At 58.0% G+C, this 42917-nt stretch carries 35 protein-coding genes (1 of these 35 only partly in view); 9 read left to right on the top strand and 26 right to left on the bottom strand.

Annotated features, from left to right (window positions below; translation table 11 throughout):
• The 4 genes from GSF27_RS17155 to GSF27_RS17140 all read right to left on the bottom strand — a co-directional run.
• Nucleotides 1-2027, bottom strand: a 2027-nt coding sequence (locus GSF27_RS17155; protein ID WP_160971287.1) for a retention module-containing protein, incomplete at its 3' end; no start/stop codon positions are given.
• Between the two features lie 122 nt (nt 2028-2149).
• The gene (locus GSF27_RS17150) at nt 2150-3442 is read right to left on the bottom strand and encodes a TolC family outer membrane protein (protein WP_370462629.1); all 1293 of its coding nucleotides are present in this window, start codon (nt 3440-3442) and stop codon (nt 2150-2152) included.
• Between the two features lie 236 nt (nt 3443-3678).
• A complete protein-coding gene (locus GSF27_RS17145; RefSeq protein ID WP_370462628.1) occupies nt 3679-5073 on the bottom strand; it encodes an HlyD family type I secretion periplasmic adaptor subunit in 1395 nt (464 codons plus the stop codon).
• On the bottom strand, nt 5063-7207 hold the full coding sequence (locus GSF27_RS17140) for a type I secretion system permease/ATPase (protein ID WP_160971286.1): 2145 nt from the start codon (nt 7205-7207) through the stop codon (nt 5063-5065). Before GSF27_RS17140 ends, GSF27_RS17145 begins: the two co-directional genes overlap by 11 nt.
• Nucleotides 7208-7322: 115 nt before the next feature.
• Here GSF27_RS17140 and GSF27_RS17135 point away from each other — a divergent pair, with 115 nt between their 5' ends.
• On the top strand, nt 7323-7661 hold the full coding sequence (locus GSF27_RS17135; protein ID WP_160971285.1) for a hypothetical protein: 339 nt from the start codon (nt 7323-7325) through the stop codon (nt 7659-7661).
• Between the two features lie 78 nt (nt 7662-7739).
• On the opposite strand, the gene GSF27_RS17130 is transcribed toward GSF27_RS17135, so the two are convergent.
• The 3 genes from GSF27_RS17130 to GSF27_RS17120 form a co-directional block, all read right to left on the bottom strand.
• A complete protein-coding gene (locus GSF27_RS17130) occupies nt 7740-8213 on the bottom strand; it encodes a regulatory protein RecX (RefSeq protein WP_160971284.1) in 474 nt (157 codons plus the stop codon).
• Nucleotides 8214-8312: 99 nt separating this feature from the next.
• Nucleotides 8313-9350, bottom strand: coding sequence for a recombinase RecA (gene recA, locus GSF27_RS17125; RefSeq protein WP_160971283.1), 1038 nt, complete (start codon nt 9348-9350; stop codon nt 8313-8315).
• A 152-nt stretch (nt 9351-9502) separates the two neighbouring features.
• Nucleotides 9503-9994 (bottom strand): CinA family protein, encoded by a 492-nt coding sequence (locus GSF27_RS17120; RefSeq protein WP_160971282.1) that lies wholly within the window; start codon nt 9992-9994, stop codon nt 9503-9505.
• Between the two features lie 615 nt (nt 9995-10609).
• Here GSF27_RS17120 and GSF27_RS17115 point away from each other — a divergent pair.
• Nucleotides 10610-10966: a roadblock/LC7 domain-containing protein gene (locus GSF27_RS17115; protein ID WP_160971281.1), complete on the top strand. Its 357-nt coding sequence runs from the start codon at nt 10610-10612 to the stop codon at nt 10964-10966.
• 73 nt (nt 10967-11039) lie between these two features.
• Here the strand turns inward: GSF27_RS17115 and GSF27_RS17110 are convergent, their stop codons facing one another.
• From GSF27_RS17110 to GSF27_RS17080, 7 genes are all read right to left on the bottom strand, one after another.
• The gene (locus GSF27_RS17110) at nt 11040-11948 is read right to left on the bottom strand and encodes a 2Fe-2S iron-sulfur cluster-binding protein (protein WP_160971280.1); all 909 of its coding nucleotides are present in this window, start codon (nt 11946-11948) and stop codon (nt 11040-11042) included.
• A 233-nt stretch (nt 11949-12181) separates the two neighbouring features.
• Nucleotides 12182-12562, bottom strand: a complete 381-nt coding sequence (locus tag GSF27_RS17105) for a roadblock/LC7 domain-containing protein (RefSeq protein ID WP_160971279.1) — start codon at nt 12560-12562, stop codon at nt 12182-12184.
• A gap of 62 nt (nt 12563-12624) precedes the next feature.
• Entirely contained in the window at nt 12625-13032 is a 408-nt protein-coding gene (locus GSF27_RS17100) for a hypothetical protein (protein ID WP_160971278.1), read from the bottom strand.
• Between the two features lie 214 nt (nt 13033-13246).
• On the bottom strand, nt 13247-13438 hold the full coding sequence (locus GSF27_RS17095; RefSeq protein WP_160971277.1) for a hypothetical protein: 192 nt from the start codon (nt 13436-13438) through the stop codon (nt 13247-13249).
• Nucleotides 13431-14759, bottom strand: a complete 1329-nt coding sequence (locus GSF27_RS17090) for an ATP-binding cassette domain-containing protein (protein ID WP_160971276.1) — start codon at nt 14757-14759, stop codon at nt 13431-13433. The genes GSF27_RS17095 and GSF27_RS17090 overlap by 8 nt, the downstream gene beginning before the upstream one ends.
• A gap of 1 nt (nt 14760) precedes the next feature.
• The gene (locus tag GSF27_RS17085) at nt 14761-15294 is read right to left on the bottom strand and encodes an ATP/GTP-binding protein (RefSeq protein ID WP_160971275.1); all 534 of its coding nucleotides are present in this window, start codon (nt 15292-15294) and stop codon (nt 14761-14763) included.
• A gap of 16 nt (nt 15295-15310) precedes the next feature.
• Nucleotides 15311-15871, bottom strand: coding sequence for a hypothetical protein (locus GSF27_RS17080; RefSeq protein ID WP_160971274.1), 561 nt, complete (start codon nt 15869-15871; stop codon nt 15311-15313).
• Between the two features lie 797 nt (nt 15872-16668).
• Between GSF27_RS17080 and mutS the strand changes: the two genes are divergently transcribed.
• Together mutS and fdxA are read left to right on the top strand one after the other, a co-directional pair.
• Complete coding sequence (gene mutS, locus GSF27_RS17075) at nt 16669-19275, top strand: DNA mismatch repair protein MutS (protein ID WP_237457623.1); 2607 nt, start codon at nt 16669-16671, stop codon at nt 19273-19275.
• Nucleotides 19276-19470: 195 nt separating this feature from the next.
• Nucleotides 19471-19794: a ferredoxin FdxA gene (fdxA, locus tag GSF27_RS17070; RefSeq protein ID WP_160971273.1), complete on the top strand. Its 324-nt coding sequence runs from the start codon at nt 19471-19473 to the stop codon at nt 19792-19794.
• Nucleotides 19795-19870: 76 nt separating this feature from the next.
• Here the strand turns inward: fdxA and rpoS are convergent, their stop codons facing one another.
• From rpoS to GSF27_RS17040, 6 genes are all read right to left on the bottom strand, one after another.
• Nucleotides 19871-20863: an RNA polymerase sigma factor RpoS gene (rpoS, locus tag GSF27_RS17065; RefSeq protein WP_160971272.1), complete on the bottom strand. Its 993-nt coding sequence runs from the start codon at nt 20861-20863 to the stop codon at nt 19871-19873.
• Between the two features lie 198 nt (nt 20864-21061).
• A complete protein-coding gene (locus GSF27_RS17060; protein WP_160971271.1) occupies nt 21062-21847 on the bottom strand; it encodes a peptidoglycan DD-metalloendopeptidase family protein in 786 nt (261 codons plus the stop codon).
• Between the two features lie 266 nt (nt 21848-22113).
• Nucleotides 22114-23019, bottom strand: a complete 906-nt coding sequence (locus GSF27_RS17055; protein ID WP_304627216.1) for a DUF368 domain-containing protein — start codon at nt 23017-23019, stop codon at nt 22114-22116.
• Nucleotides 23020-23108: 89 nt separating this feature from the next.
• Entirely contained in the window at nt 23109-23750 is a 642-nt protein-coding gene (locus tag GSF27_RS17050; RefSeq protein ID WP_160971269.1) for a protein-L-isoaspartate(D-aspartate) O-methyltransferase, read from the bottom strand.
• A 168-nt stretch (nt 23751-23918) separates the two neighbouring features.
• Nucleotides 23919-24893 carry a tRNA pseudouridine(13) synthase TruD gene (gene truD, locus GSF27_RS17045; protein ID WP_160971268.1) on the bottom strand — a complete coding sequence of 325 codons (975 nt, stop codon included), beginning with the start codon at nt 24891-24893 and terminating at the stop codon, nt 23919-23921.
• Nucleotides 24894-24902: 9 nt separating this feature from the next.
• Nucleotides 24903-27137, bottom strand: coding sequence for a YgiQ family radical SAM protein (locus tag GSF27_RS17040; RefSeq protein WP_160971267.1), 2235 nt, complete (start codon nt 27135-27137; stop codon nt 24903-24905).
• 375 nt (nt 27138-27512) lie between these two features.
• Between GSF27_RS17040 and GSF27_RS17035 the strand changes: the two genes are divergently transcribed.
• From GSF27_RS17035 to GSF27_RS17025, 3 genes are read left to right on the top strand one after another with little or no spacing between them, the layout of a single operon-like run.
• Nucleotides 27513-28907 carry a TolC family protein gene (locus GSF27_RS17035; protein ID WP_160971266.1) on the top strand — a complete coding sequence of 465 codons (1395 nt, stop codon included), beginning with the start codon at nt 27513-27515 and terminating at the stop codon, nt 28905-28907.
• 7 nt (nt 28908-28914) lie between these two features.
• On the top strand, nt 28915-30156 hold the full coding sequence (locus GSF27_RS17030) for an efflux RND transporter periplasmic adaptor subunit (protein ID WP_160971265.1): 1242 nt from the start codon (nt 28915-28917) through the stop codon (nt 30154-30156).
• Nucleotides 30153-33290: an efflux RND transporter permease subunit gene (locus tag GSF27_RS17025; RefSeq protein WP_160971264.1), complete on the top strand. Its 3138-nt coding sequence runs from the start codon at nt 30153-30155 to the stop codon at nt 33288-33290. The genes GSF27_RS17030 and GSF27_RS17025 overlap by 4 nt, the downstream gene beginning before the upstream one ends.
• A 165-nt stretch (nt 33291-33455) precedes the next feature.
• On the opposite strand, the gene GSF27_RS17020 is transcribed toward GSF27_RS17025, so the two are convergent.
• Genes GSF27_RS17020 through GSF27_RS17005 form a run of 4 tightly spaced genes read right to left on the bottom strand, consistent with a single transcriptional unit; the run spans nt 33456 to nt 37565 of the window.
• Nucleotides 33456-34502, bottom strand: a complete 1047-nt coding sequence (locus GSF27_RS17020; RefSeq protein WP_160971263.1) for a succinylglutamate desuccinylase/aspartoacylase family protein — start codon at nt 34500-34502, stop codon at nt 33456-33458.
• A 57-nt stretch (nt 34503-34559) separates the two neighbouring features.
• Entirely contained in the window at nt 34560-35915 is a 1356-nt protein-coding gene (gene mgtE, locus GSF27_RS17015) for a magnesium transporter (RefSeq protein ID WP_160971262.1), read from the bottom strand.
• The gene (locus GSF27_RS17010) at nt 35915-36751 is read right to left on the bottom strand and encodes a magnesium transporter (protein ID WP_160971261.1); all 837 of its coding nucleotides are present in this window, start codon (nt 36749-36751) and stop codon (nt 35915-35917) included. The genes mgtE and GSF27_RS17010 overlap by 1 nt, the downstream gene beginning before the upstream one ends.
• Nucleotides 36738-37565 (bottom strand): mechanosensitive ion channel, encoded by an 828-nt coding sequence (locus tag GSF27_RS17005; protein WP_160971260.1) that lies wholly within the window; start codon nt 37563-37565, stop codon nt 36738-36740. Before GSF27_RS17005 ends, GSF27_RS17010 begins: the two co-directional genes overlap by 14 nt.
• 530 nt (nt 37566-38095) lie before the next feature.
• Here GSF27_RS17005 and GSF27_RS17000 point away from each other — a divergent pair.
• Entirely contained in the window at nt 38096-38782 is a 687-nt protein-coding gene (locus GSF27_RS17000; RefSeq protein ID WP_160971259.1) for a cistern family PEP-CTERM protein, read from the top strand.
• Between the two features lie 72 nt (nt 38783-38854).
• Here GSF27_RS17000 and guaA read toward each other — a convergent pair whose 3' ends face one another.
• Entirely contained in the window at nt 38855-40432 is a 1578-nt protein-coding gene (gene guaA / locus GSF27_RS16995; RefSeq protein ID WP_160971258.1) for a glutamine-hydrolyzing GMP synthase, read from the bottom strand.
• A 101-nt stretch (nt 40433-40533) separates the two neighbouring features.
• Nucleotides 40534-42009 (bottom strand): IMP dehydrogenase, encoded by a 1476-nt coding sequence (gene guaB, locus GSF27_RS16990; protein ID WP_160971257.1) that lies wholly within the window; start codon nt 42007-42009, stop codon nt 40534-40536.
• Between the two features lie 307 nt (nt 42010-42316).
• Here guaB and xseA point away from each other — a divergent pair, with 307 nt between their 5' ends.
• Nucleotides 42317-42917 carry the 5' portion of an exodeoxyribonuclease VII large subunit gene (xseA, locus tag GSF27_RS16985; protein WP_160971256.1) on the top strand. It continues 773 nt past the right edge of the window, so the window shows 601 of its 1374 coding nt (coding positions 1-601); the start codon lies at nt 42317-42319; its stop codon lies beyond the right edge, outside the window.

Raw genomic sequence — 42917 nt, 5'->3', positions numbered from 1 at the left:
CTCACGCTCGGCGCATCGTTGACGTCGGTGACGGTGATTGACAACACCGCCGAGTCATCCGGCGTACTGCCCACCGTCGCATCATCAACATTGACCACCACGTCCAGCGTGGCATTGGTTTCGTGATCCAGCGCCTCTCCCGCTTTCAGGTGCAGTTCCAGGTTGCCGCCGTTATCGACGATCTCGAATCTGGAGGCATCCGCGCCTGTCAGCGTCAGAATATTGGTACCCAACGCATCGTCGCTCACGGTGATATCCGCGACTTTCACGCTGCTGCTCGTATCCAGGTCTTCCGCCACAACCGTGGTGGTATTGCTCAGCGCCACCGTCGGCGCCTGGTTTACAGGAGGTGGCGGAGGCGGCGGAATAACAATCGGAGCAACATCGACCGTCACCGTGGCCGTTTCGGTTACACCACCGGCAGTTACCGTATAGGTAAAACTATCGCTGCCGCTGTAGTTGGCGTTCGGAGTGTAGGTCACTGTGCCATCGGCCTCAATAACCACGCTGCCATTACTACCCTGACTCACGGATGTCACTTCAGCGTTCGTATCGCTAAACGTATCGTTTGCCAGCACATCGACATTAACAGCCACATCTTCGTTAGTGGCTACAGTATCGTTAACGGCATCAGCTACCGGTAACACGTTAAAAATAACGGATTGACTGGCACTTTGGCCCCCGGCATCGGTCGCAGTAGCGGTGAGCAATTCACTACCATGCCAGTCAGGGGTCGCCGGGGAGATGGTGGCGATACCATTGGCATCAATGGAAACGCTGATGTTGCTGTTGCCAGTGACAGTGAAGACCAGTTCACCTGAGACTGCATCGATATCACCAAACGCTGCGTTCAGGTCAATGGTGTAGCTTGCGAAGTCTTCGTCCAGCTCCTGGTGCGGAATAGCGTTTCTGAGCGTCACACCGTCGTTCGTGCCCTGAATGGTGATCTGGACAGTAGTCGGTGTTCCGTCAATGCTGGTGACATTGAAAGTTTCAGTGTAGCTGCTGCCAACATTTAGCTCATCAAAGGCGCTGTGGGCGGTAAACGCCCAATTACCATTGGCATCAATGGAGAAATCACCGTAGGTGCCGGAAACTGAAGCTGGGGTAAAGGCGTTATCGTCGTTATCGATATCGACGCTGGTGAGGGTGCCACTGGCGGTCAAGGGAGCATCGGTTTCTGTCAGGATGACATTGGCAGAGCTGACCGTTGCCGGGTCATTAACCGGGGTGACGGTGACGGCAATTTCCTGGGTGGTGGTATGCCCTTTGTCATCAGTGACGGTGACGATAAAGCCGTCGGCACCATGAAAGTCCGGGTTGGGGGTATAGCTCCAGGCGCCGGACTCCGGATCGATGGTTACCGTACCATTGGAGGCCGAACCGCTGACCGAGAAATAACTGCCGTCAGTCAGCCCGTCGGGATCGGTGGCCGTCAGCGTACCGGTGATAGCCCCGCCATCTTCCGCTCCGCTACCGCTGGTATCCCCACCTATAGTAGATGGTGTATTGGGGAGGGTAGCCGCAGTTTGTAGCTCTCCAGCCGGGTATTCACGCAGCCCCTGAATGCTCTCATAACCATCAATTTTAAAGGAATCAAAGCCACTGTCGGGAGTGGTGGCGTCAGCGTTGTAAGCGACCCTGATGCCCGCCGCACCCGATTCGCCAGTGTTAGCACGGTTACTGTTACCCTCACCCGCGGCTGTGGCAGGCAGGATTTCATCCAGGGTGAGGCCGCTTTCCAAAGCCTCTTCAATGCGATCAAAGCTGATCACACCACCAGCACTTTCACGCTCGAGGATCGCCTCCAGCAGGTTCAGGAACCTGGTATCAAGGGTTACATCCTGATCATGTCCGAGGGTGACGACAGTGTTGTTTTTAAAGCCAAGAACGATAGCACTGGCACCGAGAGTCCGCAGGCCGTCATCAACAGCAATGGTATCGCCCACGCGGGGGCTGCGACCTGCACTCTTGCCAGCCGCTGCGGTGTGAATCACGTCGCCCTGGACGGCAAGAACCTGGGCCACAACCCCGGATCCGTTTGCCTGAGCCTGAGAATTCACCACATCACCATTTGCCATAACACTATCGTCCGTTGTTACTTGTCTTTTAAAACACCAAAGCCGCCAAAAGGCGGCTTAACATCAGATCAGGAGGCGGAGTTCCCTAACTCCTGCAACAGCCGCCCCATGGAGTTGAATATCCGGTATTGGGAAAAGAGGTGATCGAACCTGGCATTAACCAGGGCCCGCTTGGCATCAACCACCTCATTCTCGGTGTTAAGCAGATCCAGCAAGGTTCTACGACCGATATCGAATTGCTTGTTGTAGGAAGCCTTGGTATTGAGTGCAGACTCCACGTGCATCTGCAGGTACTTCATCTGCTCGGTAATGGTCTGGTAGGCGCTCCACGAAAGCCTGAGACTTTCTACTACCTGCCGGTGGGTGTTATTGCGCACATCCCGTGACTGTTCCGCCAAGTGGGCGGTCTGGCTACGACGGGCCTTATCACCGCCACCGTTGTAGAGGTTGTAAGTAAGACGCACAGCCACGATCAGGTCGTCGCGGTCACCCTCGACACCATCGATGTTTTCATCCCAGCGTTTGTCTGCCTCCAGTTGCAGGCGGGGCCAGTAATTACTTTCGCTGGCCCGGTACTGAGCCTCGGCGGACTCCACGTCGGCAGTTGCCGATTGCAGGGTGGGGTGTTGCTTTAACGCCAGCTCTTCTGCCGCCGCCAGTGACGAGGGCAACGCTGAGGGTGATCCCGGCATACTCAGCTCATCCAGGTTTGGCGAGAGGCCGGTCACACGATAAAAATTGGTGCGGGCGTCCAGCAGATTGCTCTGTGCCGCAATCGTATTGCTGTAGGCCAGTGCCAGGCGCGCGCTGATCTGGTCCAGGTCTGCCTTGCTGCCAACACCGGACTTATTGCGCAGCACCATCTGGTCGTGAATATTCTGGTGTTCGTAGAGGGTTTCGCGAGCCAACGTTAACAACTCGTTGTAACGCATCAGGTTGAGGTAGGCCTCAGCCACCCGCAGGCTGGTATTTTCCTCGGCTTCCTGCACCTTGAAGGCGGCGCTGTCGCTGCGAGCGGACTGACGCTCGATCTCGGACGAAGTAGCAAAGCCGTCAAACAGCAGCTGGCGGGCCGAAATGGACGCCTCCTGACGTGTGAGGGTTACCTCGTCACCACCGGTACCCGGGCTTTCCAGCGACTGGCGCCCCAGCCCTGCACCCAGCTCCACGGTAGGCAGGTAGTCGGACTTGGCCTGTTTCACTTCGGCACTTCTGGACAGGTACTCATTGCGGGTAGCGAGCACCTCCGGATTGGTCTGCAGGGTAGTGTCGACGGCCTCCTGCAGGGTCAAGCCATAGCTTTGCGAGACGCCAGCCAGCATAAAGCTCGCTGAAATCGCCACTTTTGAGAACTTGTTCACCCTAAAACCCCCTAAATGTGATCTCAGTCACACAATTTTCGGGAGATTCTACAAAGTTTTTAATTATCAAGATATAGGTCTGTAAGCACTTTTTAGCATAGATCAAGAAAAAGTAATATCCGCCAGATTGCTCGCAGCCCTTTAACCACGGGGCTAAGGCAAAACAGGAAAAATTTGGGGAAGGCAGAATGCCCCGGATTGGGGCCCGAAGGTGGCGCACCAGAATGGCGCGCAAATCAACGCTCTCGCAAGGCGAGCTGACGGGTCTTGAAGATGGGTTTCAGAATGTAATCCAGCACCGTTTTCTTGCCGGTCAGGATATCGACGCTGACTGTCATCCCGGCGATGATGGGCAATGGCCTCTCCTCACTGCCAAGGAAGGTGCGATCGGTCTCGATGCGTACCAGATAGAAGCTCTCGTCGTGCTCATCCAGAATGGTGTCAGGGCTGATGTGAACCACGCTGCCCTGCAGGCCACCGTGAATGGAGAAATCGTAGGCCGTGACTTTAACCATGGCTTTCTGGCCCGGGTGCAAAAAGGCAATATCCGCCGGGCGCACCCTGGCCTCCACCAGTAATTTGTCCTCGGTGGGCACGATTTCCACAATATCCATGCCCGGCTGAATGACCCCACCAATGGTCTTCAACAGCATCTGCTTGACCGAGCCCGCTACTGGCGAAGTCACCAAAGTACGCTTGACCCGATCCTCCAGAGCACCACTGGTCTCCAGCAGGCGCGCGAGCTCGGCCTTGACGTCACTCTGCTCCTTGCGGGCCTCAGCCTGAAACAGCAGCTCCGCATTGCTGAGCTTCTGGCGTGCCTCTTCCAGCGCCGAACGGGCTCGAGGTATGGACAATTCGGTGCTCTCAAGACTGCCACGCAAGTCGTTCACCTCCCGCTCCAGGCGCAACAGCTCCACCCTGGAAATGGCCCCCTCTTCGGCCAGCGGCCGGGTCATTTCCAACTCCTTCTGCAACAGCTCCAGGCTGCGAGCCACCTGATTACGCTTGGCCTGCAGCTCGGACAGCTCCTGATTCTTCTGAATCACCTGCTCCTGCAATACCTGATTGCGGCTGGCCAGTTCCCGCTGGCGCGCTGTGTAGAGCGCCTGCTCTTCCTGCAGCACCCCAGCATCAATGTCCGGGAGCCCAGTGGTGACGAACGGTTGCCCGCCAGCTTCTGCCTCAAGGCGGGCGAGCCTGGCCCGCAGCTGATCCAGGGTAACATCGGCTTCACGCAGGGAGGAGGAGAACTGGGTATCATCTATACGCAGCAATGGCTGCCCCTGCTTCACCTGCTGGCCCTCCTGAACATAGAGCTCCGCCAAAATCCCGCCCTCAAGGTTCTGAACAACCTGTACGTGCCGGGAAGGAATTACCTTGCCCTCACCACGGGTGAACTCATCAATCTCGGCCAGCCCGGCCCAGACCAGCATCACAATAAAGAACGCAGCGATTGCCCATAGCAGTTGCTGTCCGCCACGGGGAGACTGCTCCAGGACCATGCCCGCCGCTGAGGAGATATAGCTGACGTCATCGACCTCCGCTCTGGCCCGGGGCTCAAACCAGGAACGCCAGGGAGACTCTTTCGTCCATTCGTTCTTCAAGGCTTTTTTCAGGTTATGCAACACGCAACTGCCCTTTCTTCAGCGCTTCCAGCACGCTTTCCCGTGGCCCATCCGCCACCAGCTTGCCGCGATCCAGAACCAGTAACCGATCCACCAGCGTCAGCAACGCTGTCTTGTGGGTAACCACTACCAGGGTCTTGCCCTCAGTCACCCTGGCCAGATTCTCTTTCAACTGCATTTCGGAAGCGTTATCCATACCGCTGCTGGGCTCGTCAAACAGATACAGGGGCGGATCATTTAACAGGGCCCTGGCCACGGCAACGCTCTGACGCTGACCTCCGGACAGTGCCTGCCCGCGCTCCCCCACTGAGCGATCAAAGCCTGCCGGATGGGCATTGGCAAAATCGGTCACACCGGCGATGGTCGCCGCACGCAGTATCTCATCGTCTTCCACATGCGGAGCCCCAAACACAATGTTGTCTTTGATAGAGCCATAAAAAAGGCCGACATCCTGGGGGACGCAGCCCATGTTACGGCGCAGGTCAGCCGGGTCGATCTGCTTTATATCCACCCCGTCTACCAGTACCGCACCCTCCTGCGGGGCATACAATCCCAGCATCAACTTCTGCAGGGTACTTTTGCCGGAGCCTATTCTGCCAATCACGCCTACCCGCTCACCGGGAGCGATATGAAAAGAGACACCCTTCAGGGCTGCAGCCTCCTCCCCCGGATAGGCAAAAGAGACACTGTCAAAACGGATGGCGCCTGAGAGGTAAGGTCGCTGCACAAAAGGCGACTCTTCATCGCGCTCCTGGGCTTTATCCACCACCCCCTGCAAGCCCATATAGGCGGTGTGGGCCTGGTGATAACTCAGCAGCAGGCCAGCCACCTGTCCCAGCGGCGCCAACGCGCGTGACGACAGCATCACGCAGGCAATCAAGGCACCCATGGTAAGCTCCCTCTCGGCAATCAGGTAAACACCAATTACCACCACTGCCACCGAACAAACCTGTTGCGCAACCCCGGCAACGGATGAGGAAGAGGCCGATATCATGCGGGAGCGCTGACCCCACAAGGCCAGGTGCCCCACTGCCCGCTCCCAGTTGCGCTGCAAGCGGCCTTCCGCCCCAAGAATTTTTACGGTTTCGAGATTCGCCAGCGTCTCCACCAGCGTCGCGTTCTTCTGGGCAGAAGACTGGTAGCTTTGCTCTACGGCCCGTCGTAACGGCCCCTGCAGATACAGTGCAACACCCACAATCAACACCCCGGCGACCAGTGGCGCAATCACCACAGCCCCGCCCAGCCAGGCAATCACCACCAAAAACAGTAAGGTAAAGGGCAGGTCGACAAAGGCCGAAATTACGGACGAGGTTATGAAGTTGCGCACCGTCTCAAACTCACGCAACTGGCTGGCAAAGGCACCGACAGACTCCGGCTTTTCACTTAGCCTGGCCCCCAACACCCTCTCGAAGATAAAGCCGGACAACAGGACATCCGATTTTCTGCCCGCCACCTCCAGGAAATATGAGCGCAGCACTTTGAGCAACCAGTCAAAGCCGTAGACAATCAGGACACCAATGGCGAGAACCCAAAGGGTCTCCAGCGCGTCATTGGGTACCACCCGATCATAGACGTTCATGACGAACAGCGGATTGGCCAGGGCAAACAGATTGATCAACAGGCTCGCGAGGAGCACATCACGGTAAATACGCCATGAGCCCGCCAATGCGCCCCAGAACCAGTGAGCTTGCTGATGTCGGGGGCGGACCATCTCGGTACGTTTGTCAAAGCGAAATGCCGGGCGCACCAGAATGCAGTAGCCACTGTAGAGTTCCTGCAATCGCTCCAGACTGTATCTCTGCTGACCGTCAGTTTCAGTATCCAGCAATGTGAAACTGCCGCTGGCTGCATCCACTTCCACCAGCACCCTGGCTTCATTGTCCTTCAAGAGCAGTACCGCAGGGCACAGCAACTGCCCTACCTGCGAGAGATCCCTCGCCACTACCCTGGACTTCAAACCCACCCGCGCTGCGGCCCGCACAAACAGCTCCGGCGTGAGCCTTTCATCAACCAGCGGCAGCCCCGCCGTCGCCGACGCCTCTGAACAGGGACGATGCTCAATCCGCGCCACCTGTAACAAACAAGTCAGCAAAGGATCGAAAACGGGTTGTTCTACCTTGGGCTCTATCGTAGTCATGAATTATAAAGGGCTGGCAGCAGGCATTTAGTGGCTACTATGTGCCACGGCTGTGCGCATTGTAAACGAATATTAAGCTAAAATGCCCCGGCCTTAACCAGGAGCGGAATTCACAGTGCCCTACATCATCCGTAATGCCAAATCCGAAATCGTTGCCCTTTTAAAAGAGCCAGCCTCCGGCCTGGAGGAGTTTCTGCCAGCAGATAATAAAGAGGTGATGCAGTTTCTTGGATTAAAAAGCGGGGACGACGCCAGAGGCGCCCTGGAGGTATCCGATCGGGAATTGGCCCGGGTCACTGAGGACCTGATACAGCTGTTGATACAGAAAAACCTGATTCTGTTTACGGAACTGCCGCTGCCAGTGCAGGAGAAATTACTGCTGCGCGAGAAACTGCGGGCTTCACTCAACGAGCCAACCGAAGACAGTTTCCTGGATGACCAGGAGCTGATCTGAACACGATGTCAAATAAGCAGTGGTCCAACCATCCAGAGGCCGGGTAACTCACGCACTACTGCCGGCAGGGCCCCGCCTTCAGCCCGCCAGGCCTTCAATGGCGTAGCGCGCCTGCTCGTAATCAAAGCCACGGTATTGCAGGTAACGAGCGCATTTTGCACGGGCAGCGGCGTCGGTCGGTGGACGGGAGAATTTCTTCTTCAGCACCAGCCTCGACTGTTCGAACCAGTCCACATCGGCCGACGCCAGCGTATCGCGGATGTGCTCTGCAGACACACCCCGCTCCCTTAACTCCTGCTCTATGCGGGCGGGACCAAATCCCTTGCGCAGGCGCATGCTGGTATAAGCCTCGGCGAAACGTGTATCGCTGAGCAGGCTGTCTGCTTCCAGCTGATCCAGTACCGCCTCGATCTGGCCATCAGAATCGGCATGGCGCTGCCGGAGCTTACGCGCCAGCTCCAGCCGGGAGTGCTCCCGCCGAGCCAAAAGCTCCATGGCATTCCAGCGTAACTGTCGGGATAGCTGTTCGGGATTGAGGGCTTCCGTGGTCATATGAAGTCCTCCGGGGGAAGATAGACCCTGCCCGCCTTAGCGGCGGGCAGATTCACTAACTGTGAGAATTGACGAGTTTCTGCGCTTACGCGCCGGACCTCAGGCCTCGGCCTCTTCGGCTTCTGCTACCGCGGCCTGTTTGGAGGTTGGCGGTGGCAACAATTCAGCACGAATACCCGCTTCAATGGCCTGGGCAATCTGGGGATTCTCCTGCAGGAATCTCACCACGTTGTTTTTACCCTGGCCAATCTTGTCACCCTGATAGCTGTACCAGGCACCGGCTTTTTCCACCAGCCCCAGCTTTACGCCGTAATCAATTACTTCGCCCAGACGGTTAATGCCCTGCCCATAGAGAATCTGGAACTCGGTCTGGGTAAAGGGCGGTGCCACCTTGTTCTTGACCACCTTGACCCGGGTCTCGGAGCCGGTCACCTCGTCGCCGTCCTTCACCGAACCGATACGACGGATATCCAGGCGCACGGATGCGTAGAACTTCAGCGCATTACCACCGGTGGTGGTTTCCGGGTTGCCGAACATAACGCCGATCTTCATACGGATCTGGTTGATGAAGATCGCCAGACAGTTGGCGTTCTTGATGTTACCGGTGATCTTGCGCAACGCCTGTGACATCAGGCGGGCCTGCAGACCAACGTGATGGTCACCCATCTCGCCTTCAATTTCTGCCTTGGGAGTCAGTGCCGCCACGGAGTCCACCACCAGCACATCAATGGCTCCGGAGCGCACCAGCATATCGGCCACTTCCAGTGCCTGTTCACCGGTATCCGGCTGGGAAACAATCAGGTCGTCTACATTGACGCCGAGCTTTTCGGCGTAAATCGGGTCCAGGGCATGCTCGGCATCAATAAAGGCACAGGTACCGCCCGCCTTCTGGGCCTCGGCAATCACCTGCAGCGTGAGAGTGGTTTTACCGGAGGATTCCGGGCCGTAGATCTCGACGATACGGCCTTTTGGCAGGCCACCAATACCCAGAGCGACGTCCAGTCCCAGGGAGCCGGTGGAGATCGCCGGGATACGTTCGCGCTCGCGGTCGCCCATGCGCATCACAGTGCCTTTGCCGAACTGACGTTCGATCTGTCCCAGTGCGGCCTGCAGAGCTTTTTCTTTATTCGGATCCATGGCTGACCTCGCGTGTCTCGTCTGATCGGTTTTTAAACGGTTAGTTGGCTTGGTACGACGCTGGTCCAGATGCCGCGCCGACGGAGCTGTATGTACGATGGAGTCATTGAAGCACAGAAATTTTTACTGTACAAGAAAACAGTACTATTTTTTTATACAGTAGATTTCGACAGGTGCTCCAAGGCTCCCTGCAAGGCATGAATTGTGGCCTGATCACGCACCGCCTGTCGATCACCACTGAAGTACTGCACCTCGGAATGGATGCCACGGGTACTCCCCCAGGCAAACCAGACGGTACCCACCGGCTTGTCGGCCGTGCCGCCATCCGGGCCGGCAACACCGCTGGTGGCCAGGGCCAGGTCAGCCCCCCTCGCCAGAACACCCGCCACCATGGCCTCCACCACCGGCTGGCTGACCGCCCCATACTGGCTGAGCAAAGTCGCCGATACCTGCAACAGCCGTTCTTTACTGCTATTGGCGTAGGTGACCAGCCCCTCGTCAAACCAGCCAGAGCTGCCGGCGATATCAGTGACAGCCGCCGCCACCATACCGCCGGTACAGGACTCCGCCGTGCCCACACGCCAGTGCCGCTGAAGCAGTTCTGCGCCCAGTTGCCGGGCCAAATCTCGGGTGTCGAATGTCATGCTGCAGGTCACCTCAAAGCCAGTGGATATGATGCGCGAACCAGGATTCAGGAACAAGCCGGCATCATGACGACCGGGAGCCGGCGGATCAACACACCCGGCCCCAGCGACCACTGCCACCGCCGTGATGCAGGCCGCTCCCCCCACGACCAATACACAAACAGCAAATAAGCCTGCAGACTTGAATAGCCATCACTCACCCAGGCGTAGTGGACAGAGACTTACCGGGCAAGAAGGCAAACCGCACCGACCCGAATCTGACCATCCACCTGATCCAGCCAATACCGATGCCGATACTGATGTAAAGTGTTCGCACACCACGCCGAACCGGCACTGCCCAGCCGCAGCTGTTCACGGCTACCACAGCGATCACACAATGCGTTAAAAAAGCTATCCGAGTCCGCGCTTTATCATGGAATCACTACAGTTGATCCGTTAAACTCTTTTGACACGAGAGTGGTGAACAACGACAGCGTGCAGTGTCTTTAATCCGCAGCAACCAGCAGCTAACAACGTGCCGTTTTTGATGTTGAAATCCAGCACCCATCACACTGCCAAGCCGTAGTTCTCCACATAATAATGATTGCCTGACTCACTACCCGCCTGGAGCATCCCTTGTCGGAAGGTATTGAAAACTTACTGAAAGAGCTGCACGACTCCTGCCCCGAAATTCTGGTCTCCATGGTGACCAGCAAGGATGGCCTCGCCATCTCGCACAGGGGAAATATTTCTGATCCCGACCTGTTCGGGGCCTACTTCGCCGAATTGCAACGGCTGTGCGAACAGGTCATTAATGAAGTGGACTATCGCAACGTCAAAGAGATATTTGTCCGCTCGGACAGCGGCTGTGTTTGCCTGCTCCCCATTGAGGACAAGGGCTACCTGGCCTGTATGTCGACCCCGCAGATCAACTCTACCAAGCTGCAGCTGTTAACGCTGAAAACCATTAACCGGGTGATCCGCTACTTCTAGGACCCGGTTGCCAGAGCGGCCGCAGCAGCGCAGTTCAGGCTACTCCAGTACTCCAGACATATCGGCCCAACCGTCAGGCTTCAACCACCGCTGCCTTATCGTGGCAAGCCGGGCAATATATCTGGCCGGTACGCAGGTGGAACATAACCCGCGTCCCCTTATCCACAAACTCTTCGCACGAATCACAGACCGAGCCCTCATCCAGGATTTCGTAATCGAAGCCTCCGGCAGGCTGATAGATATCACCCACCTTGCGGCCCCGCGGTGAGGTTTTGACAATATCCGTTCGGTAGTACTCCTCATAGGGCAACCATAACGCGATCATTTCTTCAGAGAGTCCGTGTTTGCGCATAAAGCCCAGCAACAAGCGCAAGCGGTGGTCGTACACCTCATTGGGAATCACCATCCAGTGATGGGCATTGCGGGGACGATCTCCGAAGTAGCACTTTTCACCGCTAAACAACTGCTTGTAGAAACTGTACACCTTCTCTTTCGAGCGCTGCTTGGTGAACTTCTGAAAATAGGGCGCCATGATGTCGTCTTCGAAAACCGCATCATAGAAATCGTCGATGATTTCTTTTAACAGATCGCCGTCTGCCTGCAATCGCCGCCACAACGACTCGCAAGGTGAAGGCCAGGGACGCTCATCGCCCATGTCCTGCTCTCCGGCAAGCGGTGCCTGCCGGGTCTTTTCAGTAACTGCGGCGGTGGCAGTGGTCTCGCCGGACTGAACCGGGCCGAAGCTCAAGCCTGTATACGGCGTAGTCCGGCAAGGCAGGAAATACCCGCTATCAATCAAGTCTTGTGGCAGGCTACCGGTAAATAGTGCAGCGGCGGGCTGGGTTGCCTTGCACATACAGGCGTTACAAACGCCTTTCTTGCAGGAGTAGTTTACGTCTACTCCGTGACGCAACAATACCTGCAGCGCCGTCTCCCCCTTCCGACAGTCATACGCCTCACCGTCGTATACCAGCTCTTTCATTTCCGACTACACCTTTGGCATACATCGCCTGCCTCCAGGCCATTGGAGCAGGAAATTTGGTTTGGGGCAGCAATCCTTCCGGGCGGCGCCTGCTCCAAACACCTTGCGGTAACCCGGGCATGGTGCGAGCGGCGACGGTAGCAGGACGGGCTGAAACACCTTGCCTCACCCCGTCACAGTATCAGCAGGTTAACTATCAGGCCTGCAATACCTGCCCGAAAATACCCCCGATCTCACTTGAAGAATGGCTGCAGCCTGGCAACACAATTCTTGGTGTTTATCAGGATCTTGCCCAGATTGGCTTTGGGTCTGGCCGCGATAGCCAACACAGCCTCCGAAGAGACGTAGTTGAGCAGCATCATTCCCTCGGTGCCGATCACCATCACCTGACGCATCCTGCCAATGTGGATCTCTTCGATCGTACGGTTGGCGAGGGAAAGTAGTGATGCACTCATTGCCGCATAGCGATCGCTATCGATGTTGTCATTCAGCGCCGAAGCCAGTGGAAAACCATCCGTACTGATCACCACGGACGCCTCAATCTCCCCGTCCGACGATCCGTTCAGACCGCGCAGTACCGAACGGATTTGCGACGCGTTGGATTCGATACTCATCGAAACTTTCTCTCCTGAATATCAATAAGGCCACAGTCCCTTCAGGGACCGTGGCCGCTCGATCAAAGTGCGCTTTCCAGCAGCGGAAGCTGGCTGCGGGACTTGGTCAGCACCATGCCCAGGTTGGCAGACAGACGGCAAACGAAACAGACCACATGATCTGGATCCTTCTTGCTGCGGATAAACACGTGAATCAGGTTCTCGGAGTTGACAATCACTTCCTTGAAGTAGTGATAACCATCATCCACCAGCCCCCGGGCCCGCTTAAACAGTTGCTCAATACTGGATACATTGGGCCCCTGGAAGAGATCGTGGGTCGCAGCGGCAAGCAGATCCAGAACTTCGCTGGGGTGGGAATCCACAGTTTTGACCCCCAGCAACATGCCGCTACCTACATCGACATAGCCCGCCGCCAGACATTCCGGTACGGCGGCAATTGCTTTTGCCAATGCATCATCTAAAGTTCCCATTTATGGCTACCTCATATTGTTCCAAGTTGATTTTTTAGTTGGCTATCGCCCCGTCAGCAGAGGTTTATTCCTGCCTTCAGGTCAATTCTGTCTGCCCCGATTCCGGGCAGCATCGCGCACATCCGGACGTTGAAGCCCGAACCTCGCAGCGGTCTCTGCAACAGGCCACCGGCCCTGCACAGCACACCGCAAAAGCCACACACTTGCCTTCAGGCTAGTTGGTGGCAACTTGTGCGTCTTTGATCTCTGTCGTCATTCTGTCGATTTCCACGACGCTGGCTGTTGCCACCAGTGGCGCGGAAAAAGTGCCCTCTGTGAGAAAGGAAGCAAGTAATTCCCGTAACTCGCTATCGCGTTTTTCCGGAGTTGCCTGAGTCCCACCTTCGCCAAAAATCCGGTTAAGCATGTTCTAACTCTTCGCCTCGTACGTGCTGACAAAATTGTTCCAGAAAATTGACCTGCTCCCGGGATTGCACCCAGCGCGGCTCGATCTTCCTGGCGGTTTCCAAAGCCGTGATCGCATCGACGCCCTGCCAGATCAGGTAGGCGGTCAAAACCGTACCGGTCCGGCCCAGGCCGGCGCGACAATGCACGGCAACCACTTCACCTGCGGAGATCAGCTCGTCGATTTTGCTGCAGATAGTGGTGGCCAGATCCACGCTGGGTGCGCACATATCCGGTATCGGATACTGGCCATGGCGAATACCGAATTCAGCCAGCAGGTCTGTCTCTATGGCCGGCTCATTGGGCGGCAGCTCGGTAAGACTCAACAAGCAGGTAATGCCGACGCGCTTCAATGCCGCCAGGTCATAAGAGGTTTCATGGAAGACACCCGGCCGCGGAGTGCCCGCCAGCTGGCCCCTGTGCAACCACAAAAAGTCACGCGGCCCAAAGCTTTCACTCTTCCAGGCCGGTGCAGGCTTAGGTGTTATCACCTCATCCGGCAACTCATCGTCCGGGTGTTCCTGCACTTTTCCCGGCGACGGAGACGGGCAGGAGCCGGTGCGCACAAACGTCCTGGCATCATCAGTAGAAGGGGCGGCAAAGAATTGCGAAGTGGGAACCATCTCCTTAAGGACACCACCGGTCATCAATGCCGTGTTACCACCCAGGGCCATCATTTGTGCCTGGTTGTGCAGCGTAATCAGCACAGCACGTTTGCTGCCCTGGCAACGGATGTACTCCAGCAAGCGCTCCGAGTCCCCTTCACTCAGGCCAGTGGTCGGCTCATCCAGGCAAATCATGCGCGGATTACTGGCACAGATGCGCACAATGGAGAGATAGCGGCTGTCGGCGAAGTCCAACTCCTGAACCGGTCGATACAGCTTGTCCACCAGTGATTGCAGGCCGGCGTCTTCGAGCAAGCGCACGGCCAGATCACGCTGGTCGCCGAGCCCCAGGGTGCCCTTCTCAGGCAAATCGTAGAGAACGTTTTGCAGAATATTGGATGTCAGCAGCCGGGCACTCTGCATAACCATGGCCGGACTGTCCCCGGCACCCAGAGGGGCACCACAGTAGCGCGCTTCGCCCCAGGTCTGGATATTGGGATTGCTGGCATTGAAGCCGGCCAAGGTACGCAGCAAGGTGGATTTGCCGGTTCCTGCCGGCCCGGCGAGGCAGGTTATCCCCGGCTCCGTGATGGTGAGGTTAACGTCAGCCAGTATTACCCGCTCCAGCATCGACAGGCCAAAGCCGGCCAGCGACAATATGGCACCGCTGTTATCCATGCTATGCAGCCTTGAACTGGATCAGGGCAAAGAGCGCCTGCAACAGGTTTTTCACATCTGCAGGTTCTCTCGCATCCACCTCCATGATCGGGACACCTGAGCCGGATAGCTGCTTGATAACATCATGGAAGTCACTCAAGCGGGGGGCAGGACTGACGTCCATATGGGTGATGCCTATCACCACCGGGTTCTTGCGGATAAAGTCCTTAAACGCGGAAAAGTAAAAGCGCAGGTCCTCCAGTGGAGATTCGCTGCTGTTATCGATCAGGATAACCAGGCCCAGCCCACCCATAGTGAGGATATCCCACATAAAGCTGAAACGTTCCTGCCCCGGCGTGCCATAGAGATGCAGCCGGTCACCCCCGTCCAGTTTCATCACACCGTAATCCATGGCCACGGTAGTCAGGGATTTTTTTTGCGCAGTTTCGTCGGTTGCCTTCTCTTCGGTAGCGACGACCTCGATATCACTGATCGAGGAAATAGCCGTGGTTTTACCAGCGCTCACCGTACCGGCGAAGATGATTTTATGCTCCATCGATGTCACCCAATCGTTAGCCCTGTAACCGCGACAACACGGAGGAGAGGAAGGAGGAACTGGCTTTTGGCAACAGCTCCTCCGCGGTCACTTCAACGGATTTACTGACCGGCTCTATGTGCCCGCACTTCAGTGCCGGCGCACAAAAGTCGTGGACGTCCTCAATGCTGATCTTCAGCTTGCTGGCGATGATCCGGCACGAATGTGGCTGCCGGCTTAACAACGCAGCGATGGAGTAGGCGGTCGAGTTGTGCGGCAAGCGGGTGAGATTGGGCCAGCTGCTCAAACGGTAGACGTCGGTTCTTTTACAGATCTCGGCCTTCTGGGCAGCCAACAAGGCTGATGTCAGCACCCACAGCAACTCAGTCAGGGCACGGCCCTTGCCTTCAAACTCCGCCAGGATGGGCGAGCGGCTGTCGATTTCGACAGCCTCCGCATAGTCATAGAATCCAGACATCATCTCTGCGACGTTGCACGCCTTCTGCAGATAAGTGTCTTTATTCCCCAAAATCAGTAACTCACCGCCATCGCGGAAGCGAATATGCAGGGCGCTTTTGTTCTGCCGTGAACGAGTCACGACCTCCAACAGAGCCGACGCGCCCGCCGAAAATTGGTCTATCACAGGGTTCCCCTCAAGCTGATATAACATTCCCTGCAAGTTCAGCAATCCCTAATATTTCATTTGATTTTAACGGGAGCCGACCGTTTAACAAGAGGATTCAGGCGACATAACCATAATTTCTTTGTGGTCTTGATTTTACCCACATATTATGTATGGATTATTTTATAGCGATTTGATTTTAAAAGAGAAATCTTATAATCACATGTAATTAGTAAGGCTATTTTTCAATCATAATTTCAAAAATCGATCTTCAATAGAGACCACTTTTGACAGAAACTGCCAATGTCTGGCGCACCTTGAGGCCCGCCCCCACAGACAAACCGCAACGGCATTTTTCGTATTTTTTGAAACACCTCACAATTTATGAATATTTATTCCCTGGCAGGAAAAGCAGTAGCCAACAACAGCCTCGAGCCACCCTCACAGCCAACGATTAGCCAGGCCACCGGGCCGGGTTGTAACGACACACAGGGCAATTCCCTAATCCCTGCCAGACACGTAGACTGGCCGTTCAGGTTCTGACAGCACCGCTCCTCCGGATGCGGCCCGGCGCAATCCAACCGCCGGGTGAGTACCGGCCTCTGGCCAGGTGGTTACAGCACCACCGTCAATACCTGTAAAATCCCGACCCATTAATGACGAGCCCCTCCTGGCGACAGCCGTACATGCCTGTCTTCTGGCTTTCTATTTAAGGGAGAGGCCGGGGAGCGTCGACCAATAAAGCCCAATCTATCAGCAGCCACAGAGTAGTGATGACAAACAGCGTAAATCAGTCCAGTGTGCCCGAATCCACGCACACCCCCATGATGCAGCAATATTTGAAGATCAAGGCGGAGCACCCCCACGAGCTGGTGTTCTACCGTATGGGGGATTTCTACGAGCTGTTTTATGACGACGCCAAAAAGGCGTCCGAGCTGCTGGACGTGACCCTCACCGCCCGCGGCAAGTCCAACGGCGAGCCCATTCCCATGGCGGGTATCCCCTACCACGCGGCTGATGGCTACCTCGCAAAACTGGTGCGCAAGGGCGTCTCGGTTGCCATCTGCGAGCAGATCGGCGACCCCGCCACCAGCAAGGGGCCTGTGGAACGCAAGGTGATGCGTATTGTCACGCCGGGTACGGTCAGCGACGAATCGTTGCTGGATGCCAGTCGTGACAACCTGCTGGTGGCGCTGTGCGTCCGTGAGGAACAGTTCGGCATCGCCAGCCTCGATATCGGCGCCGGCCGTTTTCAGGTATTGGAGGTCGAGGGGCTGGAGGCGGCATTAGGCGAACTGCAGCGCCTCAGCCCCGCTGAATTGCTGGTGCCCGAGGACCTGGCCATCAGCGAGATTACCGAGCAGCGCCGTGGCCTGCGCCGGCGCGCGCCCTGGGAGTTCGAGCTGGAAACCGCCCAACGACTGCTGACCCAGCAGTTTGGCACCCAGGATCTGGCCGGTTTCGGCTGTGACCACATGATTGTCGCCCTGGCCGCTGCCGGCTGCCTTCTCTCCTACGCCAAGGAGACCCAGCGCACCGCCCTGCCCCACATCAACTCGCTGCAGAGTGAGAACCGCGAAGAAGCGGTCGTGATGGACGCTGCTACCCGCCGCAACCTGGAGCTGGACACCAACCTGACCGGCGGCGACGAGAACACCCTCTTTGATGTGCTCAACACCAGCGCTACCGCCATGGGGGGACGCCTGCTGCGGCGCTGGCTTAACCGCCCGCTGCGCGACCTGAGCACCCTGAAGCTGCGCCAACAATCCATTAGGGCACTGTTGCATAACTACCACTTTGAAACCCTGCGCGGCACATTGCGCCAGATCGGTGACCTGGAGCGGATCCTTGGCCGTGTGGCATTGCGCTCGGCGCGGCCGCGGGACCTGTCACGTCTGTTTGCCTCCCTCAGCGCCTACCCGTTGCTGCAGAGCCAGCTGCAGGAAGCCGATGCCGGCCACCTGCGCAGCCTGGCCACCGAGATCGGCACCTTTCCCGAACTTGAAGAGCTGCTGGATCGCGCCATTGTTGAAAACCCTCCGGTGGTGATTCGCGATGGCGGGGTTATCGCCGAAGGGTACGACAGTGAGCTGGATGAGCTGCGTAATATCAGCACCAATGCCGGACAGTTTTTGCTCGACCTGGAAACCCGTGAGCGGGAGCGTACCGGGATCAGCACCCTCAAGGTGGGTTACAACCGGGTCCATGGCTACTTCATCGAAATCAGCCGCGGCCAGGCTGACGGCGCACCCGCGGACTATATCCGTCGCCAGACACTGAAGAACGCCGAGCGTTTTATCACCCCGGAGCTGAAAGAGTTCGAGGATAAAGCCCTGTCAGCCAAAAGCCGCGCCCTGGCACGGGAGAAGGGTCTCTACGAAGAGATCATTGAACGACTCAATGAGGAGCTGCTGCCACTGCAGATTGCCGCCGCTGCCGTAGCCGAGCTGGATGTGCTGGCAACCCTCGCCGAGCGCGCCGACAACCTCAACTTCACACCACCGGAGCTGACCGCCGAACCTGGAATTCACTACGTCGCCGGGCGCCACCCGGTGGTGGAACAGGTATCCGACCACCCGTTTGTGCCCAACAGCCTGGTGCTCAACGGCCAGCGTCGTATGCTCATCGTGACCGGCCCCAACATGGGCGGTAAATCGACCTACATGCGGCAGACCGCACTGGTGACGCTGCTGGCCCATATTGGCAGCTACGTGCCCGCAGAACAGGCCACCATCGGCATGGTGGATCGCATCTTTACCCGCATCGGCTCATCCGATGACCTGGCGGGCGGCCGCTCTACCTTTATGGTGGAGATGACCGAAACAGCCAACATCCTCAACAACGCCAGCGATCGCAGCCTGGTGCTGATGGACGAGATTGGCCGCGGCACCAGTACCTTTGACGGACTCTCGCTGGCCTGGGCCTGTGCCATCCAGCTGGCGGAACGGGTTCGGGCCTTCACCCTGTTTGCCACTCACTATTTTGAGCTGACCCAACTGCCCGAAGATTACCCCACCGTGGCCAACGTCCACCTGGATGCTACCGAGCACCACGACAATATTGTCTTCCTGCACAATATTCAGGAGGGGCCAGCCAGCAAAAGCTACGGTCTGCAGGTGGCCAAGCTCGCCGGCATTCCAGCGCCGGTTATCCAGCTGGCACAGCAGCAACTGGCGCAGCTGGAAGGCGACGCTGGCAAGGCACAGGTTAAGGCACCCACTCAACCGGTAAATCAGCCGCTGGCGCCCTCCCCCGCACAGGGCGAACTGTTTGCCGCAGCCACCAGCCCCGCGCTGGAAGCACTGCAGAAGCTGCACCCCGACGACCTGACCCCACGACAGGCGCTGGATATGCTGTATCAGCTGAAAGGACTACTGTAATGCCGTCAGGCCGGCCCTGAGACAGATCAGGGCCGGCGCTTTCTCCTCAGCACACTCCCCTGCACGGCCATATCGGGAAAATCAATTACCAATATCCGAGAAAGTCTCCCCGCCGATGGATCTAGCTGGTACAATCCCGCGGATTAGCCTGACCCCCATGAAAATTCCAACTGTTAGTAAAACGGAGTTCAGACCATGACTTTTGTGGTTGCCGACAACTGTATCAAGTGTAAGCACACCGATTGTGTGGAAGTGTGCCCTGTAGATTGCTTCTACGAAGGTCCCAATTTCCTGGTCATCCATCCTGACGAGTGTATCGATTGCGCCCTGTGTGAGCCGGAGTGTCCAGTCGACGCCATCTTCTCTGAAGACGAGCTGCCCGCAGGCCAGGAAGTCTACCTGGAGCTGAACGCCGAGCTGGCGGAAGTGTGGCCCAACATCACCGAGAAAAAAGACGCCCCGGCCGACGCTGAAGAGTGGGACGGTGTGGAGAACAAGCTGCAGTACCTGGAGCGCTGATTAGGCCCTCCCCTTGCAGACACAAAAAAACGCGGCCTGAGCCGCGTTTTTTTGTGTCTGCTCTTTGCTGATTAATTCAGAGCGTACTGAACAGCTCCTCGGCATTCAGCCCGTGACGCTCCAGAATGTCCCGCAGGCGCTTGAGGGCCTCCACCTGGATCTGGCGTACCCGCTCCCGGGTGAGGCCGATCTCACGACCCACCTCTTCCAGGGTACTGCTCTCATAGCCACGCAGCCCGAACCGGCGCGCCAACACTTCGCGCTGCTTATCCGTCAGCTCCGTCAACCAGCCATCCAGACTGTCGTTGAGGTCGGTATCCTGCAGTAGCGCCGCCGGATCAGAGACCTGCTGATCCGGAATGGTCTCCGCCAGCGACTTGTCCGAGGTATGGCCAATGGGTACATCCATAGAGCTGATGCGCTCGTTTAACCCCAGCATCTGCTGAACATCGGCTACCGGTTTGTCGAGCAGGTTGGCGATCTCCTCCGGGGTTGGCTCATGATCCAGCTTCTGCGCCAGCTCGCGGGCTGCCCGCAGATACACGTTGAGCTCCTTGACCACATGAATTGGCAGACGGATGGTACGGGTCTGGTTCATGATGGCCCGCTCAATGGTCTGGCGAATCCACCAGGTGGCGTAGGTGGAGAAACGGAAACCCCGTTCGGGATCAAACTTTTCCACCGCGCGGATCAGTCCCAGGTTGCCTTCTTCAATCAAGTCCAGCAGTGAGAGCCCCCGATTGACATAGCGGCGGGCAATTTTCACCACCAATCTGAGATTGCTTTCGATCATGCGCTTGCGGGAAGCCTCACAGCCACGCAGCGACTTGCGGGAAAAGAACACTTCTTCTTCGGCTGTCAGCAATGGCGAGAAGCCGATTTCATTAAGGTACAGCTGGGTTGCGTCCAGGTTTTTCTGGTATTTATCCGGTTCAATACCGGTCAGGCGTTCGGATGAAGATCTTCCTGGTGCGGGGGTATCGTCCTTGTCCTGATCCTCCAGGAAATTGAGATCTTTGGGAGTGTTTACATCGTCATTGTCGCGATAGATAGCTTCCTGTACTGCCATGGTACTAGCCCTGTGAGTCTTCGGTTTATGTGTGTAGCAGGTTCTTCTTACTTCCTTGAGACCTTACGTTCCAACCTCAGTCAGTGGACCAACTTCTTCACTCTACTCTCTACTCAACGCAGCCACTGAATTGCTCAGCAGCGTTCTTACTCCGGTTACGCTTTGGCATCCTGTGTCACCGGGGAGGTAACCAGGTGATTAACGTTTAGGCAGGTACAGCAACGGATCTACTGGTTTGCCATCACGCCGGATTTCAAAATGTAACTTTGTCTGATCGGTGCCACTGTTACCCATCTCGGCAATTTTCTGACCGGCTTTGACACTCTCTTTTTCTTTGACCAGCAAGCGACGGCTGTGTGCATAGGCGCTCAGGTAACGCTCGCTGTGTTTAATGATCAGCAGATTGCCGTATCCGCGGATACCACTGCCTGCATACACAACTGTGCCAGCGGCGGCGGAAAGGACAGGCTCACCCAAACGTCCCCGGAGATCAACTCCCTTATTAAGACTTTTTTGTGACGAGAAGTGGCTGATCACCGGCCCGTTGACCGGCCACTGCCAGGCCACATCGCCGGCAGCGACCGCCGGTCTGGCGGCAGGCTTGGGAGCGGGCTTGGGCGCTACTGTCGGGGTTTTTGAACGAGGCGCAGGCACGGGTTTTGCCACGGCAACCGGCTTCTGCGCTGGCTGCGCAGTTGGCCGGGTTGGCACGGGTTGTGGCGCGGCCGCCAGGGGAGTCAGGCGGTCCAGATACAGGGTCTGTCCGGGATAGATGGTGTAGCTGCGGTCAATGCGGTTGCGCCGGGCCAGCGACTTGTAATCAACTGCATAACGCCAGGCAATAGAATAGAGGGTCTCGCCCCGGGCCACGATATGGTAGTTGCGCCCGCTGCTCATGGCAGCGCCGCGCTCCTGCACCGGCGCCTGGTTGCCACCGGCTGCACAGGCCGACAGCAGCAGGATCATGCTCAAAATCTTGAACACGCCACTGTGACTCATTATTGTTTGGCAGCGGCCTTTGAGCATTGGCTGGTGCTTCTCCGGCGTTCGGTTACGGCCCAGTAATATAATCAATTGTTTCTTCCCCATTTGGGGATATGAGAATTGCATCTATAGAATTGTTATACAAGCCACAAAATAAGGGGCGTTTTGTGACATTTACCGACTTCCTGCAGAGACTCCTTTTTCCGTCATAAGCATATTCCACGAAAATCTCATCCCCGCAATTGCGAAAATTCTACAGACCTCTCTCACTCCTTCCCAGCACCGGCTTCAATTACCACTACGATAACAAAACCGCTCAATGCGCAACCCAACGCCAACAACCATTGTGACGCCTCGCCGGTCATTGCGGCGTACTGGTGGGGAAACAGGTTTTGCTGTACCAGAGGCACCAGCTCGCCATGACGGTTGATGACCGACTCCAGTGTCTGCTTCCAGGGCCAGATGATGTTCAGAGAACCGAGCAGTACACCGGTGAGAAACGCCATGGTGGCGGCGGCAAAACGGTGTAACAGCCAACTCAGGAGGTGGGAAAATGCCAACAGGCCCACAGCTGCCCCGGCCGCGAACGGCATTAACGTCAACACCTGCAGCTGTGACAAGGCGCCGATAACAGCGGTATAAAGCCCCATCATCAACAGCAAAAACGAACCGGAAATTCCCGGCAGGATCATGGCGCAGATCGCAATCGCGCCGGCACCAAACAGAATCAGCGGAGTGGGCTCCAGCTGTGAGGGCTTCAACACCGACACCCCCAGCGCCAGGGCCACGCCAGCCAACAGCCAGAGTCCGCGCCACAGCGTCCATCGGGGCACATGCCGCAACAACACCAGTGCCGACGCCAGCACCAACCCGAAAAAGCCGGACCAGACCAGAATGGGCTGCTGTTCCAGGCACCAGGTCACCAGCTTGGCCAGGGAGAGCATACTGAGCAGCACCCCGGCGAAGACCGCCAGCAGGAAGTTGCCGTTAATGTGGTTCCAGGCCGCCTTGATACCCTTTTGCCACAGGCACTGCAGCGCGCGATGGTCGATGCTGCGCAGGGAGTCAATCAGCTCCCCGTAAATTCCGGTAATAAAGGCAATAGTGCCCCCGGAAACGCCGGGAACCACATCGGCAGCCCCCATGGCCATACCACGCAGAAATACCGTCAAATACCTACCAACTCCCTGCAACATGGGACTCCCTGAATTGAGAACGATCGAGGATGAAAAGATTACCCGGGCAAGGCGGGATAGCGGCGTCAGCGGGTGACGCCGGAAAGCAGGGGCACAAACCGCACGGGTTCCAGCACCTGGGTGACAAACTTGTCGCTGTCGCCATCGCGCATAATCAGGTGCAGGTGCTGCTCGTCACCGCCCACCGGAATCACCAGCACTCCGTTGGGCGCCAGTTGCTCAAGCAGTTCCGGTGGCACTTGCCGCGGTGCCGCGGTACTGAGAATGCCGTCGTAGAGACCTCGCTCCGGCCAGCCAAAGCCACCATCGGCGTGCTTCAGCTCGACATTGCGCAAGCCCAGCTGCCGCAAACGCTCCCGGGCTTTGTCCTGCAGGGGCTTGATGCGCTCGACGCTGAATACCTGGGGCACCAGCTGGGCGAGAATACTGGTCTGGTAACCGGAACCGGTACCCACCTCCAATACCCGCTGCAACTTGCCGGCGGCATTCAGGAGGATCTCCGTCATGCGGGCGACAATATAAGGCTGTGAGAGAGTCTGGCCGAAACCGATTGGCAAGGCGGTGTCTTCGTAGGCCCGGTGCGAGAGGGCCTCATCGAGAAAGATATGTCGGGGAGTTGCTGCCATAACATCCAGGACGCGAATATCCGTTACGCCCTGATCCTTTAACCGCTGCACCAGGCGTTGCCTGGTTCTCTGGGACGTCATCCCGATACCCTGTAACTGCAGGCTGCTCACCCTGTTCTGTTCCCCCACAAACCCGTAACAATGACCCCGAGATGGCCCGACTGGCATTTATTGGCAGTAACAGGGCCCTATTCAGCCGCTGCTCTGCCGGGATTTTTTATGTCGCCGGATCCTGCATCTTCCGCCGGACTATAGCACATCCACCGAACGTGGCACCTCTTTCAGAAGCGCCAACTCACGCAATACCGCAGTGGCAAAAGTCCCCGGTGGCAGGGCGAAGCTCACCACCAGATCATCGCCCTCCAGCTGATAGCCAAACTCCGTGGCGGCGAGGGCCAGCAGGCGTCGTTCCTGCAACAGGCCAACATGCTCAAGCCCATCGCACCAACCGGCCCAGGGCTGCAGTACTTCACTTTCCAGCTCCAGACACGCCTCACTGCTGAGGGGTCGACCCCGCCCCCAGAGAGGGCCGCTGGGCTGGCCGTCCAGCCCCGGATCACCCGCCAGCACTTGCTGCCAGTCACCCGCGCACACCCGTGCTCCCAATACCGTATTGAAGAGCCAGGAGCGCGCAGCCGACATTGCCATGCCGCGACGCTGGCGGTTACGGATCTTCTCTCCTTCCAGCAGCAGCCGTTGGGCCAGCTCCAGGTTGCCGCCCTCAATACCAAAGCGCTGGGGGCCGAAGTAATTAGGCACTGGCTGAGTTTTTAACAGCTGCAGCTGTTCCTGCAGCCGTACCAGGTCACCTTGCAGGTGGCGCAGGCGAATCACAAAGCGGTTGCAGCGGTGATCGCCGCGGCGCAACTTGCGGCTGTGGCGGGTATGGTGCAGCAGCTGCACGCTGTCCGAATTCAGCTGCTGCCAATCCGGCTCGGCCCCCTTGGGCAGGTAGACACTGAACCACTGGCGGGTTACGGCATGGCGATCCTTGAGTCCGGCGTAGCCCACATCCGCCGGAGTCACCTCCGCCAGCCGGGCAATATTGCGGGCCAGCCACTCGGTGTTATCACCGCGCTTCTGCAGCTGCAGGTAGACGTGCTCGCCACTGCCACTGAGCTCAAAGCCCAGCTCTTCATCGACACGGAAATCTTCCGGCTCAGTGCGAAAATCGCCACTCACCGCCGGCCCGCCCCAAGCGTAGGGCCACTCCAGAGAAAACATGCTCAATCCTCAGCGCCGACGGGTCGGTTTGCCACTGCCACGACCACCGCGGCCCGCAGTCTGTTTACCTTTGCGGCGGTCACTGGAACGGGCTCCATCACCACCACTGCGCCCCTGGGAGCCAATGGCCTTCTGATAACTGCCGTACTGCTTGCCGGCACTTTTCTCATCCCAGGGGACCAGCTGGTTGGGGCCGTCGCCGATAAGATCCTTGCGCCCCATGTCCAGCAGCGACTTGCGCAGGAACGCCCAGTTCTTGGGGTCGTGGTAGCGCAGGAAGGCCTTCTGCAGGCGCCGCTGTTCCAGCTTGCGGGGGATGTAGAGCTTGCCACTCTTGTAACTCAGCTTGTGCAGCGGGTTGCGCTCGGAGTGGTACATGGCCGTGGCCAGGGACATGGGCGACGGATAAAAAGTCTGCACCTGGTCAACGCGGAACTTGTTCTTCTTCAACCACAACGACAGGTTGAGCATGTCCTCGTCTTCACAACCGGGGTGGGCGGCAATGAAGTACGGGATCAGGTACTGCTCCTTGCCCGCCTCTTTGGAAAACTTGTCGAACATGCGCTTGAAGTCGTAGTAGGTGTCCATACCCGGCTTCATCATCTTTTCCAGCGTGTTCATCTCGCTGTGTTCCGGCGCGATCTTGAGGTAGCCACCCACGTGATGGGTCACCAGCTCTTTCACATACTCCGGATCGCGCACCGCCAGGTCGTAACGCAGGCCGGAGGCGATAGCGATGCGCTTGATACCCGGAATCTGCCGCGCCTTGCGATACAGCTCGGTGGTGGGGCTGTGATCGGTAACCAGGTTTTTACAGATGGTGGGGAACACGCAGGAGAGCCGTCGGCAGTTAGCGTGAATCACCGCATCCTTACAGTTAAGGAAATACATATTGGCGGTGGGCCCGCCGAGGTCGGAGATGGAACCGGTGAAACCCGGCACCTTATCGCGAATCTCTTCGATCTCTTTCAGCACCGACTCCTGCGAGCGGCTCTGGATTACCCTGCCCTCGTGCTCGGTGATGGAACAGAAGGTACAACCCCCAAAACAGCCACGCATGATATTCACCGAGGTCTTGATCATGTCGTAGGCTGGAATTTTGGCGTCCCCGTAGACCGGATGCGGGCGACGCTGGTAAGAGAGCGCAAACACTCCGTCCATCTCTTCGGTGGAGAGCGGAATCGGCGGAGGATTGACCCACAACTCGCGATTGCCATGCTTCTGCACCAGCACCCGCGCGTTGTATGGGTTGGACTCCTGATGCAGGACCCGGGAGGCGTGGGAGTAGAGCACGGCGTCCTTGCTCACCTTCTCGAAGCTGGGCAGGCGCACACAGGTCTTCTCCAGCTGCCAATCGCTCTTGCCCTGCAATGGCATGGGGATAATGCGCACCACCTCTTCGGCAACCTCATCGTCTTGCGCGCTGTTATCGGCCTTGCTGCAGGTAGCCGGGTTGCCCTCATCCTCGCCCATGGCATAGGGATTGGGAATGGCATCAATGTGCTGCGGCCAGTCGATACGGGTGGAGTCGATTTCGGTCCAGCCCGCAGGCACCTCGCTACGGATAAAAGCGGTACCACGAATATCCTGCAAATCGCGGATATCCTTACCCAGTGCCACCTCGTGCGCCAGCTCGGCAATAGCCCTTTCGGCGTTGCCATACAGCAGGATATCAGCGGTGGCATCGAACAATACCGAGCGCCGGACTTCATCGCTCCAGTAGTCGTAATGGGCAATCCGGCGCAGGCTCGCTTCAATACCACCCAACACCACCGGCACCTCGCGGAACGCCTCCTTACAGCGCTGGGCATACACCGTCACTGCGCGATCAGGCCGTTTACCCGGTTCACCGTCCGGGGTGTAGGCATCGTCGTTGCGTACCTTCAGGTCGGCGGTGTAGCGGTTGATCATGGAGTCCATGTTGCCTGCCGATACGGCAAAGAACAGGTTGGGCTTACCCAGGGCAGCAAACGCCTCGGCGCTGCGCCAATCGGGCTGGGCAATGATGCCGACACGAAAGCCCTGGGCCTCCAGGAAACGGCCAATGACCGCCATACCAAAACTGGGGTGGTCTACATAGGCATCGCCGCAAACAATAATGATGTCGCAGGAGTCCCAGCCCAGTGCATCCATCTCCTTCCGGCTCATGGGCAGATAGGGTGCAGTGCCGTAGCACTCGGCCCAGTAACGGGGATAGCCGAACAGGGGCGGCGCGGCTATGGGCTTGGCCAGAGGACGGGACATAGGAGAGAAACCTTTAGGAAAACCTTATGAAATGCACGGATACAGCAGCCGGCAAAGACGCCTATTTTCCCAAAAATCAGCGCCTTTATACAGCGGAAAACAGGGCCAGCCGCTAACGCGCAAGGTTTATCCGCCGCCAGCGCAGCTGACAGGACAAATGCAGCCATCTGTGTCGCGCCTGTAACGGCCCTGATACAAAGGTAAAGCGGTGTAAAATCTGCCGGACCACAAAGACACCCAAGGCAAAACTCGCTACTCTTGCCACAGTGACAGACCCCCTGCTGCGGGGAACCACGGACAGAGGTTTTGGTCTGTTGCTCATGTATTTTCGTATTTAACAACGCAATACCCCAAGCAGCGCAATCAGGGCACTCAGTGAATTCAAACAACAACCTAAGCCGCTTGCTCAGCTACAGCTTGCTGGCCTCTGTGGTCGCCTTAACCGGCTGTCTCTCCCAGCCACGGGACGAGCGTGTCGCCGAACAGCTACCGGCCGCCTTCAGCAGCGAAGAGGAACTACCCGCTCCGCCCCCTACCGGCTGGCTGCAGAGCTTTGCCGACCCGGCCCTGAACCGCTGGGTTGACCAGGCGGTACAGGACAACTTTGATATCAATGCGGCGCTGGCCCGGCTGGAAGCCGCCCGCCAGCAGCGCATTATCGCCGGCTCCACCCTCTGGCCCAGCCTCGGCCTGGAGCTGGATGGCCAGCGCAGCAAAACCGTCAACTCCGGCTCCACCGACTACGACACCAACTTCGCCGCCAACGCGGTAATCAGCTGGGAACTGGACCTGTGGGGACGCCTGCGCGATGGCCGCAAGGCCGCCGACTACCTCTACCAGGCCCAGCAAGCGGATCTCGACTACCTGAGACTCTCCCTGGCGGGCCAGGTGGCGCAAGCCTGGTACAACGTGGAAGCCGCTACCCAGCTGCAGGAGCTGCTGCGCCAGCGGGTAGACAACCTCAGGACCAACCTGGACATTATTGAATACGGCTATCGCCAGGGCATCAATGCCGCACTTGATGTCTACCTGGCGCGCACCGACCTGTCAGCCGAGATGAACAACCTCTACCAGCAGCAGGCCAGCACCAGGGACGCCATACGCCGACTGCAGCTGTTACTGGGCCAATACCCCTCGGGCGAAATGCCGGAGGCCGGCAGTGATGCCACCCTGCCGGAATTGCCGGCCCTGGATATTTCCCAGCTGACTACCGAGACCGTACGTTATCGCTACGATCTGCAATCGGCCTACCTGGAACTGCTGGCGACCGACCGCGACCTGGCGGCAGCCCACAAGGCTCGCTTCCCCTCCTTCAGCCTCACTGGCAGGGCCGGTGACAGCAGCGACGAGCTGGACACATTGCTGGACACCAGTTCGCTGGCCTGGAACCTGTTGGCCAACCTCAGCCAGCCCCTGTTTGCCGGCGGCCGCCTGAAAGCCGCGGAAGAGCAGCAACGGCAACTGGTACTGGAAAAAGAGCAACAATACCTGCAGGCCCTGCACGCCGCTTTCAGCGAAGTGGCCCAGGCCCTTACCAACGAAACCAGCCTCAACCAGCGACTGGAACAAGTGGAAGAAGCGAAAAAATTTGCCGAAGCGGCAGAGACCATCGCCTTCGACGAGTACCGCAAGGGGCTGTCGGAGTACACCGCCGTACTGGAAGCCCAGCGGCGTGCCTTTGCCGCACAGAACACCGTCGTCACCATCCGCAACCAGTTGCTGCAAAACCGCATTCAATTATTACTGGCCCTCGGCGGCCACTATCAGTGAGTTAGTTATGCAAAAGGCCCTACCCAAACAACTCGTAATCGCGCTGGCCGTGCTGGGTCTGTGTGTGGCACTGGCGGTGGTCATCAAGTTGCTGCAGCCGCAGCCGCGGGTGCACGGCGCCATGCCAGCACCGGTGATCAAGGTGGAAGCCGAAACCCTGCAACCGCAAACCTACGAATTTATGCTCTCCAGTTTTGGCACTGTGCAGCCACGCACTGCCAGCCTGCTGGTGGCGCAGGTAAACGGCGTGATTGTGGAAGTAAACAGCGCCTTCCGCGACGGCGGTTTTTTCAGCAGGGGTGACGTACTGCTGCGCATTGATTCCCGCGACTACGCAGCCGCCGCGAAAGTGGCACAGGCCAGCTGGATTGAAGCCAAACTGGCGCTGGAGGAAGAGAAAGCCCGTGCCGAACAGGCACAGATCGACTGGAAACGACTGGGCAACGATGACGCGGCACCGGATCTGGTACTGCGCAAACCCCAGCTGGCGGCGGCGGAAGCGAAGGTGTTTTCCGCCCGTGCCAACTACGAGAAAGCCCAGCTGGATCTGGAGCGCACCCAGATACGCGCCCCCTATGACGGCCGGGTCAAAACCATCCATGTGGACCTGGGCCAGTTCGTCAGCGCCGGCTCGCAGCTCGCCGACATTTTTGCCACTGACCTGCTGGAGATTCGCCTGCCGCTGAAAAACAGCGAGCTGGCGCTGATCAACCTGCCGGAAGATTTCCGCGGTATGGATGACAAGACCGTCAAGCTGCCCGACGTCACTATCATCAGCGAGCTGGGGCCACAGCAACACTGGCAGGGAAAAATTGTACGCACCGAGGCCGCCATCGACGCCGACACCCACCAGCTGTATGTGATCGCCCAGATTGAAAACCCCTTCAGCGCCGACAACAACAACCGCACCCCGCTTAAAATCGGCCAATATGTCACCGCCCGGCTGCAGGGCCGACAACTGGCTGACGCCATTGTCATTCCCACCAGCAGTCTTTATCAGGGCAGCTTTGTCTATCTGGTGAGCAATGGTCTGCTGCAGCGCCGGGAAGTGGAGATCCTGTTCCAGAATGCCAGTGAGACCATCATTCGTTCCGGCCTGAAAACCGGTGACACCGTGGTCACTTCGCCACTGGGACAGGTGACCAGCGGCACCCGTGTCGCCATCGTTAACAGCGGGCCCGAAGGCGCCGCCATCGCCGACCTCAATAACGCCGCCCAGGCCGCCGACAGCGGAGCGCAAACCCCATGATTGCCTGGTTTGCCCGCAACTCGGTTGCCGCCAACCTGCTGATGATGCTGATCCTGTTTCTGGGACTGTCATCCCTGAAGCTGAACATTCCGCTGGAGGTGTTCCCCACCTTTGGCGAGGACACCATCAGTGTTTCTGTCTCCCTGCGCGGCTCGACACCGGAAGAAGCGGAGCAGTCGGTGACCATCCGCATCGAAGAGGCCATCCAGGATCTCGAAGGCATCAAGAAAATCAGCAGCCGCTCCGCCGAAGGCAGCAGCTCTGTCACTGTTGAAGTTGAAACCGGTTACGACGCCCGGGAATTACTTAATGACATCAAGAGCCGCGTAGACGCCATCAATACCTTCCCCGCCGAAGCAGAGAAACCCATTACCAGCCTGGCGGTGCGCACCCGGGAAGTGATCTCCGTTTCTATTGCCGGCAACGTCACCGAGAAGGAGATTCGCCAGCAGGCCGAGCGGCTGCGCGACGGCCTGCTCAGTGTGCCCGGCATCACCCAGCTGGAGCTGGACGATGTGCGCGATTACGAGATATCCGTCGAGGTCTCCCACGACCAGCTGCGCCAGTACGGCCTGCGACTCTCCGACGTGGCCGACGCCATCAATGCCAGCTCACTGGACCTCTCTGCCGGCAACGTGAAAACCCAGGGTGGCGATGTCCTGATTCGCCTCAAGGGCCAGGCCTACGAGCGTCCGGAATTCGAAAATATCGTGGTTGCCACCAAGCGCGATGGCAGCATTGTGCGTGTCGGCGATATTGCCACGGTAAAGGACGGCTTCAACGAAGACCCCATTCTCACCCGCTTTAACGGTCGCCCCGCCGCCATGATCGAGGTCTACCGCGTCGGCGACCAGAGCGCCATTGAAGTGGCCGACAAGGTCAAGGCCTATCTGGCAGAGCAGCAGGACCGTATCCCGGAAGGGATCGAGGTGAGCACCTGGCGCGACCGCTCCCAGGTAGTTAAGAAACGCCTGCAGCTGCTGGCCAACAGCGCCCTGCAAGGCGGCTTGCTGGTGCTGGGGTTACTCACCCTGTTCCTGCGCCCTTCCGTGGCCTTCTGGGTGTTTATCGGTATCCCCATCAGCTTTATGGGTGCCTTTATGGTGATGCCGTTTTTCGGAGTCACCCTCAACCTGATCAGCCTGTTCGGCTTCCTGCTGGTGCTGGGGATCGTGGTGGATGATGCCATTGTCACCGGGGAAAACGTCTACCGGCATATGCAGAATGCAGAGAGCGGCGAGGCCGCGGCCATTCACGGCACCCAGGAGGTGGCTGCACCTGTTACCTTCGGGGTTCTCACCACGGTTGCGGCGTTTCTGCCCATGGCTATGGTGGCCGGTTCCCGCGGCATGATGTTTAACAACATTGCTGTGGTGGTTATTCCGATCCTGATTTTCTCCCTGATCGAATCCAAATTTATCCTGCCTTCTCACTTGAAACACATCAAGGTGAATTCGCAGCGCAAAACCAACCGCTTCAGCGCTTGGCAGCAGCGTTTCGCCAACGGCTTTGAACAGGCCATCCTGCGCTACTACAAACCCTTCCTTACCAAGGCACTGCAGCAGCGCTACGTAACCCTTGCTGTCTTCGTCGGCGTCTTTATTATCGTTGCCTCGGTGCTTACCAGTAGCTGGACACGGTTTGTCTTTTTCCCGCGCATTGAATCGGAGAGCATTGCCGCCGTTCTGACCATGCCCGCCGGCACCCCCTTCGAAGTCACCGACCGCCACATCGAACACATGACCGACGCGGCCCTGCAACTGAAGAAGAAGTACCACGACAACGAGACCGGTGAATCCATCATTCTTAACGTCTATGCCAGTACCGGCAGCGGCGGCTGGGGCAGTAAGGGCACCAACTACGGTCGGGTACAGTTTGAAATTCTCGCTCCAGAGGAGCGGGTCGCCTTTGCCAACCTGCACAACAGCCAGCTGGTCAACGACTGGCGCGAGATGATAGGCGAGATTGTAGGCGCCGAAGAGATTTCTTTCCGCTCGGAGATCATGCACGCCGGTAGCCCCATTGATATCCAGCTCGCTGGTAATGACTTCCGCGCCCTGCAGGACGCCGCAGAGCATGTGAAAGCCCGCCTCGCGACCCATGTCGGTGTCTACGATATCGCCGACAGCATGTCGAGCGGCAAGGAGGAGCTGCAGATCCAACTCAAGCCCGAAGCCTACGCCCTGGGGCTGTCCGAGTCCGACGTGATCCGTCAGGTGCGCGAAGCCTTTTACGGCTACGAGGCGCAGCGTATTCAACGCGGCCGTGACGACGTGCGGGTGATGGTGCGCTTCCCCTACAGCGAACGGGAAGCAGTGGCCAACCTGCAGGACTTCCGTATCCGCACGGCTGATGGCCGCAGCATTCCCGTTGCCCAGATCGTGGAACTGGTGCCCGGCCAGAGCCCCACCTCCATCTACCGCAACGATCTCAAGCGCACCCTCAATGTCACCGCGGAAGTGGACAAGAGCTCGGTCAACCAATCCCTGGTCACCAGCGACATCAGCAGCTACCTGGATCAGTTGCTGGTGCAGTACCCCGGCATCAGTTACTCGCTGGAAGGAGAAGCACGGGAACAGGAGGAGTCCTTTGGCAGCCTGCTGGTGGGCCTGGTGTTTGTCCTGTTCGCCATCTACAGCCTGCTGGCGATCCCGTTCAAATCCTACACCCAACCGCTGCTGGTGATGTCAGTCATCCCCTTCGGCACCCTCGGCGCCTTTATCGGCCACTGGATCATGGGCATGTCACTGACCCTGTTCAGCATCCTCGGCATGCTGGCACTGGTGGGCGTGGTAGTGAACGACAGCCTGGTACTGGTGGACTGTATCAACCAGCAACGCCGACGCGGCGCCAGTGTGTGGGAGGCGATCCAGTACGCAGGACCGGCCCGCTTCCGCCCCGTCATGCTCACCTCGCTGACCACGTTTATCGGTTTAATGCCGCTGCTGTTTGAACAGAGCACCCAGGCACAGTTCCTGATTCCCATGGCCATCTCACTGGGCTTTGGGGTGATGCTGGCGACGTTTATCACCCTGATTCTGGTGCCGGTGAATTACCTGGTGGCCTGGGAGTTGAAGCAGCGGTTGTTGGGAAAAAAGGAAGCCGTTTATTCGTCAGCCGTAAGTGACAACTAACTGGACTGGAGAATAGGTAAACCCTGGTTCACCGACAATCTCACAACGAGAGCTGGTAATTCGCCCCACGGAGATTGCCTCCGTTAAGCGTGCAATAAGTCCCACAGATCTGCCGGATAGCTGCTGCGGGGAGAGCACGAGGGCAACCGGTTGCGATACGCTGCATCAATCCAATGGTCGGTCATAATCACCGTCATTGGGGAGATGTGTTTCCTGCAATGACTCGATGTTTTCCAGTATCGCCTCATCCGGTGCAGCGAAAAACGCAATATGAAACAGCGCCTCCCCCTCCTGGGCCAGAGGGATATTTTGTTTGCCGATGATAAAGCCCGAACGCTCAGCACGAATGACATCAATATCATGCCCAAACGGGTCGCCAATGTGGGCAAGGACATCGCCCTCCTGCACCTGATCCCCCAACTCCTTCACGGTTTTAATGATGCCGCTGGAACTGGCGCGCACCCAGGAGCTGCTGTTGGCTACAAAAGGCTGGACCTGCTTCGTGCGCCGGCGTCGGCGAATCAGGCCGAGGTGGCTTAATACGTTAAGCACTCCGCTCACACCGGCCCGAATGGACAGCTCGTCAAAGCGCAGCGCTTCACCGGCTTCGTACAGCAGAATCTTGATGCCCGAATCCATCGCTGCCTGGCGCAGCGACCCATCCCGCAGGTTGGAGTTCAGCAATACGGGCACCCCAAACACCCGGGCCATTGCCGCGGTCTCTTCGTCATCCAGGTTGGCCCTGATCTGCGGCAGGTTAGAGCGATGAATCGCACCGGTGTGCAAATCAATACCGTAGTCGCAGTGATTGACGATCTCGGTGAGAAACAGGTTGGCGACCCGCCCCGCCAGTGAGCCCTTGGCGGAACCCGGGAAAGAGCGGTTCAGGTCGCGCCGGTCCGGCAGGTAACGACTTTGATTCAACACCCCGTACACATTCACCATAGGCACCAGTATCAAGGTGCCGCTGGAGATGGATAACGAGCGGGAGTGGATCAGGCGGCTGATAATCTCGATACCATTCAGCTCATCGCCATGTACCGCTGCCGAGACAAATACCTTCGGGCCGGGCTTTTTCCCGTGAATAACATGAACGGGGATGGAGACATCGGTATCCGTGTAGAGTTTGGCCACAGGAACGTTAAGGTAGACCCTCTCGCCGGGTTTGACCTGCTGTCCGGCGATGGTAAAAGGCTGTTGCTGACGCGTCATTACTCAGGTGTTTTGTATGTGTGTGGGGCACTCCCTGGACGGTCACCGCATAGACGGTCACAACATGGATGCCAGCAGTGAAGCGATACCAAGGAATGCAAAGAAGCCGGCGATATCCGTTATGGTGGTCAGGATGATCGACGATGCCTGGGCCGGATCCTGCCCGAGCCGCACCAGGATTATAGGCACCAGGGCACCGGCAAATCCAGCCGCCACCATGGCCAGTATCATGGACGTACAAATAACCATGACCAATCCCACAGAACCGCTCCACAAATAGACACCGATCCCACAGGTGAAGGCGATACAGAGGCCATTCATCAGGCCGGCCCCCACCTCCTTGAACATCACCCGCGACCACTGGCGGATGGTAATCTCCCGCAGTGCCAGTCCCCGCATGGTTACGGCCAACGCCTGCGCGCCCGCATTACCCGATTGCCCGGCCACCACCGGCAGCAGCACGGCCAGTGCGGTAAACTGCGCGATTGTACTTTCGAACAACCCCACCACGGAGGCCGCCATAAACGCGGTAAGCAGGTTGATCTGTAACCATGGCATACGCTTTTTGACGGCGAACAACGGGCTCGAGAGTGCCCGCTCCTCCCGGCTGGCCCCCACCATGGCCAGCACATCGGAAGTGCGCTCCTGTTGCGCGGCTTCCAGCAAACTGGCGTGATAGATAATACCCAACAGATGGTTGTCCAGGTCCACCACCGGCAAATCCAGTAGGTTGCGACGCTCGAACAGTTCGGACACCTCTTCCTTTGTAGATGTATTGCTAACAGCTGCGGTTACCGGCTGTGACAGTTCGCCAAGTGCGGTATCGGGGTCAGCGACGGCAATGTCCTGTATATGGGCCTTGCCCGCAAGGCGTCCATTGCCGTCCACCAGAAACAGTGCCCGCGCCGTCTTCAGCCGGGTATTACGCAGGAAATCCAGCGCCTGCCCCGCCGTCATATCCTGACGAAAGTGGGTGATACGGGTGTCCATCAACTGCCCGGCGCTATTCAGGGGGTAGGACATCAAGGTGGTCAGCTCATGCCGCACCCCCTCATCCAGCAACGCCAGATACGCCTGTTTTTCAGTTTCCTCAAGCTGCCCCAGGAGCTTCACCGCGTAGTGCGGCGGTAGCTCGGTCAACAACTGCCGGCTCAGTTCGGGCGAGATAGCAGGCAGGAGTGCCGCCGAGACATTGGGCAAGAGGCTCAGCCACACCGGCAACTGTACATGCACATCCTGCTCGTCGAGTATGGAAGCCACCACCTGCGGATCCGTCGCTTCAATAATCCGTGCCGCGTGACGGGGAAAGTCCAGCAGGAAGCGACGTGTTAACGTGTGGTCAACCACCTCCATGCCCGGCGTCACCTCCCGCTCCGCGACTAACCCGTCGACACCCACACCCGCAGAAGCCATCACTCCGCCTCCACGCCAGGCGCCGATTTGGCTTGCGCCATAACAACACCCAGCAGTCCTGTGGTGGTGGCAATCATGGCCAGCGTCAAGTGGCTCAACAGCGAACTGCCGGTTGCAGGCGCCGGGGCTTGCAACAGCTTAGCGAGCCCGGTATTGAGGGTCTTGCGGCTGAGCGTGCCCAGAAACACTCCTCGACTGCTATGCACCGGTAAAACACTGTAGTTTTGCCACTCCACAAAGTGGGCCGCTTCGCTCAGGCTCAAATGGGCGGGCAAGGGCTCACAGCGATTGGCGAGGTCACCCATCATTACACCGGGATCTGCCACCAACAGCTGCCCCGCCGGCATTACACCGCTGACCTGGTGGTTGCCATCCACCACAACCAGGATATCGAAGGGCTGCCCGGATTGTTTCAGCAGCTCGAGGCACTCAGCCACCACCAGCGTCTGTGAAAAGTGAGGACTGGAACTGTCCATCCATGCACCCACGGTGACATCGGGGTAACTGAGGGAACGCTGCAGCGCTCGCATCAAACTTGCGGGAAGATACTCGAGCATAGAGTTCTGCAGCGGTGGTTGCAGCAAGCGTGCGATAGCGGCGGCTGCAGGGAAACTCAACTGCCCCAGGAGCGAACCAGTCTTCTCCACTGGCATCTGCTCCAGTATCCGTGCTGCTGCCCAGGTCTCCAGCTGCTCCACCACCGGAGCCAGCACTCGCACCGGTATGCGCGACAGGTAGCCGGCAGCGTCCGCGGCGTCCAGCGTTTGCAACACAGCTGCCGCCCGATCCGGTTTACTGGCGAGGAAATCAAGGCTAAGGGGGTTAATCGATGCCATGATCCACCTCAGCCACCTGAATCGTGAAGCTCCTGGTCATCAGTTCTCTTGCCGGCACCACTGTACGACCGGCGTCTGCATCCAGCAGAACACCGGTGGCGGTAAACTCCAGCACACGGCCTTTTAAGCTGCCGACCGTTATCGTCTCACCGGGTTTGACCAGCTGCCTGAGATGTTGGCAGGCAATCAGGTTCTCCACCAGGCCCTTAGCCCCAAGCGCGAAGGCCAGGGCAAAACCCCCGAGGATAGCAGCCAACACAATCCCGAACAGCATGGCGAGAAAAGTGACATCAATACCGATTTGATCCAGGCCAAGAATGAAGGCGATCACCACAAAGGCGAGCTGGGAGATTTGTGCCAGTAATTCCGGCTGTGACAAGTTCGCAGCAGCGGATGTGTGAGCCACAAGTTTGCGGATAAATCCGCCAACGACAACACCACCAATAATAATAATGCCACCAGCCAGCAACGACGGCAGATAGACCACCAGACGATCCACCCAAACAGCACTGCCCGCCAGATTCAGCACTCGCACCGCCAATGAAATAAACAGCAGCACGGTGGCCCAATAGAACACCTGGCCGATAAGTCGCTTGATGGGTGAATTGATGTAGAAATATTCGAGTCTGGTGGTCTGAAAGCGCCCCACCAGGAAACGGTTCAGAAAATCCACCAGCCGTACCACCAGCAAACGCAGAAAGCGCGCCAGCAACCAGCCAGCCAGCAGCAACAGGCCGGCAACCAGCAGATCGGGCAGCAGCGAAATGATATCCGCAACAGCCTCGGCAACGGCTTGTTTAATCGTTTCCAACATGGCGCACCCCCGCCGGTGTGATGCTCAGGGCTGCCGCAGTGTTGTTCGGATCGATAGCGCAGAGCCCATGCATGTATACAGGTTCAGGTTAGCACTGATCCTGTGGCCCTGTGAGAAGAGCAGGCTGGACGGGTAAGTGAGGAGAAAGAGAACACCCGAAGGCGTTGTGCAGAACTTCGGCTCAATACGACCAGAATCGGAAACCGGGGCCGGGCACAGCGGAAAAAGGCCATAACCTGTTGCTGGCGCGCTGGGAGAGGGGGTAGTCGGTGCCACTATCAGGAATTTTTACACGCCAAAAAACGACGACTAATTCACAAAAATCAATAAGTTAACGCCTTTATCGACCCTGTAGTCAGTTGATTAAGGCGCCAAACCGTCAGAAATACTTACACTTTCAAGCCAGGAGCCTCCCTCAAAATACTTGTAACTCACTGAAAATAAAGGAAATAGATAAATGGCACACCTTATGCTTAATTAACGCATGGCACCGATTACTTTATCAGGCTGCCCCATAAGGAAATGAGATCATGAAATTCAAACAGGTAGCTATCGCTGCAACGTTGACCGCCGCATTGGCGTCGAACGCCTCTGCAGTGATCATTGATGACACCGACATTGGCTCAACCTGGAACGCCCAATGGGCCGCGTCCATATCCGGAGAAAATGTTTTCGTCACCGCCGCACTGACACTGGATACTGTCGTAGCGAATATCTGGGGCTTCACCGTCACGTTTAACAACCAGTCCAATGCTGGCGCCGAGCTTGCCGGATGGGGGTTCAGTACTGACCCTGATCTCGCTCCCGGTGGATTTTCTCTTCTGTCGAGCCCCAGTGCCGGCTGGTCTACCGGCTCAGGCCCAAGCGGCAGCGATCAGAACGGCAACGCGTTAAACGTGGATTATTGCGCGTACGCCGGACCTAACTGTGATGGAGGTGGTAGTAACGGGTTCCTCGGCATCGGAGTCTTCGAGTTCACACTGACGTTTGCGGATGTAATCGGCTTCTTTGAACTGACTGACGCCTACACGCGCCTGCAAAGCGTGGGGCTGAACAACGGGGAGAGCGCAAAGCTGATTTCTACCGTTCCCTTTACACCTCAGGGTGGGCCTCCACCACCGCCACCACCGTCCATCCCCCTGCCTGGTTCCAGCTGGCTGGTGCTGATTGGACTTCTTGGCATGGTACCTTGCTGGCGCAGGCGTCGTAACGCCTAAGTCGGGCCGACATCCGGACAGGGAGTGCCATAAGCGCTCCCTGTTTTGTTTAAGGCTTTACGCCAAGGCGAATCACTCCCACTCAATCGTCGCCGGCGGCTTGCTGGATACGTCGTAACTGACGCGGGAGACGCCGGAGATTTCGTTGATGATGCGATTGGAAACTGTCTCCAGCAGTTCGTAAGGCAGGTGTGCCCAACGCGCTGTCATAAAGTCGATGGTCTCTACCGCCCGCAACGCAATCACCCACTCGTAGCGACGTGCGTCGCCCACCACTCCAACGGATTTCACCGGCAGGAACACGGCGAACGCCTGGCTGGTCTTGTGGTACCAATCGGCCTTGTGCAGTTCTTCCAGGAAGATGGCATCGGCTTCGCGCAGGATGTCCGCGTACTCTTTCTTCACTTCGCCGAGGATACGTACTCCCAGGCCAGGACCAGGAAACGGGTGGCGGTAGACCATGTCGTAGGGCAGGCCCAGCTCCAGGCCGATCTTGCGCACTTCGTCCTTGAACAGTTCGCGCAGCGGCTCTACCAGTTCAAAGGCCATGTCTTCCGGCAGGCCACCCACGTTGTGGTGGGATTTGATCACATGCGCCTTGCCGGTTTTGGCAGCAGCCGATTCAATCACATCCGGGTAGATAGTGCCCTGCGCCAGCCACTTCACGTCTTGCAGCTTGGCGGCTTCGTCGTCAAACACTTCAATAAAGGTGTTGCCGATAATCTTGCGTTTGGCTTCCGGATCGCTGACGCCGACCAGCTTGCCAAGGAACAGTTCTTCCGCATCGGCGCGAATCACTTTGACGCCCATGTTCTTGGCGAACATGTCCATCACCTGATCGCCCTCGTCCTTGCGCAGCAGGCCGTTGTCCACGAAAACGCAGGTGAGCTGGTCACCGATGGCTTTGTGCAACAGCGCTGCCACCACGGAGGAGTCAACGCCGCCGGAGAGACCCAGCAGTACCTTGTCGCTGCCAACCTGGTCACGCACCTTACGGATGGCGTCTTCGACGATGTTGGCGGGAGTCCACAGCGGCTTACAGTCACAGGTCTCCAGCACAAAGTGTTCAAAAATACGCTTGCCCTGCAGGGTGTGGGTCACTTCCGGGTGGAATTGCACACCGTAGAAATCTTTCTCTTCGCAGTACATGCCGGCGATGGCACAGGAGTCGGTGGAAGCCATCAGCTGGAAGCCTTCCGGCATCTGGCTGACCTTGTCGCCATGGCTCATCCACACGTCCAGCAGGGAGTTGCCGTCGTGATCGACGTGATCGCGAATGTCGTGTAACAGCGCGCTGCTGCCGTGTACTTTCACCTGCGCATAACCGAACTCGCGAATGTTGGAGCTCTGCACCGCGCCGCCCAGCTGCTCGGCCATGGTCTGCATGCCGTAGCAGATACCCAGTACCGGTACACCGAGGGTGAACACACACTCAGGGGCGCGAGGTGAGGCGCCAGCGGTTACTGACTCGGGGCCACCGGCGAGAATGATGCCGCGTGGGTCAAAATCGCGAATCTCTTCCTCGCTCATGTCGAACGCCCGGATTTCGGAGTAGACCCCGATCTCCCGTACGCGACGGGCAATCAGCTGGGTGTACTGGGAGCCGAAATCGAGAATCAGAATGCGTTGGGCATGGATGTCCTGGGTCATGGTCTGTTCCGGTGAGTTGTCTGTAGGCATTGGGTAAGATTAAAAACGGGCCAGACTCTGCGCAAGTCTGGCCCGTACAGGTTCAGGAGGACGGTTCCGGATTAACGGCCGCCCACAGGGTAGTTGGGCGCTTCTTTGGTGATCTGCACGTCATGGACGTGGGATTCACCCATACCAGCCGCGGTCACTCGCACAAACTCCGGTTTGGTACGCATGGTGTCCAGATCCACGCTGCCGGTGTAACCCATGGAAGAGCGCAAGCCACCCATCATCTGGTGCACGATGGCCGCCAGCGGGCCCTTGTACGGCACACGGCCTTCGATCCCTTCCGGCACCAGTTTCTCGGCACCCTGGCTGGCATCCTGGAAATAGCGGTCAGAAGAGCCCTGGGTCTTGGACATGGCTCCCAGGGAGCCCATGCCGCGGTAAGCCTTGTAGGTACGGCCCTGATAGAGTTCCACTTCACCCGGTGCCTCTTCGGTACCGGCAAACATGGAGCCCATCATCACCGCGTGGGCGCCGGCAACGATGGCCTTGGCAATATCACCGGAGAAACGGATGCCACCATCGGCAACCACCGGCACACCGGTACCTTCCAGTGCAGCCACCACATTGGCGATGGCAGAGATCTGCGGCACACCCACACCACTGACGATACGGGTGGTACAGATGGAGCCGGGGCCAATACCCACTTTGACGCCGTCGGCACCGGCTTCAACCAATGCCAGGGCGGCCTCAGCGGTGGCGATATTGCCACCAATCACCTGCACATCGGGGTACTGCTGCTTGATCTTGCGGACGCGGTCCAGCACGTTTTTGGAGTGACCGTGGGCGGTATCCACCACCAGCACGTCAACGCCAGCCGCCACCAGGGCAGCTACGCGATCGTCGGTGTCGGGGCTGGTACCCACAGAGGCACCCACGCGCAGGCGACCTTCAGGATCCTTACAGGCATTGGGGTAGCGCTCGGCCTTGTTGATGTCCTTCACGGTAATCAGGCCACGCAGCTCAAACTGGTCGTTCACCACCAGCACTTTCTCGATGCGGTGCTTGTGCAGCAGCTCGCGCACGGCGTCGGACTCGGTGCCTTCGGCAGCAGTCACCAGCTTCTCTTTGGGTGTCATGATGCTGGATACCTTGGCATCCAGGTTGCGTTCGAAACGCACGTCACGACCGGTGACAATACCCACCAGATCGCCATTATCCAGTACCGGCACGCCGGAGATGTTGTTTTGCTGGGTCAGGGCCACCAGGTCACGGATGCTGGCATTGGCATCGATGGTGATCGGGTCTTTCACCACACCGGCTTCGAATTTCTTCACCGCCCGCACTTCCATGGCCTGCTGCTCGATGGACATGCTCTTGTGGATAATGCCGATACCCCCCTCCTGCGCAATAGCGATGGCCAGGCGTGATTCGGTAACCGTATCCATAGCCGCCGAGACCAGCGGAATGTTCAGATTGATATCCCGGGTCAGCTTGGTCTTCAGGGAGACGTCCTTGGCGGTTATTTCAGAATAACCGGGCACCAGCAAAACGTCGTCAAAGGTCAATGCTTCCTGAGCGATACGCAACATAGGGGGTCAAACCTCAATAACTTGTAATACCCTGCGGAAACGACAGTGCCGGGGCTCACAGCTATCAACTGCGGCCCCTGTAAAATCGCTTAATAACAGGGTACGGGATAAACGCGCAATTATAGGCGAAATCGAGCTAAAGGGAAAACCGTTATATCCCACCGGCAGCCAATTCCCGTGCTTTGTAACAGGTCGACGTGACAGGCTCATTACCCCGCACTTTATCCGGGTTTATCCAACTCTCTGCTCACCTTACCAGTGTAGTCATCGCTTTACCGGAGCGGGGACCGGGTGACACAATGCGGCCATGACTAATGACGCCTTTTTCCACGCCGGTGCCACGCAGCAGCGCCAGATACTCACTGTCGGCCAGCTTAACCGCACGGTCCGGCAGCTGCTGGAAGTTCACCTGCCCCTGATCTGGGTGGAGGGCGAGCTCTCCAACTTCTCCCGCCCCTCCTCCGGGCACTGGTACTTCACCCTCAAGGACAGCGACGCCCAGGTGCGCTGTGCCATGTTCCGCAACCGCAACCAGCTGCTGCGGTTTGCTCCCAAACAGGGGCAAAAGGTTTTAATACGCGCCAGAGTCAGCCTCTACGAGGGCCGTGGCGATTACCAGCTGATTGCCGAGCATATGGAAGAGTCCGGCCTCGGGGCCCTGCAGCAGGCCTTTGACGCCCTCAAACTCAAATTGCAGGCCGAGGGACTGTTCGACCCACGGCACAAACAACCCCTACCCCCGCTGCCGCGCCACATCGGGGTGATTACCTCACCCACCGGTGCCGCCATCCGCGACATCCTGCACGTCACCGCGCGACGCTTCCCCGCCATCCCGGTGTCGGTGTTTCCGGTGGCAGTACAGGGCAGCGAGGCTGCAGGCCAGATAGTACGGGCGCTGGACAGCGCCA

Source organism: Pseudomaricurvus sp. HS19 (assembly GCF_009857815.1).
Taxonomy (GTDB): domain Bacteria; phylum Pseudomonadota; class Gammaproteobacteria; order Pseudomonadales; family Cellvibrionaceae; genus Pseudomaricurvus.
Note: the sequence above shows the minus strand (reverse complement) of the source record. Positions and strands in the feature narration are given on the sequence as shown.

Excerpts from the sequence above, each read along its gene's own strand:
- GSF27_RS17140 (WP_160971286.1), bottom strand. The coding sequence starts at position 7,207 with ATGACTACGATAGAGCCCAAGGTAGAACAACCCGTTTTCGATCCTTTG.
- GSF27_RS17130 (WP_160971284.1), bottom strand. The coding sequence starts at position 8,213 with ATGACCACGGAAGCCCTCAATCCCGAACAGCTATCCCGACAGTTACGC.
- recA (WP_160971283.1), bottom strand. The coding sequence starts at position 9,350 with ATGGATCCGAATAAAGAAAAAGCTCTGCAGGCCGCACTGGGACAGATC.
- GSF27_RS17120 (WP_160971282.1), bottom strand. The coding sequence starts at position 9,994 with ATGACATTCGACACCCGAGATTTGGCCCGGCAACTGGGCGCAGAACTG.
- GSF27_RS17110 (WP_160971280.1), bottom strand. The coding sequence starts at position 11,948 with ATGAAAGAGCTGGTATACGACGGTGAGGCGTATGACTGTCGGAAGGGG.
- GSF27_RS17105 (WP_160971279.1), bottom strand. The coding sequence starts at position 12,562 with ATGAGTATCGAATCCAACGCGTCGCAAATCCGTTCGGTACTGCGCGGT.
- GSF27_RS17100 (WP_160971278.1), bottom strand. The coding sequence starts at position 13,032 with ATGGGAACTTTAGATGATGCATTGGCAAAAGCAATTGCCGCCGTACCG.
- GSF27_RS17095 (WP_160971277.1), bottom strand. The coding sequence starts at position 13,438 with ATGCTTAACCGGATTTTTGGCGAAGGTGGGACTCAGGCAACTCCGGAA.
- GSF27_RS17090 (WP_160971276.1), bottom strand. The coding sequence starts at position 14,759 with ATGGATAACAGCGGTGCCATATTGTCGCTGGCCGGCTTTGGCCTGTCG.
- GSF27_RS17085 (WP_160971275.1), bottom strand. The coding sequence starts at position 15,294 with ATGGAGCATAAAATCATCTTCGCCGGTACGGTGAGCGCTGGTAAAACC.
- mutS (WP_237457623.1), top strand. The coding sequence starts at position 16,669 with ATGACAAACAGCGTAAATCAGTCCAGTGTGCCCGAATCCACGCACACC.
- fdxA (WP_160971273.1), top strand. The coding sequence starts at position 19,471 with ATGACTTTTGTGGTTGCCGACAACTGTATCAAGTGTAAGCACACCGAT.
- rpoS (WP_160971272.1), bottom strand. The coding sequence starts at position 20,863 with ATGGCAGTACAGGAAGCTATCTATCGCGACAATGACGATGTAAACACT.
- GSF27_RS17050 (WP_160971269.1), bottom strand. The coding sequence starts at position 23,750 with ATGACGTCCCAGAGAACCAGGCAACGCCTGGTGCAGCGGTTAAAGGAT.
- truD (WP_160971268.1), bottom strand. The coding sequence starts at position 24,893 with ATGTTTTCTCTGGAGTGGCCCTACGCTTGGGGCGGGCCGGCGGTGAGT.
- GSF27_RS17040 (WP_160971267.1), bottom strand. The coding sequence starts at position 27,137 with ATGTCCCGTCCTCTGGCCAAGCCCATAGCCGCGCCGCCCCTGTTCGGC.
- GSF27_RS17030 (WP_160971265.1), top strand. The coding sequence starts at position 28,915 with ATGCAAAAGGCCCTACCCAAACAACTCGTAATCGCGCTGGCCGTGCTG.
- GSF27_RS17025 (WP_160971264.1), top strand. The coding sequence starts at position 30,153 with ATGATTGCCTGGTTTGCCCGCAACTCGGTTGCCGCCAACCTGCTGATG.
- GSF27_RS17020 (WP_160971263.1), bottom strand. The coding sequence starts at position 34,502 with ATGACGCGTCAGCAACAGCCTTTTACCATCGCCGGACAGCAGGTCAAA.
- mgtE (WP_160971262.1), bottom strand. The coding sequence starts at position 35,915 with ATGGCTTCTGCGGGTGTGGGTGTCGACGGGTTAGTCGCGGAGCGGGAG.
- GSF27_RS17010 (WP_160971261.1), bottom strand. The coding sequence starts at position 36,751 with ATGGCATCGATTAACCCCCTTAGCCTTGATTTCCTCGCCAGTAAACCG.
- GSF27_RS17005 (WP_160971260.1), bottom strand. The coding sequence starts at position 37,565 with ATGTTGGAAACGATTAAACAAGCCGTTGCCGAGGCTGTTGCGGATATC.
- GSF27_RS17000 (WP_160971259.1), top strand. The coding sequence starts at position 38,096 with ATGAAATTCAAACAGGTAGCTATCGCTGCAACGTTGACCGCCGCATTG.
- guaA (WP_160971258.1), bottom strand. The coding sequence starts at position 40,432 with ATGACCCAGGACATCCATGCCCAACGCATTCTGATTCTCGATTTCGGC.
- guaB (WP_160971257.1), bottom strand. The coding sequence starts at position 42,009 with ATGTTGCGTATCGCTCAGGAAGCATTGACCTTTGACGACGTTTTGCTG.